The sequence below is a fragment of the Pseudomonas lactucae genome (assembly GCF_036688725.1).
Taxonomy (GTDB): Bacteria; Pseudomonadota; Gammaproteobacteria; order Pseudomonadales; family Pseudomonadaceae; genus Aquipseudomonas; species Aquipseudomonas lactucae.
Genome location: NZ_JAQQPT010000019.1, coordinates 1 through 53,516, shown reverse-complemented (window position 1 = coordinate 53,516; position 53,516 = coordinate 1). Strand labels below are relative to the sequence as shown.

Below are 53,516 nucleotides of genomic sequence, written 5' to 3'. Positions count from 1 at the left end.
GCCGCGTGTAAATCATCGATCACCTGTAAGGCTGCCGGGGTGTCCAGCTCATCGCGAAACACGCTGTCGGCGCTGGTGGCGTAGCAGTGTTTGCAGGTGAGGTTGCAGCGCCGCAGCAGGTTCCAGATCACTACTGGTGCGCGCGGGCTGCCGGGGGCCGGGGTGCGAGGAGGCGAGCATTGGCCGGCGAGGGTGCGCAGGTACTGGCTGATCCGCAGCATGGGGCATTCCTTCTAGTGCGAGGGGGTCAGGCGCAAGCCGGTTTTTTTCAGGATGCGGCTGCTCAGCAGCATTTCTTCGGCGCGGCAGGCATCGCCGAGTAAACACCGCAGGTGCTCGCGGTAGCTGTCGATTTCCTCGCGGCTGCGCCCATGTACCATGGCGAACAGGTTGTACGGCCAACCCACACGCCGTGGACGGCGGTAGCAATGGCTCACAAACGGCTGCGCGCCGATCAATTCACCCAGGCGCGGCATCTGCTCATCGGCCACGTCCCACACGGTCATGCCGTTATGGCGATAGCCCAGGCGGTAGTGGTTGGGCACGGCGGCGATGCGCCGGATCGCGCCTTCGGCCTGCAGGCGCTTGAGCAGTTCGAGGGTGGCTTCGACGCTCAGGCCCAGTTGCTCGGCCAGCCACGCCCAGGGATCTTCCACCAGCGGCAGGCCGCTTTGGGTCAGGGCGACGAGGCGCAGGGCCAGAGTGTTATCAGACCGGCAAATACAGACCGACATGGTAGGTATGCTCCTTCGGCAGGTTGAGCACCGCCAGCCCCGTCAGGGCCTCGATGCGAGACAGGGTGGCGCAAAGCTCCGCTTGGCTGGCGCAGGCCAGCACGAACCACATGTTCCAGCGGTGATCGCGACGGTAGTTGTGGGCGACCTGGGGCAGGGCGTTGAGCTGGGCGGCGACCGCCTCGAACTGCGCCTCGGGCACAGCCAGGGCGGCCAGCGTGAAGGCGCCGCCCAAGCGTTCGATATCGAACATGGGACCCATGCGTGTGAGTACGCCGTCTTCGAGCAAGTCATACAGGCGGTCCAGCACGTCACTCGGGCGGCAGTGCAGTTCCTCGGCAACCTGCCGCCAGGGCTGGCGCACCAGCGGTAGGCCGCGTTGCAGGCGGTTGATCAAGCGGCGGTCGAGATCATCCATGAGCCCAGGCCTGTGAAGACGGCGGCGCAAATCGCCCACCGCATTGTTTGAACGCTTGGGTGCTGAACAGCAGTTGGTGGGGCAGGTCGCTGAGTTGTTGCCGGTGCAGCAACGCCTGGATATGCGCGGCGACCGCTTCGCGCTCGCGGCCATGCACCATGCAGAACAGGTTGTAGCGCCACTGCGGCAAGCGCCGTGGCCGCTGGTAACACAGGTTGACCCCGGCGGCGCGACACAGGCGCGTGCCCACTTCGTTCACCAGCGCGTCCGGCACATCCAGCACCAGCATGGCGTTGGCCACGAAACCCAGGGCGCGATGGTTGAGCACCAGGCCGACGCGGCGGAACAGGCCTTGCTCTTGCCATTGGCGCATCTGCTGCAAGACCTGGTCGTGATGGGCACCGATCTGCTCGGCGAGGTTGTCGTACGGCCGCCCGATCAAGGGCAGGCCGCGCTCCAGGCACTGACGCAGGTCGAGCATTTGTTCGTGGCTCAGGGGGGGAATCACGGGTGCGCTCCCAGGGAAAAGCCAAGGTCGATGCGGTAGGCGGTGAGCATTGGCAGGTCCAGGGGCGTGAGGCCGGTGTCCCTTTCCAACTCATCGAGGATCTGCCGCAGGTGTTGGCGATGCGGGCCGGTCAATACAAACCACAGGTTGTAATGGTGTTCGCGGGCATAGTTGTGGTTGACCTCCGGGTACTGGCTGACGCGCCGCGCCACCTGTTCCAGGCGCTCGACCGGCACCGCCAGCGCGGCCAGGGTGCTGGCGCCGGCGCGGGTGTGTTCGAACACCGGGCCGATGCGCGAGAGGGCGCCGGCCAGTTCCAGGCGTTGCAGGCACGCCATCAACTCGGCTTCGCCGCAGCCCAACACCTGGGCCATTTCCCGGTACGGTTCGGCACACAGCGGCATGCCGTGCTGGTAACGCTCGATCAACTGTTGGCTGAGCAGGTCAAGGTCCATCTCAATACCCCATTTTTTGTGCACGGCTGCTGAAGAAGATTCCGCTGGGGCTCAAGGCCGGCAAGGTCTTGAGCAAGGTCAGGCGATACGGGTCCCAGACCTGCACCTGTTCGCCGTCGCGCACCGACAGCCACAGCTGGTCGCCACGCCCGGTGAACTCCATATGCAGCACGCCGGGACCGGGGCGCAGGTCGGCGACGATCTGGTGGGTTTCACTGTCGATCACCTGGACGCGGTCGTTGTCCGGGTAGGCAAAGTTGACCCACAACTGGCGCCCATCCGGCCGCGCGGTGACGAAAATCGGCTGGCCGGCCACGGCAATCGCGGCGGTCTGTTGCCAGCTGCGCGCATCCATCACCAGCACTTGGTGCCGCCCGACTGCCGGTACAAATGCCTGGTTGTCGGCCACGGCCCAGCCCTCGAGGTGGGGCATCTTGTAGACCGGCAGTTTGGCCTGGCCACGGCCGTAGTCGGCCAGCACGCGCTTGACGCCGTGTTCCGGGTGCCATAGGTCGAGTTGGGCCATGCCGTCTTCACCGAACAGCCCGGCCATGTAGTAACGCCCATCGGCGGTGATCAAGGCGTCGTAGGGTTGCTCGCCGATACCGGTGAAGCGAGTGATGCGCGGCGTGTTGCCCTGGCTGAAATCGGCGCTCCAGATCTCGCCGCTGTCGAACAGGCTGAACACGAAACGTTGACCGGGCGCGTCCACCAGGCCCACCACCCGCGAACGCTTGCCGTCGGGTAATGGGCTGGCCGGGATATCGGCGACCAGCGCCAGGGTGGCGGCATCGAACACCTTGACCCCACCGGGCTGGTAGTTGGACACGGCAATCAGGCGCCCATCCTGGCTGATGGCGCCGCCGATGCTGTTGCCGCCCTGGATGATGCGTTTTTCAATGCGCAGGCCCAGCAGGTTGACCTGGGTCAGCCCGCCGTCGCGGCCAAAGATATAGGCCATGCGCTGGTCGCGAGAAAACACCACCGAGGCGTGGGACAGGTCCCCCAGGCCCTCGATGCGTGCCAGCGTGGTCATGCCGCTGGTTTCAATGATTTGCGCACTGGCGCTGGCGCGTTCGATCACCAGGCCCAGGTCGCCGCTGCCGCGTAACGGTGGTTGGGCGCAGGCGCCGAGCAACAGGCAGGCGGTTAAAAGCGTGGGGCGGATCATGGTGCGGGGCTTCCTTGCAAGAGGCGGTCGACCAGCCAGGCGATGTCATCGGCGCTGAGCAAGGGTGCCCAGCCCGGCATCGCGCGGGTGGGGCGGCCGTAGGTCACGGTGGCGATCAGGCTGTCGCGGCTGTGCCCGGCCAAGGCCTGGGGCGTCAGCGCAGGGCCGAGGCCGCCGGTGAGGTAGAGGCCGTGGCAGGCGCCGCAGTCCTGGGTCAGCAGGTGTTCAAGGCGGGCAGCGTCCGGGATGGCCGCCGCTCGTGCGGGAATCAGCAGGAGCAGCGCCATGGCTGTACCGATCATTGATGCTTGCATGGCGCGCTCCTTGTGCTTATTTCAAGGTCAGGACCCAATCGGCCAACACCTTGGCTTCGTCATCCGTCACCGGGTTCGGCGGCATTGGGATCGGCCCCCAATTGCCCTGTGTGCCATTTTTGATATGGCTGGCCAGGGTGGTGGCGGCGTCTTTCACCCCGGCATTTTTAGCGGCAACGTCTTTCAACGCCGGGCCGACCAATTTGCCGTCGAGGGTGTGGCAGGCGGCGCAGGGTTTGCTGTTGAACAACGCCAGGCCGTCTTGCGCCAGCGCCGGCTGCAGGCCGAGCGCAGCGGCGCAAGCCAGCAATGCGAGGAGAATATTTTTCATTCGGTAACCTCGTGTTGATGGGGCTCAATAAATGTCGTGTTGGGTGTTGTAGACGTTGAATTTTCCGGTCGGCGTGATCAGGCGTTTGTCTCTGATCACCTGTTTGAGCTTCAAGGTCTTGTCGTCGATCACCACCAACGCCGACTCTTCGGTCTGGCCGTTCCACACCGAGAACCACACCTCGTCGCCGGCCTTGTTGTATTCCGGTTGAACCACGCGCAGTGCGCCTTGCTTGATCCCCGAATACTCGGCAATCGGCAGCACGGTGTAGCCCTTGTCCAGTTGGTTGATGTCGAACACCGCCACCGACTGGCTCAGCTTGGTATCAGGGTTGAGGGTGGTGTCGACGTACAGATGGTGGGAGTTGGGATGGGTCTTGATAAACAGCGAACCGCCGCCCTGGCCCTTGAGCGATTCCACCTGTTTCCAGGCGTACTGCGCGTGCTTGACCGGGTCGGTACCGATCAGCGAAATGCCGTTGTCGCCCAGATGACTGGTGGCCCATACCGGTCCATAGGTGGGGTGGATAAAGTTGGCGCCCCGGCCGGGGTGCGGGGTCTTGCCCACCTCTACCAGCGCGGTGAGCTTGCGCTCCCTGGAGTCGATTACCGCGACCTTGTTGGAGTTGTTCGCGGCGGTCATGAAGTAGCGGTGGGTGCTGTCCCAACCACCGTCATGCAGGAACGGCGCGGCGTCGATGGTGGTGATGGTGAGGTTCTTGATGTCCTGGTAATTGACCAGCATCACCTTGCCGGTTTCCTTGATGTTGACGATGAACTCCGGCCACTCATGGGAGGCAATGATCGCCGCCACACGCGGTTCGGGGTGGTACGCCTGCGTGTCCACGGTCATGCCGCGGGTGGACACGATCTGTTTGGGCTCCAGGGTTTCGCCGTCCATGAGGGTGAACTGCGGCGGCCAATAGGCACCGGCAATCGTGTACTTGTCCTCGTAGCCCTTGAACTTGGAGGTCTCCACCGAGCGCGCTTCGATGCCTACCTTGATTTCGGCGACCTTGGTCGGCTCGGCGGGCCACAGGTCGATCATGTCGATCTTGGCGTCGCGGCCGATCACCAGCAGGTAGCGCCCCGAGGCGGAGATTCGCGAGATGTGCACGGCGTAGCCGGTGTCGATGAGCTTGACGATCTGCTTGGTGTCGCCATCGACCAGGGCGATCTTGCCGTCGTCGCGCAGGGTTACGGAAAACAGGTTTTCCAGGTTCAGCGTGTTCAGCTGTGTCTTTGGTCGGTCGGCGGGTTTGACCAGTACTTTCCAAGTCTTGAGCGTCTCGGCCATGCCCCATTCCGGCGGGGTGGGCGCGGTGTGCTGGATGAAGGTGGCCATGCTGCTGATCTGCGCCTTGGTCAACGCATTGGAGGTGCCCCAGTTCGGCATGCCGGCGGGTGAGCCGTAGGTGATCAGTGCTTCCAGGTAAGCCTGACCACGCGCCTGGGTGATGTCCGGCGTCAGCGGTTTACCCGTGGCACCTTTGCGCAGCACGCCGTGGCAACCGGCACAGCGTTCGAAATAAATCTGCTTGGAGGTGTCGAAATCGGCCTGGCTCATGTCCGGCGCGCCGGCGGTCCGTACCAAGGCGGGTTGGGCTGTGCCATGGGCGGTCAAGGGCAGTACCAGGGCCAGTGCGCAGCTCAGTGCGGCGAGGCTCGGGGTGAAAGTCGTTCGGTGGCGAGTCAGCATTCCATTTACTCCTCAGGCGAGACCTTGGCGATGCCGCACAATAGGGTGCGGGGCGCAGGTTCTTAGTGCCCGGCCAGACTATGGCGCCGCGTTGCAATGCTCGCTTGACGGCGATCAAGTTTGCTTTGGGTAGCGCTTGCCAGGTTGTCGCAGGCGCCCTTAGCGTGGCCATCAAACCCGCTTTGGATAACCCCCGATGACTGAGCCTTTCTATCAACCGCTGGGCAATGAACAGCAGCTGTTCGAACAGGCCTGGCAGCACCGCATGCCAGTGCTGATCAAGGGCCCCACCGGCTGCGGCAAGACCCGTTTCGTGCAGCACATGGCGCACCGTCTCGACCTGCCGTTGTACACCGTGGCCTGCCACGACGACCTGAGCGCCGCCGACCTGGTCGGCCGCCACCTCATCGGTACCCAGGGCACCTGGTGGCAGGACGGCCCACTGACCCGCGCCGTACGCGAAGGCGGCATCTGCTACCTGGACGAAGTGGTGGAAGCACGCCAGGACACCGCCGTGGTGTTGCACCCGGTGGCCGATGACCGCCGCGAGTTGTACCTGGAACGTACCGGCGAAGTGGTCAAGGCGCCGCCGTCGTTCATGCTGGTGGTGTCGTATAACCCCGGTTACCAGAACCTGCTCAAGGGCATGAAACCCAGCACGCGCCAGCGTTTTGTCGCCCTGCGTTTCGATTACCCGGCGCCCGAGTGGGAGGCGCGCATCGTGGCCCGGGAGGCCCAGGTGGACAACCCGCTGGCGGTTGAGATCGTGCGTTTGGGCCAGGCCTTGCGCCGCCTCGACCAACACGACCTGGAGGAGGTGGCCTCCACGCGCCTATTGATTTTCACCGCCCGCCTGATCGCCGCCGGCATGCCCCCGCGCGAAGCCTGCCTGGCCTGCCTGGCCCAGGCCCTGAGCGACGACCCGCAGACCGTCGCGGCGCTGATGGACGTGGTGGATGTGCACTTTGCCTGAGCCCCGGCGGTTGCCGGGGGATCTGGCGATGTGGTTTTTCATCCTCGCTGAATTGACCGTGTTTGCGCTATTGATCCTGGCGTTTGCGATTGCCCGGCTGTTGGCCCCACAAGTGTTCGCTGAAGGGCGTGCGCAGCTGGATACCTCAACTGGCCTGGCGATGACCTTGAGCCTGCTGACGGCCGGGTTGTTCGCGGCGTTGGCTGTGCATCAAGTGCGTATAGGCAAGGCTCGGCAGGGTGGTGTCTTGCTGGCTGGGGCCCTGCTGGTGGCGCTCGTCTACGTGTGGATAAAGCTCGGCGAGTACGCTCACTTGTCTGGTATCGGGTTAGGACTCGAACATGGCGTGTTCTTCACTTTGTACTGGATTCTCACGGGTTTTCATTTTCTACATGTGTTGCTGGGGATGGCGATTCTTGGCTGGCTGGCGATGCGTTGTTTTGGGGGGGCATCCCTGGTACCGAGCTTGAGCGGCTTGGAGTCTGGGGTGTTGTATTGGCACATGGTGGACTTGGTGTGGGTGGTGTTATTTCCATTGGTGTATGTAATGAGGTGAGAGAAATCATGTCCGACGTTCAATCAATGATTGTGTGCTGGACCACATTGGTGATGTCTAGTTTCGCGACCATGGCGTTCGGCAACTCAGCGAAGTCATGGCTGCCCGTTTTGCTGCTAGCGGCCGTCAAAGGCTGGGTAATTGTGGATGGTTTTATGGGCGTGGGGAAGGTGTCCGGACTGTGGCGAGGACTGTTAATCGGGTGGCCGGTTGCGCTCGTTTTATTTGTCGGGATTACGAAACTGAAAGTGAACTGAGGCTTTCAGTTTCGTATGGTTTTCATCGAGGGTTGTAGTTGTAGTTGATGATATAACCCATTCGGTAAGGGTGCGTTTGGCTAGGCGTTGTACGCCGACTCAGGAGGAATGATAAGGTAGGGAAGTAATTAGGGGTTGTGGCTGCCAATGTATGGATGGAGCGCCCTGTTGCTTGGCCGGCAGTTGTTAGTTCTGGAAGACATATGACTTCATTGGTGTTGGTATTGAATCGATTTTTCTCTTTTTCCCATAATGTTTTTACATAAGTAGTATGTTTAGGGTGGTTGAAGTAAATACTATTAATGGCTTCGTGAATTTGCAATGTATTGATGCTGTCAATGGTTGGTGTGTCTTCGACAGTCAGATATGTCTCGCTGGCGGAATCTATATCGTAATTTTCGTTGTCATAGAGTAGTACGAGTTTTTTGGGGCTGAGTGGGAAAAATACTAGAAGTCCGGCACTCCCCTCATGAGTAATAGAGCGTTCTTGGCCATTTTTGAACGCATGGTTGGAGAAGACAACTGGGGAGTCACTGAATATGAACGGGGTGCTGGATGTGTTTTCCAAGATCACATATCTCAGGTCGCTGAGTGCTTTGGTGCTTTCTTTTATATTCTCCAGGTCGATTGTTTGCCAAGTGCGTGCGCCATGTTTCTGTGCGCTCGATTTGAACGTTTCATATACGGCATCATGCAGTTCCTGAGGCCAGTTGGAATCGTTGCGCTCAAGTTGCGGAAGTATGAAGTCGTTTGTGAATTCGACGAGAGGCATGAGCGTAATTCTGGCTTTCAAAGTGCGTTTTCGCTGGAAGGCAATATTCTCAATGAGTATGGAAAATTCACTTTTAGAGAGTTTTGTAGTAGGTTTTTTTGCATTGATTTCAATATGGTTTAAGCGAAATTTTGTATCGTGAATAGTAATTTCTTTCTCGACGCTCGAGTCGCCGTAAAATTCTATGTCGGAGGATTGTTTTTTTATGGCTGCGTCATCAGTGGAGTGCCCATTCTTTTTTATGAGCAGACTTATGCTGTTTTTGCGTGTTGTAAATTCGCGAAAGTAATATTGTGAAACGTAATGCTGATTTTGATTTTGAATATTTTCTTCGGTCATGATCGTTCGGCAATGTCGACAGGAATGGGTGATCAGGATGAGCTTTTTGAGTTGAATTTTTTATAGCGCCTGCAGGCAGCACAGAGCTCGCGAGCAATACGGCGACCCTCCATGGCAAGTTGTTTCGAGTCGTCATCTAATTCGGCTGCGGTTTTGGCTTCGCTGGCCATGGTGTGCATAAGCATGTTTCTTTTATCTTTCCATCTGTCCAAGTCTGGGAGAAGTTCCCCATAAAATGCCTTACGCATATTAAGCGTATTCAGCATTCTTTTATTTACTTCCCCGAGTTTGGGTCCGAGCATTTTTATTTTGTCATGGCCACCTCCTGATTCTTTAAGGATGGACAACAGCCGATCTTCTAGGATGGCGTAAGTAATCCAACTGGCCTCAAGATAAAATTCATGCTCGATCGCTTCGTCCATCCGTGATAGCAACTCCGAGTACTTATAGTTCTTCATTTTCCATACGTCCTAGGCAGTGGATTTTTAGTTTTTTTGGGGAGGGGTGATATCAATATGGCATTACTGTTTCTATTTTGCCAGCGCTTCAATTTGTTGATTTGTTGTCACCCCATTTTCTTTTGCGCAATTAGCGTTCTCGTTAACAGGCGATACCCCCACCAAAACCATCAACATTTCTTGATCGCCATCAAGCGGTTTTTGCCCCGCTCCTTCCTATCATGACCGCCGCCAAGCCATGAGGACGCGAGCATGTCAGAGACCTTCACCAAAGGCATGGCCAGGAATATCTACTTCGGGGGAAGCGTGTTCTTCTTCCTGATTTTCCTGGCCCTGACCTATCACACCGAACAAACCTTTCCCGCCCGCAGCAACGTCGACCAGCTCACCGAAGCGGTGGTGCGCGGCAAGGGCGTATGGGAGCGCAATAACTGCATCGGCTGCCACACCTTGCTGGGCGAGGGCGCGTACTTTGCGCCGGAGTTGGGCAATGTGTTCAAGCGCCGAGGCGGTGAAGAAGGCTTCAAGCCGTTCCTGCATGCCTGGATGAAGATGCAACCCCTCGGTGTGCCGGGACGACGGGCCATGCCGCAATTCAACCTCAGCGACCAGGAGGTGGACGATATGGCCGAGTTCCTCAAATGGAGCTCGAAGATCGACACCAATAACTGGCCACCGAATAAGGAGGGCTGAGCCATGCGCAGTGCCAATCCATACTTGAAATTCCAATCCCAGGCCGTGGCCAAACCCTATTTTGTGTTTGCCTTGATGCTGTTTGTCGGCCAGGTGCTGTTCGGCCTGATCATGGGCCTGCAATACGTGGTGGGTGACTTTTTGTTCCCGCTGATTCCATTCAACGTGGCGCGGATGGTCCATACCAACCTGCTGATTGTGTGGCTGCTGTTTGGCTTCATGGGCGCCGCCTATTACCTGGTACCCGAAGAAGCCGATCGCGAACTGCACAGCCCGAAACTGGCGATCCTGTTGTTCTGGGTGTTTGCGGTGGCGGGGGTGTTGACCATCCTTGGCTACCTGTTGGTGCCCTATGCGGCGCTGGCCAAGCTGACCCACAACGAACTGCTGCCGACCATGGGGCGTGAATTCCTCGAGCAACCGACCATCACCAAGATGGGCATCGTGGTGGTGTGCCTGGGCTTTTTGTACAACATCGGCATGACCCTGCTCAAGGGCCGCAAGACCACCGTGAGCATGGTGATGATGACCGGGCTGATCGGCCTGGCGGTATTCTTCCTGTTCTCCTTCTACAACCCCGGCAACCTGGCGCGGGACAAGTTCTATTGGTGGTGGGTGGTGCACCTGTGGGTGGAAGGCGTGTGGGAACTGATCATGGGGTCGATGCTGGCGTTCGTGCTGATCAAGGTCACCGGCGTCGACCGTGAAGTGGTGGAAAAATGGCTCTACGTGATCATCGCCATGGCCTTGATCACCGGCATCATCGGCACTGGCCATCACTTCTTCTGGATTGGTGCACCGCAGGTGTGGCTGTGGGTCGGCTCGATCTTCTCGGCCCTGGAACCGTTGCCGTTCCTGGCGATGGTGATGTTCGCCTTCACCATGGTCAAACGTCGTCGGCGCCAGCACCCCAACCGCGCGGCCACATTGTGGGCCAAGGGCACCACGGTCACGGCGTTCTTCGGCGCGGGCGTATGGGGTTTCCTGCACACCCTGGCACCGGTCAACTTCTACACCCACGGCACCCAACTCACCGCAGCCCACGGGCACCTGGCGTTCTTTGGCGCCTACGCAATGATCGTGATGACGCTGATCAGCTACGCCATGCCACGCCTGCGCGGTATCGGTGAAGCGCCGGACCCGCGCTCGCAGGCCCTGGAGATCCGGGGCTTCTGGATCATGGTGCTGTCGATGGTAATGATCACGCTGTTCCTCACCGCCGCCGGTGCCGTGCAGGTGTGGCTGCAACGCTGGCAAGTGGACGGGGTGGCCTTGCCCTTCATGGCGACCGTGGAACATTTGCAGGGGCTGTTCTGGGCGCGATTGGCCGCCGGCGTGTTGTTTATGTTCGGCTTGCTTTGCTACCTGTTCAGTTTCCGCCAGCGCGCCCGGGTGGCCGGAGCACCGGTGCCGATCGTTTACTGAAGGTGCCGCGAGCCAAATGTGGGAGGAGCGGTGTACCTGTCAAATAACCAGCAATTGGAGCCCATCCCATGGCCTTTACCCTCGAATTGGAAGAGTGGGTCGGCAGTGCCTGGCATCGCTTTATCACGCGCCGCGCCAGTGTGGATTTCCCCGAGGCGCAGGTTCACCTGGCCGACCAGCAGCGCAGCCTGGCGCTGCTGTTTCGCGCCCTTGGCGGTGCCGGCGGCATTGCCCTGGAAGCCGCCGCCGAGCGCGATCTGCTGCTGCGCCGCAACGTGCTGATGCGCATCGCCGGCACCTGCAGGCAGGCGCCGCTGGCTTGCTGTGACGGCAGCCGTTTGCGCCTGCCGGCCAGCCTGGCGGTGTTTCCCCAGGCCGCGCTCAACCGCGAACTCTACCGCTGGCTGGCGCTGCTGGCGCTGCTGGCGGCGCAGTCGGGGCCGATGACCCATTGGGCGCGCGACAATCAGCGCTGGACCTGGCTGCTGTTGCAGCGTTACCCGGCACTGCTGCCCAGCTACCGGCGCCTGGTGGACGCACACATTGCGCTGCGTCCCGACCCCGCCACCTTGCGCCCCGACGACGCGGCCATGGAAAAGGCCTTGCGCAAGGCCCTGCGCGAACCCGGCAGTGTGCGCCGGCTGCCACGCAGCGAGCGGGCCGCCTGGCCATTGCCCCTGTGGCTGTACCCCCCGTTGCAACTGGACACGCCCCAGGCCGGCGACCTCGATGACGAAGGCGAGGACCTGTCGACCCTGCCAGGCCAACACACCGGCGCGCCCAAACGCGCCACGCGCCTCGATGACCACAGCCGCGACGGCGGCCTGCTGGTGGTGCGCCTGGAAAACCTGTTCAGTTGGACCGAGCACGTCGACCTTGATCGCTGGACCGACGACAGCCAGGACCCGGACGCCGCCCGTGTCGCCGATGACCTCGACCAGTTGAGCCTGTCGCGCCAGCGCGTGCGCAAGAGCGGTGGTCTGAAACTGCATCTGGACCTGCCGCCCGCTGATGTCGATGACATTCCCCTGGGTGAAGGCATCAAGTTGCCCGAGTGGGATTATCGTCAACAATGCCTGCAACCCGGTTTCGTCAATCTGCAATTGATGCAGCCACGTGCCGATGCTCCGCAACCCTTACCGGCCCGATTACGCGGCCCGGCGCAGCGTCTGCGCCGTCAATTCCAGCAACTGCGCACCGACCGCCAATGGCTGCGCCAACAACCCCAAGGCACGGAACTGGACCTGCAGGCCTGGGTGGATTTTTGCGTGCAACGCCAACACGGCGCCTGCACCGAACGCGGCTTGTACCAGGAGCAACGCCACGCCCGGCGCGACCTGGCGTGCCTGCTGCTGGCGGACTTGTCGATGTCCACCGACGCCCATCTTAACGACACGCAAAAGGTCATCGACGTGATCCGCGACAGCCTGTTGCTGTTCGGCGAAAGCCTGGCCGGGCTGGGGGATGCGTTTGCGCTGTATGGTTTCTCGTCCCTGCGCCGTCATCATGTACGCCTGCAACAACTCAAAACCTTCGAGCAACCCTATGACGACCGCACGCGCGGCTGCATCCAGGCGCTCAAACCGGGGTACTACACGCGTATGGGCGCCGCGATCCGCCAGGCCACCCAACTGCTGGGCAAGCGCAAGCAGCGGCACAAACTGTTGCTGCTGTTGACCGATGGCAAACCCAATGACCTGGACCTGTATGAGGGCCGCTACGGGGTCGAAGACACCCGCCAGGCGGTGGCGGAGGCGTGGCGCCAGGGCCTGGTGCCGTTCTGCATCACCATCGACAAACAGGCTTCGGACTACTTGCCCTACCTGTTCGGCGCCCATGGCTACACCCTGATTCGCCAGCCGGAGCAGTTGCCGCTGCGCTTGCCGCAGTTGTACCGGCAGTTGACCGAGCGTCAGTAAAAACTGCGCGGCAGCCAGAAGAACATCACGATGCAAAACAGCGCCAGGCCCAGGCAGAACCACTGGAACCGCCGCAACCGCCGCGCTTGCAAAGGCGCGTTCGCAGTGGGCAGGGGCGTCGCGCAGCCCGCGCAATCGTCGCGTGCGTCGGCATTGCGGCGCTGGCAGTACAGGCAGGTTTTCACTCGAATTGCTCCAGGCGCGGCCGATCGAGGATGACGATCTGGCGCCCGTCCTGGGTGATGATCTTTTCGTCGATCAGGCGCCGGATAATCCGTGAGAAGGTTTCCGGCTGGATCGACAAATGCCCGGCAATCAACTGCTTGGCCATGGGCAGATCGAACGTCGCGTTGGCGCCGCTCAAGTGCATCAACTGCGTCAGCAGGTAGCGCACCACACGGTGGGTGGCGTTTTTCAGCGACAGCGTTTCGATCTCGTTGACCCGCTGGTGCAGGCGCACACACAGCTTGCCGAGCAGGGCGAAAGTCAGGCGGCTGTTGCTGTGAAGCAGGCGCGTGTAGGCGGCGTTGGACAACCGGTACAGCTGAGTGGGGCACACCGCTTCGGCACAGGCCACATAGTTGGGGGTGTCCATCAGCATCATGGCTTCGGCGAAGGTCTGGCGTTCGCCGATCACCTCGAACACCTTCTCCTGGCCGTCGGGGGTCAGCCGGTAGATCTTCACGGCGCCGGCGATCACGAAGTAAAACGCATCGGCCGGTTCACCCTGGCGGAACAGCGGTTCGCCCTTGTCGATGCTCAGCAATTGGCTGTTGCCCATCAACGTGTCGAGTTCCTCCTCGTTCAGCGGCTCGAACAGGTGGTGGCTGCGCAGGATCTGGTGATGCACACGATGCAAGACCATGCCGGGCTCCTTGAATACCAGCGGGGCGTTCACACCAGCACCAGCGACAGGCCGCTGGCGGCGGCCAGCATGGCACCGACAATCACAAACCAGGCGAGGGGGACACAGGCGTTTTTCATACGGGCTCCAGGTGACGGTAAACGTGCAGGCGCCAGCGTAAATGCTCGCGCCGCTGTGTGACTTGATCCAAGACAAGGGGAGTGCGCGCGCATCGGCGCAAAATCGTCGCAGTCCTGAAGGGAGACCGTGTTATGCAAGTGCTTGATCGACGCAAGGCCATGGCGATTACCCCGTTGTTTCGCCTGGCCTTCCGGCCATTTTTTTTCGGTGCATGCCTGTTGGCGGCGCTGGCCGTGCCCCTCTGGCTGCTGGCCCTGGGAGGCGCCACCGGCAGTTGGCAACCGGCCGGCGGCTGGCTGGCCTGGCATCGGCATGAGCTGTTGTTCGGCTTTGGCGTGGCGATGATCGCCGGGTTCCTGCTCACGGCCGTGCAGACCTGGACCGGTCGGCCCGGCCTCAGCGGGGCGCCGTTGGCGGGGCTGGCCGTGCTGTGGCTGGCGGCGCGGCTGGGCTGGCTGTTGAACCTGCCCTGGCCGGTGCTGGCGCTGCTGGAACTGAGCTTCCCACTGGCCGTGGCCGGGGTGATGGGGTGGACGCTGTGGCAGGTGCGACAACAGCGCAACTATCCGATTGTGCTGGTGTTGCTGCTGTTGGCCGTGGCGGATGGCATTGCCCTGTACGGGCTGTTGCGCCAGGACGACGGCTGGCAGCGCCAGGCGGTGCTCACCGGTTTGTGGCTGGTGGCGGCGATGATGGGCCTGATCGGCGGTCGTGTGATTCCGTTTTTCACCCAGCGTGGGTTGGGCCGGGTCGAGGCGGTCAAGCCCTGGCCGTGGCTGGACCGTATATTGCTCGGCGGTTCGATCCTGGTGGCGCTGGCCTATGCGGGCGGGTGGGCCGCGTCCCCCAGCCTGTGGCTCGGCGCGTTGTTTGCGGCCCTTGGTATCGGCCATTTGCTGCGCCTGGTGCGCTGGCATGACCGCGGCCTGTGGCGCGTGCCGCTGCTGTGGTCGTTGCACCTGGCGTATGCCTGGCTGGCGCTGGCCTGCCTGGGCATGGCGCTGTGGCACTTCGGTGCGCCGCTCAACCCGAGCCTGGCGGTGCATGCGCTCACCGTGGGTGCGATGGGCGGCTTGATCCTGGCGATGATCGCGCGGGTCAGCCTGGGCCATACCGGCCGCCCCTTGCAGCCGCCGGGCGGGATGACCCTGGCCTTTGCGCTGCTGAATCTGGCCTGTGTGTGCCGAGTGTTGCTGGTGCCGGTGTGGCCGGTGGCGGCGTTGTGGCTGGCCGGGCTGTGCTGGTCCGTCGGCCTCGGGCTGTACCTGTGGCGCTACGGGCCGATGTTGATGCAGTCGCGCGTCGATGGGCACCCTGGCTAGGAGAGACCGATGTTGTATTCGTGGTTATTGATCGTGCACCTGCTGGCGGCCATCGCCTTTATCGGCACGTTGTTTTTTGAAGTGGTGATCTGGCACAGCGCCCGGCACGAATTGGCGTGGTCGGCGCAGTTCACCGCCGAGCACGCGATTGCCCGGCGCTCACGCCAAGTGCTGCATGGCGTAGTGGTGCTGCTGTACGGCGCGGGCATCGGCCTTGCCTGGCATTATTGGGGCATGCCGTGGACCGGGCGTTTCGCGCTGCTGCTGAGCCTGAAAATCAGCCTGGCCCTGAGCATCATCGGCCACTACCTGCTGCTGGCGTACTGGCTGACCCACAAACGCCTGAGCCCCAGGCGGGCGGTGTGGATCCGGCGCAGCATCCTGGCGCACATGGTGCTGATCGTGATCCTGGCCAAGTCGCTGTGGTAGGCCCCGTGCGGCGTCATGCCGCGGACGAATATTGATCGCGATCAAGGGATAACGCGGCGGTAGTTCCCAGACTGTGGCGAACTTTCTGGAGGACCTCGCCATGCCCCTGTCTCTTGCGCAATTGCGCCGCAACTACACCCTCTATGGCTTGAGGGACGATCTGACGCAAGACGATCCCGTGGTGCTGTTCGGCCAGTGGCTGGACCAGGCGCGCAAGACCGAAGTGCCGCCGGCCGAGGCCAACAGCATGGCCCTGGCCACGGTCGACCGTGACGGGCACGCCCATTGCCGCATCCTGTTGCTCAAGGGCTTCAGCGCCGACGGTTTTTTCTTCTTTGGCCATTATCAAAGCGCCAAGGGCGAGGAGCTGGCGAGCAACCCCCATGCGGCCATGACGTTTTTCTGGCCGGGACTGGAGCGTCAGGTGCGCATCGAAGGCCCCGTGGTGCGCGCGCAGGCCCAACTGTCGGACGACTATTTCGATGCCCGTCCCGCTGCCAGCCAGTTGGGCGCCTGGGCCTCGCCGCAAAGCCAGCCCCTGGGCCATCGCAGCGAGCTGGAAAGCCGCTTGCGCGAGGTCACCGAGCGCTTCGCCGGCCGCCAACCGCCACGGCCCGAACACTGGGGCGGCTACTGCCTGCAACCGCGGCGCATCGAATTCTGGCAGGGCCGCCCCGACCGTCTGCATGACCGTCTCGACTATCGCCTGCACGACGGTCAATGGCAGCGCACGCGGCTGGCCCCCTAACGGCATACCTCCTCCGAGGAATAGGCCCTGCGCCCATTGCGGCGCAGGCTGACCATCACTTTCCTTACGTTTGGAGCCTGCACCATGGCCCATTTGAAACAACGGCATTTCGTGCCACTGAACATCGCCGTACTCACCATCAGCGACACCCGCAGCCTCGACACGGATACCTCCGGCCAGACCCTGGTGGACCGTTTGCAGGGCGCCGGGCATGTGCTGGTGGACCGGGGCCTGGTGATTGACGATATCTACCAGATCCGCGCGCAGGTTTCCCTGTGGATCGCCGACCCCGAGGTCCAGGTGGTGCTGATGACCGGTGGCACCGGCTTCACCGCCCGCGACAACACCCCCCAGGCCGTACTGCCGTTGCTGGACAAACAGGTGGACGGCTTTGGCGAGCTGTTCCGTCAGGTGTCCCTGGCCGAAATCGGAATATCGACCCTGCAATCGCGGGCGCTGGCCGGCGTCAGCAACGGCGTGCTGGTGTGTTGCATGCCCGGTTCGCCCGGCGCCTGTCGCACCGCGTGGGACCAGATACTGCTCAGCCAGTTGGACAGTCGCACCGGCCCGTGCAATTTCGTGCCGCACCTCAAGCCGCAGCCTGATCACGTGCTCGGCGCCTGCGAGGCACGGTCATGAGCGTGTGTGACAGCGGCGAGCTGCTGCCGGTGGACGTGGCCATCGAACAACTGCTGGCCCAGGCGCCACCGCCACCGTCCACCGAGGTGGTTGCCCTGGGCGAGGCCCTTGGCCGGGTGACCGCCGAAGAGGTGTTCTCGCCCCTCGATCTGCCGGGCTGGGACAACAGCGCCATGGACGGCTACGCCCTGCGCGCCTTCGATGTGCCGGAGCAGGGCGGCTACCTGGTATTGGCGGGGCGGATCGCCGCCGGGCACAGCAGCGACGTGCCGTTGCAGGCTGGGCAATGCGTGCGGATTTTTACCGGTGCGCCCCTGCCGTCCGGCGCCGACAGTGTGGTGCCCCAGGAGCGCTGCCGCGTGTACGGCCAGCGTATCTGGTGCCCGCCGTTGCGCCTGGGCGAACACGTGCGCAAGCGCGGTGAAGAGCTGCAGCGCGGTCAGCGCGTGTTGAGCGCCGGCAAACGCCTGCGCGCTCAGGAAATCGGCCTGTTGGCAGCGGCGGGCATCCCGCGGGTCAAGGTCTACCGGCCACTGCGGGTGTGCCTGCTCAGTAGCGGCGATGAGCTGCGCGAGCCTGGCGAACCGCTGGCGCCGGGACAGATCTACAACAGCAACCGCCATCTGGTCGCCGCGTTGCTGCGTGGCTGGGGCGTGCAAGTGCACGACTACGGCGTGATGGCCGACGCCCTGGCGGCCAGCCGCGACGCGCTGGCACTGGCGTCTTCCGAGTGCGACGTGCTGCTGACCACTGGCGGTGTGTCGGTGGGCGAGGAGGACCACCTCAAACAGGCGATCCAGGCACTGGGCAAAGTGGATGTGTGGCGCCTGGCGATCCAGCCCGGCAAGCCCCTGGCCTTTGGCAACGTGGCGGGCAAACCCTGGATTGGCCTGCCCGGCAACCCGACTGCCGCCCTGGTCACGGCGCTGGTGGTGGTGCGTGCGTTCTTGCTGCGTGCCCAAGGTGCCGAGCGGGTGCTGCCGGTGCCGATCAACGTGGTGGCCGGTTTCGAGTGGCTCAAGCCCAACAAGCGCCGCCAATACCTGCGCGCCCGCCTAAGGCCCGGCGTGGACGGGCAACTGCGCGCCATCCTGCATCCCCAGCAAAGCTCGGCAATGCTCATGGCCGCCTGTTGGGCCGATGGCCTGGTGATCATCGAGCGTGAGCAGCAGGTGCCCAAGGGCGCGCCGGTGGCGTTTTTGTCGTTTGCCGATTTTGAATAAGGAGCACTCATGCAACTGGTCTGCCCGGCAGGTAACCTGCCCGCCCTCAAAGCCGCCGTGCGCCAAGGTGCCGATGCGGTGTACGTGGGGTTTCGCGATGACACCAATGCCCGGCATTTTGCCGGGCTGAACATGGACGACAAACAGTTCGACGGTGCCGTCGCGTTTATTCGCCAGCACCAGCGCAAGCTGTACGTGGCGGTCAACACCTACCCGCAACCGAAGATCTGGGCACGCTGGCAACGCGCCGTCGACCGCGCGGCGGACCACGGCGTGGATGCCCTGATCGCCGCCGACCCCGGCGTACTCGACTACGCCAGTCGCCGGCATCCGCAGATGGCGTTGCACCTGTCGGTGCAGGGCTCGGCCACTCACGCGGCGGCGCTCAAATTCTACGCCGAGCGCTATGCCATTCGCCGTGCGGTGTTGCCGCGTGTGCTGTCCCTGGCCCAGGTCAAACAAGTGGCGGCGAGCAGCCCGGTGCCGATCGAAGTGTTCGGCTTTGGCAGCCTGTGCATCATGGCCGAGGGGCGTTGCCATTTGTCTTCCTACATCACCGGCGAGTCGCCCAACCTGTGCGGCGTGTGCTCGCCGGCCAAGGCGGTGCGCTGGAGCGACGACGCCGACGGCCTGAGCGCACGCCTCAGTGAGGTGCTGATCGACCGCTACACCCCCGATGAACCCGCCGGCTACCCGACCTTATGCAAAGGCCGCTTCCTGGTGGGCGGCAAGCGCTTCCATGCGCTGGAAGAACCCACCAGCCTCGACACCCTGGACCTGCTGCCGGAACTCAGCGCCATCGGCGTGGCGGCGGTGAAAATCGAAGGCCGGCAACGCAGCCCGGCCTATGTGGAACAAGTCACCCGAGTCTGGCGCGCCGCGCTGGACGCCCACCGCAGCGCGCCGGCCAGCTTTGTGGTCAAGGACCAATGGCGCCAGGTGCTGGCCGGGTTATCCGAAGGCAGCCAGACCACGCTTGGCGCCTACCATCGTGCATGGCAGTGAGGAGACACAGATGAAACTCAGCCTGGGACCGGTGCTGTTTTATTGGGACAAGCAACACCTGGGGCGCTTCTATGCCGACATGGCCGACTTGCCCCTGGATGTGATTTACCTGGGCGAAACCGTGTGCGCCAAACGCCGTGCGTTGTCGCTGGATCAATGGTTGGGCCTGGGACGTGAATTGCAGGCCGGCAGCCAGGCGCAGATCGTGTTGTCGAGCCTCACGCTGATCGAAGCCGCCTCCGAACTGTCGAGCCTGCGCCGCCTGTGCGACAACGGTGAACTGCTGGTGGAGGCCAACGACATGGGCGCGGTGCAGATGCTGATCGAGCGCAAGTTGCCCTTTGTCGGCGGCCCGGCGCTCAACCTGTATAACGGCCACGCCCTGGTGCAGTTGCTCGATGCGGGCATGCAGCGCTGGGTGCCGCCGGTGGAATGCTCCCAGGCGTTGATCGTCGATGTGCTGCAACAGGTGCGTGAACTCGGCCGCGCATTGCCCGAGGTGGAAATCTTCGCCTACGGTCACTTGCCTCTGGCGTACTCGGCGCGCTGCTTTACCGCCCGCGCCGAAAACCGGCCCAAGGACGACTGCCAGTTCTGCTGCCTCAACTACCCCGACGGCATGGCCCTGACCAGCCAGGAAGGGCAAGCGTTGTTCACCCTGAACGGGATCCAGACGATGTCGGCCGAGGTCACCAACCTGCTCGCGGACTATCCCGCGCTGGTCAACGGTGGCGCCGACCTGTTGCGCCTGAGCCCACGGGCCGAAGGTATGGTCGAGGTGGTGCGCGCGTTCGATCAGGTGCGCCAGGGCGCCATGCCGCCGCTGTTCGTCGACGGCTGCAACGGCTACTGGCACGGCCAGGCCGGCATGTTGCGGGTCGAGGAGGCAGGCCTGTGTTGAGTCGCAAACAGTGGTTGCTCAAGAGTGCCGATCGCCTGTTACCGCTGGTGCGCCGCGTTCCCTTTCGTGTGCAGCGCCTGGCCTTGCAACAGGCCCTCAACCGCTGCCTGGCCGAACCGCTGCGCGACGGCGGTTTCGACCTGCTGCGCGGGCGCTGGATGTGTCTGCGCATTCCCGACCTGGGATTGTGCTGGTACCTGACGTTGGCGCGCGACGGCTTGCGTATTGCTCAACAGGCCGACGCCCAGGTGAGCATCAGCGGCAACTGGCGCGAGTTTCTGTTGCTGGCCAGTCGGCAGGAAGACCCGGACACCTTGTTCTTTCGGCGGCGGTTGGTGATCGAGGGGGATACCGAGTTGGGGCTGGGGCTGAAAAACCTGATCGACAGCCTGGACCCCGACGTATTGCCGGGGTGGCTGTGGCGAAACCTGGAGCGGGCAGGGCGTGGGCTGGCCACTCAGGCCTGATACGCCCTCAGCGCGTCTTCGCGCACGATGCGAATCGTGCGCCGTTGCACCTCGATCAAGCCGCCTTCCACCAGCCGGTGCAGGATCCGCGAAAACGTCTCCGGCTGGATCCCCAGCTTCGACGCCACCAGGCGCTTGGGCACTTGCAGCAATACGTCGCCACTGCGGCTATCGCGCTCCTGGAACAGAAAATTGATCACCCGCCGGCTGGCGTTGGCCAGAGTCAGGGTGTCGATGTCCTGCAGCCGTTGGTGCAGGTGGATACTCATGCCGGCCAGGATTGCCAGGCAGATTTTCGGTTGATCTTCCAGAGCACGGCGATAGTGTTCGCCGGCGACGCTCACCAGCACACTGTCCTTGAGCGCGGTGGCGCTCACCGGGTAGGCCTTGGCCTGGGTGAACAGCAGCGCCTCGGCGAACGTCTGGCCGGGTTGGATGATTTCCACCAGGTGTTCCTGGCCCTCACCCGTCACGCGGTGCAGTTTGATCTGGCCGCTGACCAACAGGAAAAACCGCTCGGCGGCGTCGCCCTGATGCATCAGCGGGGTGTGACCGGGCAGGCGCTTGAGGTTGGCCAGGGTGCAGACATCCTGGAAGGTTTTTTCCGGGAGTTGGCTGAACAATGGGTGACGGCGTAGGGTCAGGACGATGTGCGGGTGGGTTAGCATGGGGCCTCCGTTGCCGGCATGGTAGGGCGTGGCCGATGCCTGGGGATATGCCTCCGTGGGAGTACCTCTTGGGGGGATTGGTCTACAAACGCAGTTCCAGTGTGGGAGGGGCGGTGCGACGATTCGACTTCTCCGATGAGGGAGTGTCAGTGAATGTATCTGTTGCTGACCCACTGCCATCGGGAGCAGGCCCGCTCCCACATTTTTGATACCCCCGTCACCCCACCTGCCGCAAATGCTCCATCGCCCAAACCGCCGCTTCCACCCGCGATCGCAACCCCAGCTTATGCAGCAGATTCTTCACATGCACCTTCACCGTGCCCTCCGTAATCCCCAGCTTATGCCCGATCACCTTGTTGCTGTACCCCCCGGCAATCGTCTTCAACACCTGACGCTCGCGTTCAGTCAATTCCACCGCCGCATGAGGCTGCGGTGAACGCAAGGCCTGCGCCAGCACACGGGTCAGCCCAGGGCTGATCACCAGCGCGCCCCGTAGCGCATCACGGATGAATTCCACCACCAACTCCGGCTCCATATCCTTGAGCAGGTAGCCATTGGCATCCAGGCGCAACGCGTCGCGGATGTCGTCCTCGGCGTCGGACACGGTAAACAGCAATACCTTGCCGCCGTAGTGCATGGCGCGCAGGCGGCGCAGGGTTTCCAGGCCGTTCATGTGCGGCATGTTGTTGTCCAGCAGGATCAGGTCCGGTTGCACGGCATCGATCTGGTCGAGGGCTTCCTGGCCGTTACCGGCTTCGCCGACCACCTGCAGGTCGTCTTCCAGTTCGAGGATCTGGCGCATGCCGCGGCGCATCATCGGGTGATCGTCGACCAGCAGGATACGGTGGCGCGTGGCGGTGTTCATGAGGCGGTGCCTTGTAGGGAGTGGCCGAGAAATTCCGGCTGGAAACGCAGGTGCACGCGGGTGCCCTGGGGCTCGCGGGGGCTGATGTCGAGGTTGCCGCGCAGGCTGCGGGCGCGTTCGTCCATGATGGTCAGGCCGTGGTGTTCGCGCCGGTCAATGTCGCCGCTGAAGCCGCGACCGTCGTCTTCGATGCTCAGGCTCACGGTTTCGCCGACCTGGCGCAGTTGCAGCCAGGCGTTCTGGGCATGGGCGTGGCGCAGGCAGTTGGACAAGGCCTCGCGGGTGATCTGCAACAGGTGGATCTGTTCGCTGGCCGACAGTTGGAAGGCCAGGGCATCCACATGCAGGTGCACCTGGAACTCGCCGCGTCGGGAGAATTCTTCGGCGGTGTCCGACAGTTCCCGCACGAGCCCGGCGTCGTTGATCTGCAGGCGGAAGGTGGTGAGCAATTCGCGCAGTTGGCGATAGGCGTTGTTCAGGCCATCGCGCAGTTCGCCGGTGACGGTGGCCAGGGTTTCCACCGGTTCGCCACGGCGGATCAGGGTTTGCATGCGGCTCACTTGCAGTTTCATGTAGGACAGCGCCTGGGCCAGGGAGTCGTGCAGTTCGCGGGCGATGATGGTGCGTTCGTCGAGCAGCAGCAGGCGGTGGTCCTGCTCGCGTTGGCGCTTGAGCGACAGCGAGGTGCCGATCAGGTTGGCCAGGGCCTGGATCAGTTGTTGCTCCCAGGCCTGAGGCGCATGACCGTCGATGAAGTGGGCCTTGAGTTCGCCCAGTTCCGAGCCCTGGTTACTGATGCTGAACACCTGGGGTGGCGCGACTTTGTGTTTCTGGCAACTGGCGCAATCGCCGATGGCGCACACGTTGCGGCTGTCGCCGCCGTGCAGGGCAAGCATCTGCTGGGCCGGCGCGAGGAAGTGACCTTGCAGGCACAGCGACAGGCGCAGCCCCGGCAGGCGTGTCTGGAAGCGCCGGATCAGTTCATCGAGGCCTTCGGCGTTGGCCAGGCGCGTGGCCAGGCTGCGGCTGCTCTGGTAGAGCAATTCGAGGGCGGCGTTGGCTTGTTGCAGGTTGAGGGTCTTGAGTTGCACCTGGCTTTCCAGGGTGCGGTGGGAAGCCTCGATGGTCTCGGCCATGGCATTGAAACTCAGGGCCAGTTGCCCCAGTTCGTCCTCGGAACGATGGTTGACGCGGGTCTGGAAGTCGCCGTCACGAAAGCGCCGGGTGGCGTGCACCAGTTCTTCCAGGGGGCTGACCACCCCGTACTGCAATTCATACAGGCCCAGCAGCAGGATGATCAGGGTGCTGAACAGCGCCAGGCCCTGAATGCCTTGCTGCCAGCTCTGTTTCTGTTCGCTGTGTTGCTGCAACAGGCTGACGAAACGGTTGAGTTGTTCGACGAAGGCCGGTGCGTTGGCTTGGAACAACAGGCTGTCACCGCGTGCCAGGGCCGGGCGCAACTCGTCGTGCCAGCGTTGCTGGATTTGTTGGTAACTCTGCAACAGTGCGCCGCGCGGTCCGTCTTCGAGCACCGCCTTGAGGGATTGGCTGTCCAGGCGGCCTTGCAGGCTTTGGGTGATGGCGTCAATTTCGTCAGCCGGTGCACCGGCGGCGAGCTTCCAGCTGAGGTGGTAGGTCTCCATGCGCACGGAACCGGCGGTGTTGATCGCGGCGGCATCACCCTGGCTGAACCAGGCGATCAAACCTGCGCTCAAGGAACTGGCCAGGGCGAGGACAGCGATCAGGATAACCGCCAGGCCGGCGCGGGCGGGCAGGGAACTGCGCAGCCAGTCAAACATGGCGGCGTAATCGAAGGAGGCAGCAAAGCAGCATGGTTGCACCAGGCACGGGAAAAGGGGCTGAACACAGCCTTCCCTGGCGTCCTACCTCTAAAGAATTGCCGGCGCACCCTCCCACGGATAAAAGCCGGCACAAGAGATCAATCCATTGATAAATAAAGGCTTTCTCTTGTTGTTGCGTCTACCTCCTTGGAGGTAGACGGGGCCAGCATAGCCCCATACCCCCAGGGTCGACGTTGATCTGGGTCAAGTTCCACGGGGGTGCCGCCCCTAACCTGCGCTCATGGAATCACTTTCTGGAGCGCATACCGTGACTCAACCCCGTGTGAGACAAGGCCTGGTGCTGGGCATGAGCACCTTGGCGTTCACCGTCTGCTTTATGGTCTGGATGATGTTCGCCGTGCTGGGCGTGCCGATCAAAGAGCTGCTGCAACTCAACGAAACCCAGTTCGGCCTGCTGGCCGCCACCCCGGTGCTGACTGGCTCACTGGTGCGTCTGCCCCTGGGGCTGCTCACCGACCGCTTCGGCGGGCGCATCGTGTTCTTCCTGTTGATGCTTGCCTGCGTGCTGCCGTTGTACCTGATCACCTACGCCACCGCCTATTGGCAGTTCCTGGTGCTGGGGTTGTTTGTCGGCCTGGCCGGCGGCTCGTTTTCGGTGGGCATCGCCTATGTCGCCAAGTGGTTCGACAAAGAGAACCAGGGCTTTGCCATGGGCGTGTTCGGCGCCGGCAATGCCGGGGCCGCGGTGACCAAGTTTCTCGCCCCGGCGCTGATCGCCCTGGGCACCTGGCACCTGGTGCCCAAGGTGTTTGGCGCGATCCTGTTTATCACCGCGTTGTTGTTCTGGTTTCTCACCAGCGAAGACAAAACCCACCGCAGCGCCGGCGGTGCCACCCTGCGCCAGCAGTTGCTGTGCCTCAAGGACCCGGCCGTGTGGCGCTACTGCCAGTACTACTCGATTGTGTTCGGCGGCTATGTGGCCCTGGCGCTGTGGATGACCAAGTACTACGTGCAGGAATACGGTTTCAGCCTGCAAAGCGCCGCGCTGCTGGCCGCGTGTTTTTCCCTGCCTGGCGGCGTACTGCGCGCGGTGGGCGGTTGGATGTCCGACCGCTGGGGCGCCCAGAGCGTGACCTGGTGGGTGCTGTGGGTGAGCTGGATCTGCCTGTTCCTGCTCAGCTACCCGCAGACGCAATTGCAGGTGCAGACCGTCAACGGTCCCCTCGACTTTCACATCGGCCTCAACGCCACGCTGTTCACCGTGCTGCTGTTTGTGATGGGCATCGCCTTCGCGTTCGGCAAGGCCTCGGTGTTCAAGTACATCGCCAATGACTACCCACAGAACATGGGCGCGGTGTCCGGCATCGTCGGCCTGGCCGGTGGTCTGGGCGGCTTTGTGCTGCCGATCCTGTTCGGCGCCCTGGTGGACCTCACCGGCGTGCGCTCCTCCTGCTTCATGTTGATGTACGGCGTGGTCTGGGTGTCCCTGACCTGGATGTACCTCAGCGAAGTTCGCAAACAGCCGTTGCTCGGCAAGCCCTCTCTTCAAGGAGAATAATCATGTCCATCGCACAAAAGCCCACCTCGGGCCCGGTGATCCACGACTGGCGCCCTGAAGACCCGGCGTTCTGGGGCGCCAGCGGCAAAAAGACCGCGACCCGCAACCTGTGGATCTCGATTCCCGCGCTGCTGCTGGCCTTCGCCGTATGGATGGTCTGGAGCACGGTGATCGTGCGCCTCAACGCCATCGGCTTTACCTTCACCACCGACCAACTGTTCTGGCTGGCCGCGCTGCCGGGATTGTCCGGCGCCACCTTGCGGGTGTTCTACTCGTTCATGGTGCCGATCTTCGGCGGGCGCCGCTGGACGGCGCTGAGCACCGCGTCCTTGCTGCTGCCGTCGCTGTGGATGGGCTTCGCGGTGCAAGACCCCAACACCCTGTACAGCGTTTTCGTGCTGATCGCCTTGCTCTGCGGTTTCGGCGGCGGCAACTTCGCCTCGAGCATGTCCAATATCAGCTTCTTCTACCCCAAGTCGCAGCAAGGCACCGCGCTGGGCCTGAATGCCGGCCTGGGTAACCTGGGCGTGTCGGTGATGCAGTTCTGCGTGCCGCTGGTGATCACGTTCGGCGTGTTCGGCCTGATGGGTGGGCAACCGCAGACCTTGCCGGATGGCAGTCAACTCTGGTTGCAGAACGCCGGGTTTATCTGGGTGCCGTTCATTCTCGCCGTCACCGTGGCGGCCTGGTTCGGCATGAATGACCTGTCCAGCGCGCGTGCATCGTTCAGCGAGCAGGCGGTGATCTTCAAGCGCAAGCACAACTGGCTGATGTGCTGGTTGTACCTGGCAACCTTCGGTTCGTTCATCGGCTTCTCGGCGGCCTTTCCGCTGCTGATCAAGACCTCGTTTCCCGACGTGGTTGCACTCAAATTCGCCTTCCTCGGCCCGCTGGTCGGTGCGCTGGTACGCCCGTTGGGCGGCTGGCTGGCGGACAAGCTCGGCGGTGCGCGGGTGACCTTGTGGAACTTCGTGCTGATTATCGCGATGGTCTTCGGCGTGCTGCACTTTCTGCCGCAGAACGGGCAGGGCGGCAGCTTCTACGGCTTCCTCGGCATGTTCATGCTGCTGTTCATCACCACCGGCGTGGGCAATGGCTCTACCTTCCGCATGATCCCGGTGATCTTCCGTACCCAGCATGAAAAAGCCAGCGCCGGCAAACCGGCGGCGGTGCGCGAACAAGCCCTCAAAGACGCCGGCAAGGAATCCGCCGCCGTGCTGGGCTTCAGCTCGGCCATGGGCGCGTTCGGCGCGTTCTTCATTCCCAAGTCCTTCGGCACGTCCATGGCCGCCACCGGCAGCCCTGCCATGGCCTTCTACATGTTTGTCGGTTTCTACCTGAGCTGCATCGTCGTGACCTGGTGGTGGTACGCCCGCAAAGGCTGCGCCACACCCTGCTGATCGACCACGAATTCGCGGGGCAACGCACCCCGCACGCCTGATGAGGAAAGCACCATGAGTCACTTGTTGGATCAACTGCGGTTCTTCAACCGCAAGCAAAACGAATTCTCCGACGGTCACGGCGAGACCCGCAAAGAGTCCCGCGATTGGGAAAACGTCTACCGTTCGCGCTGGCAGTACGACAAGATCGTGCGCTCCACCCACGGTGTGAACTGCACCGGCTCGTGCTCGTGGAAGATCTACGTGAAGAACGGCCTGATCACCTGGGAAACCCAGCAGACCGACTACCCGCGCACCCGCAATGACCTGCCCAACCACGAGCCGCGCGGCTGCCCGCGTGGCGCGAGCTACAGCTGGTACATCTACAGCGCCAACCGGCTCAAGTACCCGAAGATCCGCAAGCCGCTGCTCAAGTTGTGGCGTGAAGCGCGCCAGACCCTTTCGCCGGTCGAGGCGTGGGCGAGCATCGTCGAGGATAAGGTCAAGGCCGACGCCTACAAGAGCAAGCGTGGCATGGGCGGTTTCATTCGCTCCAACTGGGAGGAGGTCAACGAGATCATCGCCGCCTCCAACGTCTACACCATCAAGCAATACGGCCCGGACCGCATCGTCGGCTTCTCGCCGATCCCGGCCATGTCGATGGTCAGCTATGCGGCGGGTTCGCGTTACCTGTCGCTGATCGGCGGCGTGTGCCTGAGTTTCTACGACTGGTACTGCGACCTGCCACCGGCCTCGCCGATGGTGTGGGGCGAGCAGACCGACGTGCCGGAATCGGCCGACTGGTACAACTCCAATTACATCATCGCCTGGGGTTCCAACGTCCCGCAGACCCGCACCCCCGACGCACACTTCTTCACCGAGGTGCGCTACAAGGGCACCAAGACCGTGGCCATCACCCCTGACTACTCGGAAGTGGCCAAGCTCACCGACCTGTGGCTCAACCCCAAGCAGGGCACCGACGCCGCGTTGGCCCAGGCCTTCAACCATGTGATCTTCAAGGAATTTCACCTGGATAAACCGAGCGCGTATTTCACCGATTACGCCAAGCGCTTTACCGACCTGCCGGTGCTGGTGATGCTCAAGCCAATGACCGGTTTTGCACCGGGCGCCGGTTTCCAGCCCGACCGCTTCCTGCGCGCCTCGGACCTCACCGGCAACCTCGGCCAGGACAACAACCCGGAATGGAAAACCATCGCCCTCGATGAGAGCGGCGAGTTGGTCTCGCCACAAGGCTCCATCGGCTACCGCTGGGGCGAGAAGGGCAAGTGGAACATCCTCGCCAAGGAGGGCGGTGAAGGCCGCGCTATCGACCTCAAACTCAGCCTGATCGGTGACGACGTCGCCGAAGTGGCCTTCCCGTATTTTGCCGGCGAAGTCCAGGAACACTTCCAGCACGTGGCCGGCGAGGCGGTGCAGTACCGTCGCGTGCCGGTGCACAACGTGACCCTGGCCGACGGCTCGGTGGCCAAGGTCGCCACGGTGTTCGACTTGTCCGCCGCCAACCTGGCCATCGACCGTGGCCTGGGCGGCCACAACGTGGCCAAGGACTACGACGATGCCAGCGTGCCCGGCACCCCGGCGTGGCAGGAAGCGATCACCGGCGTGAGCCGCGAGAAAGCCATCCAGATCGCCCGCGAGTTCGCCGACAACGCTGACAAGACCCGTGGCCGTTCGATGATCATCGTCGGCGCGGCGATGAACCACTGGTACCACATGGACATGAACTACCGCGGGCTGATCAACATGCTCATGCTCTGCGGTTGTGTCGGCCAGACCGGCGGCGGCTGGGCCCACTACGTCGGCCAGGAAAAACTGCGCCCGCAATGCGGCTGGCTGCCGCTGGCCTTCGGCCTGGACTGGAACCGCCCGCCACGCCAGATGAACGGCACCAGCTTCTTCTACGGCCACAGCTCCCAGTGGCGCCACGAGAAGATGAACATGCACGACGTGCTCTCGCCCCTGGCGGACAAGTCGCAGTTCCCCACCCACGCGCTGGACTACAACATCCGCGCCGAACGCGCCGGCTGGTTGCCGAGTGCACCGCAGCTCAACACCAACCCGCTGCACATCTGCCGTGACGCGGCCGCCGCCGGCATGACGCCCAAAGACTACGTGGTCAAATCCTGGCAGGACGGCACCTTGCGCTTTGCCTGCGAGCAGCCGGACAGCCCGGTTAACTTCCCGCGCAACATGTTTATCTGGCGCTCCAACCTGCTCGGCTCCTCGGGCAAGGGCCATGAGTACATGCTCAAGTACCTGTTGGGCACCAGGAACGGGGTGATGAACGAAGACATCGGCTTTGGCGGCGAAAGCAAGCCCACCGAGGCCGAGTGGGTCGACGACGGCGCCATCGGCAAGCTCGACCTGGTGACCACCCTGGACTTCCGCATGTCCTCCACCTGTGTGTATTCCGATATCGTTTTGCCGACCGCCACCTGGTACGAAAAAGACGACATGAACACCTCGGACATGCACCCGTTCATCCACCCGTTGTCGGCGGCCATCGACCCGGCGTGGGAGTCGCGTTCGGACTGGGAAATCTACAAGGGCATCGCCAAGGCCTTCTCGGCCATGTCGGTTGGCCACCTGGGCGTGGAGCAAGACCTGGTCACCGTGCCGCTGATGCACGACAGCGTCGGCGAACTGGCCCAGCCGTTCGGCGGCACCGACTGGAAAAGCGCCGGTGTGGCGCCGGTGCCGGGCAAGAACGCGCCGAACATGGCAGTGGTGGAGCGCGACTACCCGAACATCTACAAGAAATTCACCTCGCTGGGCCCGATGCTGGAAAAACTCGGCAACGGCGGCAAGGGCATCAACTGGAACACCGATGAAGAAGTCGAGTTCCTCGGCGAGCTCAACCATCAGGAAAACGCTGCGGGCATCAGCCACGGCCGGCCGAAAATCGACAGCGCCATCGACGCCGCCGAAGTGATCCTGTCCCTGGCCCCGGAAACCAACGGCAAGGTCGCCTTGAAAGCCTGGGCCGCGCTGTCGGAATTCACCGGCATTGACCACAGCCACCTGGCGATCTCCAAGGCCCATGAAGCGATTCGCTTCCGCGACATCCAGGCGCAGCCGCGCAAAATCATCTCCAGCCCCACCTGGTCGGGTCTTGAGGATGAACACGTGAGCTACAACGCAGGCTACACCAACGTCCATGAAAACATCCCATGGCGCACCATTACCGGTCGCCAGCAGTTCTACCAGGACCACCCGTGGATGCAGGCGTTCGGCGAGCAGTTGATGAGCTATCGGCCACCGGTCAACACCCGCACCATCGAAGGCGTGAAGGGCAAGCGCAGCAATGGCGAGACCGAGATCGTGCTGAACTGGATCACCCCGCACCAGAAGTGGGGCATCCACAGCACCTACAGCGACAACCTGTTGATGCTCACCCTGAGCCGTGGCGGGCCGATTGTGTGGCTCTCGGAAATCGACGCCAAGCGCGCCGGCATCGAGGACAACGACTGGATCGAATGCTTCAACGTCAACGGCGCGCTCACCGCCCGTGCGGTGGTCAGCCAGCGCGTCAAGGAAGGCATGGTGATGATGTACCACGCCCAGGAACGCATCGTGAATGTGCCAGGTTCGGAAACCACCAAGACCCGTGGCGGCCACCATAACTCGGTGACCCGCGTGGTGCTCAAGCCCACCCACATGATCGGTGGCTACGCCCAGCAGGCCTACGGCTTCAACTATTACGGCACGGTCGGTTGCAACCGCGATGAATTCGTCGTGGTGCGCAAGATGGCCAAGGTCGACTGGCTCGATGGCTCCAGCGGCGATGACCTGCCGCGCCCATTGCCGACCGATATCGAGGAGAACTGAGATGAAGATTCGCTCACAGATCGGCATGGTGCTGAACCTGGACAAATGCATCGGCTGCCACACCTGCTCGATCACCTGCAAAAACGTGTGGACCAGCCGTGAAGGCATGGAATACGCCTGGTTCAACAACGTCGAATCCAAGCCCGGTATCGGTTACCCCAAAGAATGGGAAAACCAGGACAAGTGGAAGGGCGGTTGGGTGCGCAACGCCAACGGCTCGATCAACCCGCGCATCGGCGGCAAGTTCCGCGTGCTGGCGAACATCTTCGCCAACCCCGACCTGCCGAGCCTGGACGACTACTATGAGCCGTTCGATTTCGACTACCAGCACCTGCACACCGCGCCCCTGGGCGAGCACCAGCCCACCGCACGCCCGCGTTCGCTGGTGTCGGGCAAGCGCATGCAAAAGATCGAGTGGGGCCCCAACTGGGAAGAAATCCTCGGCACCGAGTTTGCCAAGCGGCGCAAGGACAAGAACTTCGACCAGATCCAGGCCGACATTTACGGTGAGTACGAAAACACCTTCATGATGTACCTGCCACGCCTGTGCGAGCACTGCCTGAACCCGGCGTGCGCGGCGTCGTGCCCGAGCGGTGCGATCTACAAGCGCGAAGAAGACGGCATCGTGCTGATCGACCAGGAGAAATGCCGCGGCTGGCGCATGTGCATCAGCGGCTGCCCGTACAAGAAAATCTACTTCAACTGGAAGAGCGGCAAGTCCGAGAAGTGCATCTTCTGTTACCCGCGTATCGAAGCCGGCATGCCCACTGTGTGCGCCGAAACCTGCGTCGGCCGCATTCGTTATCTCGGCGTGCTGCTGTATGACGCCGACCGCATCAGTGAAGTGGCCAGCACCGCCAGTGAGCAGGACCTGTACGAGAAGCAGCTGGAAATCTTCCTCGACCCGAACGACCCGGCGGTGATCCGCCAGGCCCTGGCCGATGGCGTGCCGCAGTCGGTGATCGACTCGGCCCAGCGCTCGCCCGTGTACAAGATGGCCGTGGACTGGAAACTCGCACTGCCGCTGCACCCGGAATACCGCACCTTGCCGATGGTCTGGTACGTGCCGCCACTCTCACCGATCCAGAACGCCGCCGCTGCCGGCACCGTGGGCATGAACGGGGTGATCCCGGATGTCGACAGCCTGCGTATTCCGCTGCGTTACCTGGCGAACATGCTCACCGCCGGCGATGAAAAACCGGTCAAGCGTGCGCTCAAACGCCTGTTGGCCATGCGTGCCTACAAGCGCTCCCAGCAAGTCGATGGGGTGCAGGACCTGCAAGTGCTCGAAGACGTCGGCCTGAGTGTGGAACAGGTGGAAGAGATGTACCGCTACCTGGCCATCGCCAACTATGAAGACCGTTTTGTGGTGCCCAGCGCGCACCGCGAAGACGCCATGAGCGACGCGTTCGCCGAGCGCTCCGGTTGTGGGTTCAGCTTCGGCAGCGGTTGCAGCGGCAGTTCCGACACCAACATGTTCGGCGCCAAGAAGGCCAATCGCCGCGACGTGCTCAAAACCGTACAGATCTGGGAGGACTGAGCCATGCGCATTCTTAAAGTGATTTCGCTGCTGCTGGATTACCCCACCGAGACCCTGGTGAACGGCCGCGACGAATTGGAACAGGCGATTCTCGAATCGCGGGAAATCAGCCCCAAGCAGCGCGGTGCGTTGTTCGAGCTGCTGGAGCTGATCTGCGCCAATGACCTGATGGATGGCCAGGAACACTACGGCGCGCTGTTTGGTCGGGGGCGTTCGCTGTCGCTGTTGTTGTTCGAACACGTGCACGGCGAATCCCGCGACCGGGGCCAGGCCATGGTCGACATGATGGCCCAGTACCAAGAGGCCGGCTTTGCCATCGGCGTCAAGGAGCTGCCGGACTACATCCCGCTGTACCTGGAGTTCCTCTCCACCCGTGAAGACATCGAGGCCCGCGAGGGCCTGGCGGATGTGGCGCATCTGTTGGCGTTGCTCGCCGCACGGCTGGACGAGCGTGAGAGCGGCTATGCCAGCTGCTTCCGTGCGCTGTTGCAGATCGCCGGCGCCGAGCCGCACCAGGCCGTGGCCGAACTGCGTGCCCAGGTCGCTGCCGAGCCGCGTGACGACTCCCTCGAAGCCCTGGACAAAATCTGGGAAGAGGAAGCGGTGGACTTTATGCAGGCCGAGCAGCAGGACCGCTGCAGTTCGTTACCGAGCGCGCCGGGCAAGGCCCGCGAAGAAAGCGCGGTGCCGTTGCACTGGGTGGATTTTCAGCAAGAAGGCCGGGCCGCAGCGCCAGCCGGGGAGGTGGGTAATGTCTAAGTGGAATTTGCTGGTATTCGGGGTGTATCCGTATGTGGCCCTGGCCATTTGTTTGTTGGGCAGTTGGGCGCGGTTCGACCTGTCGCAGTACACCTGGAAGGCCGGCTCCAGCCAGATGCTCAACAACCGTGGCATGCGCGTGGCGAGCAACTTCTTCCATATCGGCGTGCTGTTCGTACTGGCCGGGCATTTTGTCGGCCTGCTGACCCCGGCGTCGGTCTATCACCATGTGATCAGCACTGAGAACAAGCAGTTGCTGGCGATGGTCTCCGGCGGCTTCTTCGGCCTGCTGTGTCTGGTGGGCCTGTTGATGCTGGTCAAGCGCCGCCTGGGTGATCCACGGGTACGGGCCACATCGAGCCCGTCGGACATTCTGATCCTGCTGGTGTTGCTGGCGCAATTGCTGCTGGGCTTGCTGACCATCGTGGCCTCCACCGGCCATATGGACGGCTCGGTGATGGTGATGCTCGCCGACTGGGCGCAGAACGTGGTGCTGTTGCGGCCTGTGCAGGCGGCCGAGGCGATCACGCCGGTGTCGCTGATCTACAAGTCCCATGTGGCGCTGGGTTTGACCCTGTTCGTGCTGTTCCCGTTTACCCGCCTGGTGCACATGGTCAGCGCGCCGATCTGGTACCTGGGGCGTCGTTATCAAATCGTGCGGCAGAAGTGAGGAGAACAACATGACCAATGGATGCGGATGTGGTGGTGGCAATGGTGGCAGCGGCGGTTGCGGCTCGTCGGCCAAAGAGGCGGTGGTTGAAGTCGCGGTGCCGCTTGAGCCTGAGTTGATTGCCAGCAGTGAACAGGAGTGGCCGATCATCAGCGTCAACGGCGTGCCGGTGACGCCTGAGGCGATGGCCCTGGAGTTGCAATATCACCCGGCCGAAAGCCGCGAGGCGGCGGTGTACCTGGCCGCCCGCGCTCTGGTGATCCGCGAGCTGTTGCAGCAGCGGATTGCCGAGCTGGGCCTGGCGGTGGACATCGCCCCCGGTGAAAACGAAGAGGAAGCGGCCACGCGTTTGCTGCTGGAGCGCGAGGTCAAGGTGCCCGAGTGCGACGAGGCCACCTGCCTGCGTTACTTCGACAACAACCGGGGACGTTTCCACAGTGCGCCGTTGTTGGCGGTGCGGCACATCCTGCTCGAATGCGCGCCGGACGACATCGAGGCGCGCGATCTGGCGCACAGCCAGGCAGAAGTCTTGCTGCTGAGCCTGGAAGAGCAGCCGGGCCAGTTTGCCGAACTGGCCCTCAAGTATTCGGCGTGCCCGTCCAAGGCCCAGGGCGGTTCGCTGGGCCAGGTGAGCAAGGGCCAGACCGTGCCGGAGCTGGAGCGCCAGCTGTTCACTCTGGCGCCGGGCCTGGCCGGCAAACCCTTGGAGAGCCGTTATGGCTGGCATGTGATCAGCGTCGACCAGCGTATCGAAGGCCAGCCGTTGCCCTACGAAGCGGTGGCGGTGGCCATTCGCACCCAGCTGCAACAGGGCGTCTGGCAGAAGGCATTGGTGCAGTACCTGCAAACCCTGATCGGCGCGGCGGACATCCGCGGCATTGCGCTGCAGGGCGCCGACTCGCCGCTGGTGCAGTGACATGAGCCTGGTGGATGGTGTGGGCCGCTCCATCGATTACCTGCGCCTGTCGGTGACCGACCGCTGTGATTTTCGCTGTGTGTACTGCATGGCGAAAAACATGACCTTCCTGCCGCGCCAACAGGTGTTGACCCTGGAAGAGCTGCAGCGCCTGGCTGCGTTGTTCGTCGGCCAGGGCGTGCGCAAGATCCGTCTTACCGGCGGCGAACCGCTGATCCGCCCTGGCATTGTCGGCTTGTGCCGCAACATCGCCGCGTTGCCGGGGCTGCGTGAACTGGTGATGACCAGCAATGGCTCGCAGCTGGCGCGATTGGCCCGGCCGTTGGTGGAGGCGGGGGTCAAACGCATGAATATCAGCCTGGATAGTCTGGACCCTGAGCGCTTTCGCGCGATTACCCGTAACGGTGATTTGCGCCAGGTGCTGAACGGGATCGAAGCGGCGCGGGAGGCGGGGTTCGAGCGGGTCAAGCTCAACTGCGTGGTGATGAAGGGGCGCAATTTTGATGAAGTGCCGGCGTTGGTGCGGTATGCCATTGAGCAGGGGATCGACATCAGTTTCATCGAGGAAATGCCCCTGGGGGATGTGGGGCGCTCGCGCGGGGAGACGTTTTGCTCCAGTGACGAAGTGCGCGCGGTGATCGCCCGGGAGCACGGGTTGGTGGATAGCACCGAGAACAGCGGCGGCCCGGCGCGGTATGTGCGCTTGGCGCGGCATCCTGGGACCCGCATCGGGTTTATTTCGCCTAATTCGCATAATTTTTGTGGCAGTTGCAATCGGGTGCGGATGACGGTTGAGGGGCAGTTGTTGTTGTGTCTGGGGCAGGAGGAAGCGGTGGATTTTCGGGGGTTGTTGCGTCGGTATCCGTTGGAGGATGGGCCGTTGGTTGAAGCGTTGGTTCGGGGGTTGAGGGGCAAGCCTTTGCGGCATGATTTCAGGGGGGATGGGGAGGTGCAGGTGGTGCGTTTTATGAATATGAGTGGGGGGTGAGGAGTGTTGTGGGACCGAGTACATATCCATTACTTCGGTAACGGCGGCTGGCGGTTCCGCTCTTACAGCGGGTCACCTTTGGGGCTCTTTTCCAAAAGTGACCCGCCGTAAGGGCGGAACCCTAGGCGGCCGTTACCCAAATAACGGATATCCCCCCAATCAAAAAACCTTGACCCCAATCAAGGGAAGCCCACCCTATTTTCCGTAACCTCACTGCATCTTGTGTCTATAAATCTTAAAGCCACTACATATAGTGCTCGGAGCCCGGAAAATGCAAAGCACGCTCACCCCGCTGATCAGCACCCACCTACACAAACGCGACGGCAGCCTGGCCCCCTTCAACCCCGAAAAAATCCGCCAGGCCCTGATCGCCGCCGGCACCGCAACCGGCGAGTACCAAGAGGCCGACGTCGACCTGTTACTGGGCGCCGTCCTGGCCCGCCTGAGGAGCATCGACCACCTGGACGTCGAGCAAATCCAGGACAGCGTCGAACGCGTATTGATGGACGCCGGCTACTTCCTGTCCATGCGCGCCTACATCGTCTACCGCGAACAACACGGTCGCCTGCGCCGCGACCGCAAGACCCTGGTGGAAGTCGCCACTTCGATGAACGAATACCTCGACCGCGAAGACTGGCGCGTGCAGGCCAATGCCAACCAGGGCTATTCCCTCGGCGGGCTGGTACTGAACGTGGCGGGCAAGGTCACCGCCAATTATTGGCTCGACGAGGTCTACAGCGAGCAGATCGGCCGCGCTCACCGTGAGGCGGATCTGCACATCCATGACCTGGACATGCTCGCCGGCTACTGCGCCGGCTGGTCGCTGCGTTCGTTGTTGCACGAGGGCCTCAATGGCGTGCCGGGTCGCGTCGAAGCGGGGCCGCCCAAGCATTTGAGCAGCGCCCTGGGGCAGATGGTCAACTTCCTCGGCACCCTGCAAAACGAATGGGCCGGCGCGCAGGCGTTCAGTTCGTTCGACACTTACCTGGCGCCCTACGTGCGCAAGGATCAACTGAGCTACGCCGAGGTGCGCCAGGCGGTGCAGGAGTTCATCTACAACCTCAACGTACCGTCGCGCTGGGGCACCCAGACGCCGTTTACCAACCTGACCTTCGACTGGGTGTGCCCGCAGGATCTGCGCGAGCAAATCCCGGTGATCGGCGGCGAGGAAATGCCGTTTGCCTACGGCGACCTGCAGGCCGAGATGGAGCTGATCAACCGCGCCTATATCGAAGTGATGCAGGCCGGCGATGCCAAGGGGCGGGTGTTCACCTTTCCGATCCCCACCTACAACATCACCCATGATTTTCCCTGGGACAGTGACAACGCCGACCGCCTGTTCGAGATGACCGCACGTTATGGCCTGCCGTATTTCCAGAACTTCCTCAATTCCGATATGCAGCCCAACCAGGTGCGTTCGATGTGCTGTCGCCTGCAACTGGACGTGCGTGAGTTACTCAAGCGTGGCGGTGGCTTGTTCGGGTCGGCGGAGCAGACCGGCAGCCTGGGGGTGATGACGATCAACTGCGCGCGCCTGGGCTATCTGTTCAAGGGCGACACTTCGGGCCTGCTGCAGCGCCTGGACAGCCTGATGGACATGGCCATGGAAAGCCTGGAGGTCAAGCGCAAGGTGATCCAGCACCATATGGACGCCGGTCTTTACCCCTACACCAAGCGTTACCTGGGCACCTTGCGCAATCACTTCTCCACCATCGGCCTCAACGGCATGCACGAGATGCTGCGCAATTTCAGCAGTGACGAGCAGGGCATGCACACCGAGCAGGGCCGCGCCTTTGCGCTCAAATTGCTCGACCATGTGCGCGCCACGCTGCTGCGTTTCCAGGAAGAAACCGGCCACCTCTACAACCTCGAAGCCACCCCGGCCGAGGGCACCACTTACCGCTTCGCCAAGGAAGACCGCAAGCGCTACCCGGACATCCTGCAGGCCGGCAGCGATCTCGCGCCGTACTACACCAACTCGTCGCAACTGCCGGTGGGCTTTACCCAGGACCCGTTCGAAGCCCTGGAGCTGCAAGATGAACTGCAATGCAAATACACCGGCGGCACCGTGTTGCACCTGTACATGGCCGAGCAGATTTCCTCGGCCCAGGCCTGCAAGCAATTGGTGCGCAAAGCCCTGGGACGTTTCCGCTTGCCGTACCTGACGATCACTCCGACGTTCTCGATTTGCCCGGTGCACGGCTACCTGGCCGGCGAGCACGAGTTCTGCCCCAAGTGCGACGAAGTCCTGGCACTGGCTGCTGCGCGATAAAGCGTTTTCCCAACCCGCAAGGAGATTCACCATGCAAGCATCCCAACCACAACGTCAGCGCTGCGAAGTCTGGACCCGGGTGATGGGTTATCACCGGCCAGTCTCGGCGTTCAACCCCGGCAAACAGTCCGAGCACAAAGAGCGTGTGCATTTCACCGAAGCGGCCGCTGTGGCCGGGCGCCAATGAGTCGAGCGCTACGGGTCGGGGGCCTGGTGCCTCTGACCACCCTCGACTACCCCGGCATGCTCGCCTGCGTGCTGTTTTGCCAGGGCTGTGCCTGGCGCTGTCGTTACTGCCACAACCCGGACCTGATCCCACCGCGCGCAAGCACGGAGGTGGATTGGCGCCGGGTATTGCTGTTTCTGCAACGGCGCCAGGATCTGCTTGACGCCGTGGTGTTCAGCGGCGGCGAGCCGACCCTGCAGGAAGGCCTGCCGGCGGCCATGGATGAAGTGCGGACCATGGGCTTTCGCATCGGCCTGCACAGCGCGGGAATCAAACCGGCCGGTTTTGCCAACGCGCTGCGTCATGCCGACTGGGTGGGGTTTGATGTCAAGGCCCTGGCCGAGGACTGCCAATTGATCACCCAGGTCAGGGGCAGCGGCGCCGCCAACTGGCGCAGCCTCGACACCTTGTTGGCCAGTGGCGTGGAGTACGAATGCCGCACCACGGTGCACTGGCACCTGATCGACCCGCCACGCTTGCTGCGTCTGGCCCAGCGTTTGCAAGCCCGTGGTGTGACGCGCTTCGCCGTACAGATGGTGCGCACGGCCAGCATGCTCGATCCGCAATTGGCGAGCGCGCCGGTACAGGCATCGCTGCCTGAACTATGGGGCCGCCTGCGGGAGTTATTTCCCGCGTTTGTACTGCGAGGGTGATGCACGCCCTCCACAGGATTTTTATAGATGCTGCCCATGTTGGGCAGGCTTTCATCAGGGATTATCAGAATGAAGCAATTAACCACGGCTCAACGCATTGTCATCGGTTTCGCGATTGCGCCGTTGGCCCTGGTCGGCTTGGTGTTTTACGCCCTGCACGACCTGGCCACCCTCAAGCAGCAATCGGAACAGATCGTGCGGCAGGACTGGCCGAAAATCGCGCCGATCATGGTGATTGCCACCGGTGTGCGCGATAACGGGCGCAACACCCGCGACCTGCTGATCGACCAGGACAATCAACAGGCCCAGGCCGCCATAAGTACCACACGCCAGCGCATCACCGACGCCTTCGCCGCCCTCGAGCCACTGCTCGACACCGCCGAAGGCAAGGCCGCGTATGCCAGATTGAAAACCCATCGTGAAGCCTACGTCGCCGCATTTACTCAAGTGCAGGCGCTGATCAGGCAGGGCGCCCGCGAGCAGGGCCTGGCGCAACTCAAGCAACAGGTGATGCCGGCCGAACTGGACGTGTTCAAGAGCCTGGACGCCTTGATGGCCATGCAGGGCCGCGTGTTCGCCGAGCGCCAGCAAGCGGCGCAGACCCTGTACGACGAGGCCCGGCGCACCATGCTCGGGCTGTTCCTGCTGTGCCTGGCCCTGGTGGTGACGGCTGCGGTGATTGTCACCCGCAGTGTGCTCCGGCCCCTGGGCGGCGAGCCGTCTGAAGCGGCGCGGGTGTTGAACCATATCGCCGAGGGCGACCTGACCATCCAGGTGCCGGTGGGCAACAGCGCCGAGGGCAGCGTGATGCGCAACCTGCACCGGATGCAGCAGAGCCTGAACCAGATGGTGCGGCACATTGCGGCGTCGGTGGACGGCGTGGCCAGTTCTTCCGAGGAATTGAGCGCGGTCAGCGGCCAGACCAGCAGCAGCTTGCAGGCCCAGGGCCAGGAGATCGAACAGGCCGCCACGGCGGTGAATCAAATGACCGCCGCGGTCGATGAAGTGGCGCGCAACGCCGTGAGCACCAGCGAAGCCTCGCGCCTGTCCGAACAGACCGCCCAGCGCGGCCGCGCCCAGGTGCAGGAAACCGTGGCGTCGATCAACACCCTGGCTACCGGCGTGGTGGAAACCTCCGAGCGCATCCAGCAACTGGCCGGGCGCGTGCAGGACATCAGCGGCGTGCTGGAAGTGATCCGCAGCATCGCCGACCAGACCAACCTGCTGGCCCTCAATGCTGCCATCGAGGCTGCGCGTGCCGGCGATGCCGGGCGCGGCTTTGCGGTGGTCGCCGATGAAGTGCGTGCGCTGGCCCATCGCACACAGACGTCGACCCAGGAGATCGAGCAGATGATCGGCAATATTCGCCAGGACACCGAACACGCGGTGGCCGCGATGCACAGCAGCAGCGAGCGGGTGCAGGCGACCTTGGGCGTGGCCCAGCGTTCGGGGGAGGCGTTGGAGGAAATCACGCGGTCTATTTCGCAGATCAACGAGCGCAACATGATGATTGCCAGCGCCACCGAAGAGCAGGCGCTGGTGGCGCGGGAGGTGGATCGTAATCTGGTGGGGATTCGCAATTTGTCCCAGCAGGTGTTGCAGGGGGCGTTGCATACGGAGACGGCGGGGCAGGATCTGGCGGGGATGGCGGGGGTGTTGCATCAGATGGTGGGGCGGTTCCGGGTTTAGGTTTATCGAATGCAGGCAGCACAGGCCGTCGGTTTCAGAGCCGGCCGATATGGCCTGTCGAACTCCGTCCAAATGTGGGAGGGGGCTTGCGCCCGATGAGCATAGGTATCTACACAACTTCCGCTGAACGAAAAATCAAGAGCCAATGGCTGTTGTGGTGATCGGGCGGTGCGACGATTCGACAACCCCGCACACCACAGGGAAGATTTTGCATTTTTCGTAAAGGCCGAACCCATATCAATCGTCACTAAACAACAGATAGGTACTCAATCAACCCCACCCCCAACACCGCAACCATCACCCCAGCCCAAGCACCCCACCGCGATTCCACCCCATCCAGCTGCCGCCACCCCAACCACAAACACCACCCAATCGCCCCGACCAAAACCCCCACCCGAACCGGCTGCACCCAAGCCAATACCCACCCCTCATACCGCAACAACTTCACCGTCGTCGCCGACAACCCCAAAAACAACCCCGCACCACCCAAGGGCGTCAAGGTCAACGCCAGTGGCCGAAACAGTGCACGATCACCCGCCACGCGCGCAGCCAGGTGCAGCAGTAGCCAGCATGCGCCACCGAGCAGCAATGAACTGCCTGTCAGATACAGCACGATGCAAAAACCGTCGAGCCAACTGAAGCTGTCATTGAGCTGCGGATAATGGGTCAGCAGCCACCACGGCGCATTGTCCTGCAGTGGCCATAACCAGTCGTGGCCCACCAGCCATTCGGCCAGGCTTTGCTTGAGGACGATGAACCACGGGCTGGCGGTCCAGTGGAACGCGCCCATGGCCAGGCCGATCACACCAAACAGCAACAGGCGCGCGTCCCACACCGAGCCGGGTTGGCGCGGTGCCTGGAGGATTTCCTGGTTGCACGAACGCGCGATCAATTGCACGGCACCCCGTTGTCCGCTGCAGCGGCCGCAGGCGTGGCAGTCGCTGGCGCCTTGCAGGCGGCGGATGTCCAGCAGCGGTGCGCAGTTGGGCAGTGGCAGGCGTGGGGCGGTGTTGGCTTTCCAGCGTTGTTGATCCACCGCGAAGTGCACTGGCGCCAGGCGGGCGAGCAGGGCGAATACGCCGCTGACCGGGCACAGGTAGCGGCACCACACACGCTTGCCGCGTACGAACAGCAGGCCGACGATCACCGCCGCCACGGTCGAGCCGCCAAGGATCAGCAAGGCCGCCTGGGCGTAGTCATAGACGCTGATCAACTGGCCGTAGAGGGTGGTCAGGCAAAAGCCCAGGGTAGGCCAGCCGCCCCAGCGCAGCCAGCGGGGTATGCCCAGGCCACGGCCGTGCTGGCTGGCCCATTCGCTCAACGAACCTTCCGGGCAGAGCACGCCGCACCAGAGGCGCCCGAATAACACCATCGACAGCAACACGAACGGCCACCAGATACCCCAGAACAAAAATTGCGCGAGCAGCGTCAGGTTGTTCAGCAGGCGCGCCTGGCTGTCCGGCAGCGGCAGCAGGGCCGGCACCACCAGCAGCACGGCGTACGCCAGCACCACCGCCCATTGCACGGCACGGATCAGCCGGGCATGGCGGCGCATGCCATCGCCCAGCTGTTGCAACCAGCTCATGCCCGTGACCGGCGCAAGCCGTTGCCCACCACCAGCCAGTAGCCCAGCAGCACCAGCAAGGTGATCAGGCTGGGCGCGGCGCGGTAACCGGCAAAGTCGGCGAGCAGTGCGCCGACGCCATGGCTGTCGCTGAGCAGGGCGCTGCTGTCCCAGCGGCTTTCACCGAAGGCGTTGTAGACCCAATCGGGCATGTCCATGGCCAGCAGTTGCCCGCTGATGCGGTCCACGGCGGCCACCAGCAGGGCGCCCCCCAATAGCAGCAACAGCGCTTCGCTGAGGGCGAAAAAGCGCGACCACGAGATATAACGCCGGCTGCTGCGCAACAGCATTACCGTGAGACCGGCCAACACCAGGCCCAGCACACCGCCGATGGCGAACAATCCCAGCGCGGTGTCATGCAGCCGCGCGCCGGCACCGTAGAGGAACACCACGGTTTCGCTGCCTTCGCGACTCACCGCCAACAGCGCCAGCAGCATCAGCCCCCAACCGCCCTGATGGGCCAGGCGCTGGTCGGCTTCGCTCACCAGGGTATGCTTGAGGGTGGGTGCGTTGCGGTGCATCCAGAACACCATCTGCACCATCAACCCACTGGCCACCAGCGTCATGAGGGCTTGCAGCCATTCGCCCTCGGCGCCGGTCATGGTCTCGCCGGCCCACAGCATCAACCCGGCCAGGCCCGCCGAGCACAGCAGCCCCGACAGCACCCCGGCCCAGAGAAAACGGGCCAGGCGTGAATGGCCGTTCTGGCGGTTGATCCAGGCTTGCAAGATGCCGATCACCAACAGCGCTTCGACGCTTTCGCGCCACACAATGAACATCGCTTGATTCATCAACGGCTCCTAGTCGGCGCGGATGCTGCCTTCGGGCAGTTGTGGGTTGAACTCGTCGAAGAAGGGATACACACCGGGCTTGAGCGGGTGGATCACCACAAAGGTGGTCACTCCGGGCGACAAGACTTTCTCCACGCGCAGCGGTGTGCTTTCGAATTCGGCAGGCCCGGCGCCGACATTGTTGAGCAGGATCTTGAAGCGCTCGCCGGCCTTGACCACCAGTTGCGGCGGGGTGAAATGGCCGTCTTGCAGGCTCAGTTCATAGGTGGGCAACGCCGCCGCCAACGCCGCGCCATTGAGCAGCACACCGCCCAACAGCAAAACGCGGCGCATCAGTAGCCGCCTTTTTTGCCGATGCCGGCGTAGACGAATTCGTACTGCACCTCGCAGCGTTCGAACCAGGGCGCCACGCCGGTTTCCTTGTCGGTGTGACGGCCCAGGGAGTGGTGGCCGGTGGGCGGCAGCACCCTGAAGGTGAGGGTGTATTTGCCGGGGCCTTGCAGCTTGACGTTGTCGCCATAGTGCGGCCCGTCGTTGGCGACCATGGCGTGGAAGTCACCGCTGATCGGCGTGTCGCTGCCGTGTTTTTTCAGCGAGAACGACAGGTTCAGGTACGGCACGAAACTGCCTTCCTGAAAGCCCTGGGCATTGTCCGCCGTGGCCCGCACATCGGCCTCCAGGTGCACGTCGGAATCGGCGGTGGCGCGCATCATGCCGGCCGGGGCCATTTCAATCGGTTGCAGGTACACCGCGCCGATCTCCAGACCGGGGCACGGTTGCGGTTCGCCGATGGGGTACTCCTTGGCGAGCGCCGCGGAGGTGGACAACAGCAGGACGATCGGTAGCACAGAGAGGGTACGCATAAGGGTTTCCAGACGGGTGAGAAGAGGAGCCCGAGTCTAGAAAGGTCTGGCGTAAACAATAATGATTCTTGTCAAGTTCGGACGATATTTCATGCGTGCCAAGCTTGATATCGGTCAAGGCGGGGGGTGGCACTCAGGGGTAGGGTGGTGATGTCGCCCTTCGGTAAGGAGCACTGTAATGGCCAAGCCTTTCCCGCTGCACCCTAAACACCCCGAGCGCATCTGCTGGGGCTGTGATCGCTACTGCGGCGCCACCGACCTGGCCTGCGGTAACGGTGCCGACCGCACCATGCATCCGGCCGAGATGCTCGGCGACGACTGGTACGAATATGGCGACTGGGGCCTGGCGCCCGAGCCGCCGAGTGCGGATGAGCCGTCAGCTGCCTGAGCGCGGTTTTTGCTGGCGGTCTTTATCGGGAGCGGCAGGCTTGGAGGTCTTTTCCTGTTGTTTGTCGGTGTCCTGGTTTTTTTTGTCGCTGTCGGAAGGGCTGCTCGGGTAATTCCCCGGCGGCAGGGCAGAACCGGCAGCGCTGTCGCCGGCCAAGGTGTTGGCCGCTGGTGTGGGGTTGTCACCAAACGCGGCGAGGGCGGGTGAACCGGACAGGGCTGTGAGGCACAGAGCAAGCAGCATCCTTTGCACGTACTTCATGATTCAATCCTCTTGATCAAGAACCGGAGCCTTTCCAACAACGGGCCCCGGTGGCGGAACCAGGCGACAAACAGCGTCAGGCCGCTATCGGCTTGGCGCTCATGGTTTTTTTATACGCAGCTTTCATGGCTTCCATTTCGGCACCCAGCTCTTCAAGTTGCGCTTTGCCCAGCAGTTTTTTCGCTTGAGGGAACATCTCGGTTTCCTCTTCTTCGATGTGATGCTCCAGCAACTCCTTGACTACTTTGACCCGGCCGGAAAACTCGGTGGTGGACGGTTCGGTCTGTTTAAGGTCAGGCAGTACCAGGGTGTCAACGGTGCGGTGCTCTTCCTTGGCTTCGTGGTACATGATGTCCTGTTCCTTGCCACCGGCTTTACGGAAGGCGGGGTAGAGAATCTCTTCCTCGAGCTTGGTGTGCAGGGTGATTTCCATCTCCAGCTTGGCCAGCAGTTCGGTGCGCTTTTTCACGCCGCGCTCGGTGGACTCGCTCAGTTGGGCCAGCAGGGCTTTGACACGTTCGTGGTCGGCTTTGAGAAGGTCAATGGCATTCATGATGAAACCTCACGGTCTGGGTTCGGGCACGTCGAAGTGCGCGCCTCGTCGGGTAGACGGTTGCATCAGGTGTACCAACTTGAGTGACGGTTTAAATCCTATGTTTATCAATGGGTTGTATGAATATTATGACGCTGGGTATCGTGCAGCTTGCATGGTCGGGTGCGCAGCGGGATTGCATTACACCGTTCCCGTTCATGGCCACCCCTTGAGTGCTTGATGTTCTCTGTGAGCCGCGAGCACACCCCTGTGTAAATCCGATGGAACCCTTGGCGCAGATGTTTGACTTAACCCATAGACCTCAGGAGGTGAAGCATGCAAATAGAATATGTCTGGATCGGGTTGGCGGTGATTCTGCTGCTGTTGGAATTGTGGGCGATCAATGTGGTGTTGCGCAGCACCGGCGGCTGGGAGACCAAAGGCTTATGGTTAGTGGTGCTGATTTTTGTGCCGTTGTTGGGGCTGATCGCCTGGGCGATGTTCGGGCCCAAACGCGAGATGGCAGACTCGCGTAAAAGCTGACGTGTGAAGCGGATAGCAAACAGGCGCCCCACGGGCGCCTGTTTACGTTCAGGGTTCAGCGATCAGCCAGCCAGCGCCTGGGCAATCGCCTCGTTGAACGCCGGCAAGTCATCCGGTGTGCGCGAGGTGATCAAGGTCCAGCCATTGGCTTTGCATTGCTTGACCTGGGCATCGACCCAACCGGCGGCGCCGGCGTTTTCCAGGTCGATGCGCACGCTTTTATACGAGGTCAGGGTCTTGCCCTGAACCACGCCCGCATCGATCAGCGTCCAGGGGCCGTGACAGATGGCCGCGATGGTCTTGCCGGCGTCGGCGAAGTCCTTGATCAAGCGCAGTGCCGCCGCGTCCTGGCGCAGGGTGTCAGCGTTGACGGTACCGCCTGGAATCACCAGCGCGTCAAAATCGCGGCTGACGACGTCCGACAATTGCACGTCGGATTCCACGGTCTTGTCCTTTTCGGTATCACCGACAAACGTCTGGGTGGTGCCGCCCTTGCTGGAACCGTGGGTCACCGTCGCGCCAAAATCGCGCAGTGCTTGCAGAGGCTTGAGCAACTCGTCGCGCTCGATGCCGGTGTTGGAGGTGATGATCAGGATTTTTTTACCGTTGAGTTGCGAGCTCATGTGCGGATGTCTCCTGTGCTAATGAGTGGATTACTTGGCGTATTTGCTTTGCAGCTCCTTGGCCATTTTCAGGTGTTTTTCCAGGGTCGGCAGCTTCTCGCTGGCGAAAGCCTTCAGCTCGGCGTTGTCCGAGGAAGTCGACTCTTTCTTGAACAGCTCGACGGCTTCTTCATGGGCATTGACCTGGTTGTTGGCGTAAGCCTTGTCGAACGATTCGTCGCGCATCTCAAGGATGGCTTTCTTGGCCTTGTCCATCAGGGCGGCATCGTCCGGCACTTCAAGATCGTGTTTTTTGGCCAGGGCCATCAACTCCTGGTTGGCTTTGGTGTGATCGTCGACCATGTGCTGGGCGAAGGTCTTCACGTCAGCCGAACTGCTCTTTTGCAGGGCCAGCTTGCCAGCCTCGACTTCGGTGATACCGCTTTGCGCAGCCTTGTCGACGAAGTCATTGTTGGTTGCCGCCATGGCGACGGAAATCGAACCGGCAACCAGTGCGAAGGTCAGGCCCATCTGTTTCATCAGCTTGGTAGTCATGGTGTAGCTCCTTGTGGATGACGTGATGTCGTTACCTGAAAGTTGAGCGAAGGTGTGCGTAAAAGGTTTAATTTTTTTTGATTTTTTCGCAGGCGGCGAAGTGGAAAATTGACTTGAACTATCCAAATGTGGCGGGCTCTGCTGCATAAGTGCCTGCTGTTTTCGTGGGCCTTAGACTGCCAGGAGACTCACCATGACCGATCACAACCCTGCCGACAAAACCCCGGAAGCGATCAGTTCCGAACACGCGCAAGAGGGCCGCGAGCGGGCGTCGAAGGGGCAGACCCTGGAACATCCGAATCCGAACACGCAAACGGTCGACAAAGTGCTCACGCCCACCTCGATCAAAGACACCGAGCGCCAGACCGACGCTATCAATGAGCGGCTCGACAAGGCCGAGCGCAAGCTGGACCGCTGAGCATGGCCAAGGCTATTTCGGCGTCCGAACTGAGCATCCAGCTCAAGCCCGGAGATGACACCAGCCTGTTCAAGTGGTTTATCGCCAGCTTCCTGATGGGGAAGCGCATCCAGGCACCGATTGCCGCGCAGGCGTACAAGGTGATTGTGCAAGAGCAGGGCTGCGACACCGCGCGTAAGTTGCAGCACTGCACATCGCGAGAGCTGGTGGCAATGCTGGGGCGCGCCCATTACGTGCGCTACGACGAAACCACTGCGCAGCGCCTGCTGGACCTCAGCGCCAAGTTGAACTCCGAGTATGCGGGCAAGATCACCCAGGTGCGCAGCGCCAGCGCGGACCGCCAGGCGTTTGAGAAGCGTCTGGCCGAGTTCGATGGTGTGGGGCCGAAAACCATCGAGATTTTCATGCGCGATGCGGCGGCGGTGCTGTTTTGACGGCATCGCTGTATGTGGGATGCGCGGGCTGGAGCTTGCCGCGTGAGCACTGGCCGGCGTTCAGCGAGGAGGGCACGCATTTGCAGCGCTATGCGTCGCGCTTCAACGCGGTGGAAATCAACAGCTCGTTCTATCGTCCCCACCTGCCGAAAACCTATGCGCGTTGGGGCCAATGCGTGCCGCCAGGATTTCGTTTTTCGGTGAAGGTGCCCAAGCGCATCACCCACGAGTTGCGCCTGCAACAGTGTGAAACCGCGCTGGATGAGTTTCTCGAACAGTGCCTGGCATTGCGTGAACACTTGGGGTGCCTGCTCGTGCAACTGCCTCCCTCTTTGCGCTATGAGCCTGCCAGTGCCTGTGTATTTTTCAGCGCATTACGCGAGCGCTTTGCTGGCCATGTGGTGCTCGAACCGCGCCACGCCAGTTGGCTGGCGGCGCAGTCGATGTTGCAGGATCTGCACATAGGGCGGGTGGCCGCCGACCCACCCGTGATTGACGCCGCTCCCACCTGCGCCGGCTGGCAAGGCGTGCGCTATTGGCGCCTGCATGGATCGCCGCGCATCTATCACAGCGCCTATGGCCCGGAGCGTGTGCAAGCCTTCGCGCGACAATTGGAACAGTCGGCCGCAGCCGGCATTGCGACCTGGTGCCTATTCGACAACACCGCCAGCGGTCACGCCGTCGCTGACGCCCTGTACCTACTCGACCTCAACTCGCAGCACTTCCAGGCCTAGCTGCTCATACACCTCCACACCCGGCACATGCCACTCGGTGATCAACGTGTGAATGCGACTGCACGGCGCCACCACAAATGGCTCCACCGCGCCGAGCTTGTCCGCCATGGTCACTGCCACCACGTGTGAGGCACTGTCGAGCAGGGCTTGCTTGACCGCCACTTCATCAAAATGCAGCGTGCTCATTCCCACCTGCGGATGCAGTGCGCACACGCCGGTAAACAGCAGGTCGGCCTTGATGCTCTGGATCAGACGGATCGCTTCATGGCCGCCAGTGGAGAGCGTGGCCGGGTTGAGTGGGCCGCCGGCCAGAATCACCTTCACTTCTCGATGGTCGGCCAGGGCGATGGCGATCATCGGCGAGGTCGTGACCACCGTCAGGCGGATTGAATGCGGTAATGACTGGGCGATCTGCAGCGTGGTGGAGCCGGAATCGAACAGCACGATCTGGCCGTCTTCGACGCGCTCCGCCGCCCGTTGTGCAAGGCGCCGCTTGGCCTCATTGGTTTCACCAACGCGGGTAAAAAAATCCTTGCCGGTGTCTTTTGGCCGGGGCAGGGCGCCGCCATGGACTCGCTGCAGCAGGCCGGCGGCGGCAAGCTCGCCGAGGTCGCGGCGGATGGTGTCCTGGGACACGGCAAAGTGATCGACCAAGTGCGAGGCGGTGACTTTGCCATCGCGCTCCAGCAGCAACAGAATCTTCTGTTTGCGCAAGGAAGGCAGGTCAATGGCTTGATGGGTATCGTGCATGTTTGTGCGCTATTTTGCGGGTTTGTGCGAGATTAATCTGCGCTCTCTATAAACGCAATGGCCCCTGGACGACATCGCAGAATACGTCTGCGTGGCCGCCAATTGCAGCGCGATGGGTATAACGATATACGTGAGATGAATTGCGAGATTTTGGTGCCGGGGACATTCCCGGAAAGCATTGAATCAGCAAAAAAATCGTAAAAAAATAAAAAGAGTTGTCCACGAAAACCGTGGGTATCTCTGTGGATAACTTTGCGAACGCCCGGCTGGCTTGGCGATTTAACCTGCGGTTAATATTTGATCAGCTACCGATTTGGGCCAGCATGGGCAGGGTTTGCGCTTGACAGCCAAGCGCTAACCCAGTGCCGAAAAGCACCTTTTATGAGTCGCCGTTCCGGCTTGTGGCGTGTGTGACAACCTGCGCCGGCATCCTGGCCTGCATCAGGTTATCGAGCGCCTGTCGATAGCTGCGACCCGCCAGGCTCATGCTGTTGTTATGGCTGGCACCGGGCACCAATAACAGCCGTTTAGGTTGCTGGGCTGCTTCAAACAATTGCTGGCTGAAACGCGGTGGCACGTAGCGGTCGTCAAGGCCGTGCACCACCAGCAATGGCATATGGATATCGGCAATCTTGTCGATGGAGTCGAACTTCTGCGACAGCAACCAGCGCACCGGCAACGAGGTATTGGCCACCGCCGTGGCCACATCCGCCAGGGACGTGAAGGTGGACTCGATCACCAGCCCGCGCACCGGCAGCGGTGTTTGCCGGCCCAGTTCCGCCGCCAGATCGATGGCTACGGCACCCCCCAGCGAATGCCCGTAGATCAGGCGTTTGCCCGGGTCCGGCTGCAGCACCTGGAAACGTTCCCAGGCGATGCGTGCATCTTCGTACACTGTGGTTTCCGAGGGCAGGTCACCTTTGCTTTGGCCAAAACCGCGATAGTCGATGGCCAGCACCGAATAGCCCAGTGCATGCAACTGCTCGATCCGAAACAGCTGCCCGGTGAGGTTCCAGCGCACACCGTGCAGGTAAAGGATCGCCGGAGCGTCCTTCCTGTCCGCCGGGTACCACCAGCCGTGAATGTTCTGCCCCGACTTGAAACGGGCGGGTTTGAGCTCGAACTCCTGCACCGCCTTGGGCAAACCGCTGTACCAACTGGCGGTGCCCGGCTCGATGCGAAACACCAGCTCACGCTCCTTTTGTTGCAACACGCTGCAACCCACCGGCAGGCCAACGATCAACACCGCCATGCACAGCAGGGGGAGCCAGCGCAGGCGCAAGCGCGACAGAAAACGAGAAGACATGAAGGTTCCAGGGCGAAGGTGAAGCAGGGTTTTTACCAGATGGCCTGCACCGACAGGTATAAATTCGACGGCCGTTGAGGGTGATTGCTTGCAAAGTGTTACAGCGTTGAACAATCCGTGTACAGGTTGTTAGGGTAGACAGCCGAACAGGAGAGCAAGCACATGGATTTCACAGGTAAAACTGCCATCGTCACCGGCGGCGCACGTGGGTTGGGCCTCAGCTATGCACGGGCCCTGGGCCGTTGCGGTGCGCGGGTGGTGATCAGTGATATCGGCGCTGACAGCGCCGGTGCAGGCAGCGATGCGTCAGTGGTACAGACGGCGGCCGCAGCGTTGCAAGGCGAAGGGTTGACAGTGGTAGGGCATGGCGGCGATTTGTCCACCGAAGCGGGCTGCCGACAACTGGTGGCCTGCGCCATCGAGGTATTCGGGCAGCTCGATATCCTGATTCACAATGCTGGTTGGGTGGGGTACCAGAACATTGCAGAGCTTGACGTCACCTTCCTGCAGCGCGCCATGGACATCAACCTGTACGCGCCGCTGTGGTTGTGCAAACACGCCTGGCCGCACCTGCTGGGTTCAGCCGCGCCGCGCATCATCCTCACGACCTCTGACCGTGCGATGTACGCGCAGTATGAGCAGACCGGCCTGGTCGCCTACAGCGCCGGCAAGATGGCGCAACTGGGCATCATGAACGCGCTGGGCCATGAAGGTGCCGAAGCCGGGATTCGGGTCAACGCGATCTCGCCGGTGGCCAAGACGCGTATGTGGGGCGTGACTGAGGAACCCGACGAGCTCAAGCCGGAGTGGGTAACGCCGGGCGTATTGTTTCTGGCCTCCACGCAGTGTGAGGATACGGGCTACATCCTGCGGGCCAGCAATGGTCAATTCACCGCCACGCGCTTCACTGAAAACCCCGGTGTGGAGTACCCGCGTAATCTGGCCCGAATCAAGGCCGACAGTGCTGAAGAAGTGGCAGCCGCGTGGGCTCGCATCAAACAAGCGTAAACCCGATTATTTCCTTTAAGAGCCAGACATGGACAACAGCCCCGTTCGCATCACCGCCGAAGAAACCCTCTCGGATAACTGGTACCTCCTCAAGAAATACAGCTTCGACCTGCGCCGCCGCGACGGCAGCTGGCAAGCCCAGACCCGCGAGGTGTACGACCGCGGCAATGGCGCGACCATTCTGCTGTACAACCGCGAGCAGCGCACGGTGCTGTTGATTCGTCAATTTCGCATGCCAACGTTCGTCAATGATTACCCCGGTTACCTCATCGAGACAGCGGCGGGGTTGCTGGACAATGCCAGCCCCGAGGAGCGCATTCGCCTGGAGGCCGAGGAGGAGACCGGCTATCGCGTAGGACATGTGGAAAAGATCTATGCGGCGTTCATGAGCCCTGGGTCGGTGACGGAGCGGATTCACTTTTTTATCGGCGAGTACCAGCCGGGGGATCGCGTGAGCAGTGGCGGTGGGCTGGAGGAGGAGGGCGAGGATATCGAGGTGCTGGAGCTGGGGTTCGAGCGGGCGCTGGGGATGGTGCAGAGCGGGGAGATTGTGGATGGGAAGACGATTATGTTGTTGCAGCATTTGGAGTTGCGGATGTTGAAAGAGGGGTGGTGAGTCGGCAATTTCGGGTGAGTGAATTGTGAGCGAGCTTGTTACTTTTTGTACGCAGTTAAATATTGGTGGGGTAGAGCTGAATTTTTGTTGTACTCACTTCAACAAAGCCTGAATTTTCAGCTGGCGCCTCATCAAATTCAATGAGAATTACTGAGTCGCCGAATTTTAACGCCGCGCATTCTTTATCTTTACCTTGAATTAACTCTGCTGTTACTAGAGTTACGCCGTTTATGACGGTGATATGGGGCTTTTTTGCTATTGCAGGCCTGATGTTTTTTCCCCAGGAAAAAATATCATCCAGATTGATTTCTACATCCAGAATTTCATTAATTTTTGGAGCGGATCCGCTCCATGACGCAGTGGCATTTCCAACCGGCGATTGGAATTTCACATGCATCGTGTCTTTGTCAATAAACGCTTCGGTAACTCGTATTTTCATTTTATTTCTTCGGTAGTGGGACTCTTACAACGGTGTTATCGACGTTCATGGTGTTGGTTTTAAGCTCAAACGTCCATATTTCTTCATGGTAGTGATGCTTGCTCGGCTTACTGTTCATTTCATGAGCACCATAACGAATGCTTCGTTTCGCGTCGCTAGAAACTATTCTGTCACGATCAGCGTTGCCAGTCCTTGGGTTGATGTTTGAGTGAGGACCTGGCCCCAAAAACTCATCCCATTTTCGAATGGTTTCTTCTGGCTTAACTGGTTTGTTGGCATAGGTCTCGTTGTGATACCCAATTTGAGGGGCAGTGGATGAGCTGATGGAGCCGGGTGCCTCGCTCTCATTAACTGCACTTTTTACGAATGGGTTTTCAACATTGTTGCTCGGCTTACACTTATCTCCACCAGGGCAGGTACTCAGCCCTAGCGGGTCTACCCATCCGATAGGATTGGGCACGTACTGGTAGGCGTTAATCCCACCCGCCAGCTTCACCGGGTCCGGCGTCAGGTAGCGACCAATATCCGGACTGTAGTAGCGATGGCGGTTGTAGTGCAGCCCGCTTTCCGGATCGAGGTACTGGCCTTGGAAACGCAGCGGGTTGTCGATTTTTCCGATGTCGAGGCGGCTAATTTGACCGTAGGCGCGGTAATGGGCGGACCAGACCATTTCTCCGTCTGGGGCGGTCAGCTCCTGGGGTGTGCCGAGGTGGTCGAGTTGGTAGTGGTAGGGTTTTGTTTCCTGTGGACCAAAGCCTTCCAACAGGGCCAAGGGCCGGAAACTGTCCGGCTCGTAGAGGTAGCTGCGATGGCGGTCCGCATGGTGCTCGGCGATGAGTTTGTCGCCTTGCCAGAAAAATTCAGTGGTGATGTCGTTGACGGTTTTGCTGATGCGCCGCCCAAACGGGTCATAGCGGTAACTCGCGGTCTGGCCGTTGGGCTGGGTGAGGCCAATCAACCGGTGTTGGCAGTCGTAGCGGTATTCGGTAACGAGTTGATGACCCTTGCCGCGCCGTTCGCGGATCAGGTTGCCGAAGGCGTCGTAGTCGTAGTGCCGATCACCCTGAATCATCAACCG

61 protein-coding genes (1 of these 61 running past the window's edge) are annotated in these 53,516 nt (G+C 61.9%); 33 read left to right on the top strand and 28 right to left on the bottom strand.

All coding sequences use genetic code 11. The features are described 5' to 3' along the window. The 9 genes in view from nirJ to V6M90_RS21325 are tightly spaced (at most 24 nt apart) and all read right to left on the bottom strand, a layout consistent with a single transcriptional unit that may run on beyond the window. A protein-coding gene (gene nirJ / locus V6M90_RS21365) for a heme d1 biosynthesis radical SAM protein NirJ (protein WP_003174586.1) crosses the window boundary here: on the bottom strand, positions 1 to 221 show its start. Its footprint begins 961 nt before the window's first position; 221 of the gene's 1,182 nt are visible here — the first part of the coding sequence; it begins with the start codon at positions 219 to 221; its stop codon lies off the left edge, out of view. Between the two features lie 12 nt (positions 222 to 233). Continuing rightward, complete coding sequence (gene ahbB, locus V6M90_RS21360) at positions 234 to 734, bottom strand: siroheme decarboxylase subunit beta (protein WP_003174585.1); 501 nt, start codon at positions 732 to 734, stop codon at positions 234 to 236. Continuing rightward, positions 709 to 1,152 (bottom strand): Lrp/AsnC family transcriptional regulator, encoded by a 444-nt coding sequence (locus V6M90_RS21355; protein WP_003174583.1) that lies wholly within the window; start codon positions 1,150 to 1,152, stop codon positions 709 to 711. Before V6M90_RS21355 ends, ahbB (V6M90_RS21360) begins: the two co-directional genes overlap by 26 nt. Then, positions 1,145 to 1,660 (bottom strand): siroheme decarboxylase subunit beta, encoded by a 516-nt coding sequence (gene ahbB / locus V6M90_RS21350; protein WP_332847102.1) that lies wholly within the window; start codon positions 1,658 to 1,660, stop codon positions 1,145 to 1,147. The genes V6M90_RS21355 and ahbB (V6M90_RS21350) overlap by 8 nt, the downstream gene beginning before the upstream one ends. Beyond that, complete coding sequence (locus V6M90_RS21345) at positions 1,657 to 2,115, bottom strand: Lrp/AsnC family transcriptional regulator (RefSeq protein ID WP_141064734.1); 459 nt, start codon at positions 2,113 to 2,115, stop codon at positions 1,657 to 1,659. Before V6M90_RS21345 ends, ahbB (V6M90_RS21350) begins: the two co-directional genes overlap by 4 nt. A 1-nt stretch (position 2,116) precedes the next feature. Continuing rightward, positions 2,117 to 3,286, bottom strand: coding sequence for a cytochrome D1 domain-containing protein (locus V6M90_RS21340; RefSeq protein WP_141064733.1), 1,170 nt, complete (start codon positions 3,284 to 3,286; stop codon positions 2,117 to 2,119). Next, entirely contained in the window at positions 3,283 to 3,600 is a 318-nt protein-coding gene (locus V6M90_RS21335; RefSeq protein WP_003174578.1) for a c-type cytochrome, read from the bottom strand. The genes V6M90_RS21340 and V6M90_RS21335 overlap by 4 nt, the downstream gene beginning before the upstream one ends. 16 nt (positions 3,601 to 3,616) lie before the next feature. Continuing rightward, on the bottom strand, positions 3,617 to 3,931 hold the full coding sequence (locus tag V6M90_RS21330) for a c-type cytochrome (RefSeq protein WP_003174577.1): 315 nt from the start codon (positions 3,929 to 3,931) through the stop codon (positions 3,617 to 3,619). 24 nt (positions 3,932 to 3,955) lie between these two features. After that, positions 3,956 to 5,629 carry a cytochrome D1 domain-containing protein gene (locus tag V6M90_RS21325; RefSeq protein WP_141064732.1) on the bottom strand — a complete coding sequence of 558 codons (1,674 nt, stop codon included), beginning with the start codon at positions 5,627 to 5,629 and terminating at the stop codon, positions 3,956 to 3,958. A gap of 196 nt (positions 5,630 to 5,825) precedes the next feature. On the opposite strand from V6M90_RS21325, the gene V6M90_RS21320 reads away from it, so the two are divergent. From V6M90_RS21320 to V6M90_RS21310, 3 genes are read left to right on the top strand one after another with little or no spacing between them, the layout of a single operon-like run. Continuing rightward, positions 5,826 to 6,602, top strand: coding sequence for a CbbQ/NirQ/NorQ/GpvN family protein (locus V6M90_RS21320; protein WP_141064731.1), 777 nt, complete (start codon positions 5,826 to 5,828; stop codon positions 6,600 to 6,602). Further along, positions 6,586 to 7,158: a cytochrome c oxidase subunit 3 gene (locus V6M90_RS21315; RefSeq protein ID WP_003174574.1), complete on the top strand. Its 573-nt coding sequence runs from the start codon at positions 6,586 to 6,588 to the stop codon at positions 7,156 to 7,158. Before V6M90_RS21320 ends, V6M90_RS21315 begins: the two co-directional genes overlap by 17 nt. An 8-nt stretch (positions 7,159 to 7,166) precedes the next feature. After that, positions 7,167 to 7,415: a cytochrome C oxidase subunit IV family protein gene (locus tag V6M90_RS21310; RefSeq protein ID WP_042944890.1), complete on the top strand. Its 249-nt coding sequence runs from the start codon at positions 7,167 to 7,169 to the stop codon at positions 7,413 to 7,415. Positions 7,416 to 7,437: 22 nt separating this feature from the next. Here V6M90_RS21310 and V6M90_RS21305 read toward each other — a convergent pair whose 3' ends face one another. After that, positions 7,438 to 8,526 carry a DUF4238 domain-containing protein gene (locus V6M90_RS21305; RefSeq protein ID WP_141064729.1) on the bottom strand — a complete coding sequence of 363 codons (1,089 nt, stop codon included), beginning with the start codon at positions 8,524 to 8,526 and terminating at the stop codon, positions 7,438 to 7,440. A gap of 32 nt (positions 8,527 to 8,558) precedes the next feature. Beyond that, a complete protein-coding gene (locus V6M90_RS21300; RefSeq protein ID WP_042944887.1) occupies positions 8,559 to 8,984 on the bottom strand; it encodes a hypothetical protein in 426 nt (141 codons plus the stop codon). 252 nt (positions 8,985 to 9,236) lie between these two features. Here V6M90_RS21300 and V6M90_RS21295 point away from each other — a divergent pair, with 252 nt between their 5' ends. The 3 genes from V6M90_RS21295 (at position 9,237) to V6M90_RS21285 (ending at position 13,021) form a co-directional block, all read left to right on the top strand. Continuing rightward, on the top strand, positions 9,237 to 9,677 hold the full coding sequence (locus V6M90_RS21295; RefSeq protein ID WP_003174572.1) for a c-type cytochrome: 441 nt from the start codon (positions 9,237 to 9,239) through the stop codon (positions 9,675 to 9,677). 3 nt (positions 9,678 to 9,680) lie between these two features. Then, complete coding sequence (locus V6M90_RS21290; RefSeq protein WP_003174571.1) at positions 9,681 to 11,102, top strand: cbb3-type cytochrome c oxidase subunit I; 1,422 nt, start codon at positions 9,681 to 9,683, stop codon at positions 11,100 to 11,102. 68 nt (positions 11,103 to 11,170) lie between these two features. After that, positions 11,171 to 13,021: a nitric oxide reductase activation protein NorD gene (locus V6M90_RS21285; protein ID WP_332847101.1), complete on the top strand. Its 1,851-nt coding sequence runs from the start codon at positions 11,171 to 11,173 to the stop codon at positions 13,019 to 13,021. Here the strand turns inward: V6M90_RS21285 and V6M90_RS21280 are convergent. Then, a complete protein-coding gene (locus V6M90_RS21280; protein WP_141064727.1) occupies positions 13,015 to 13,206 on the bottom strand; it encodes a protein DnrP in 192 nt (63 codons plus the stop codon). The genes V6M90_RS21285 and V6M90_RS21280 overlap by 7 nt on opposite strands. Continuing rightward, a complete protein-coding gene (locus tag V6M90_RS21275) occupies positions 13,203 to 13,886 on the bottom strand; it encodes a Crp/Fnr family transcriptional regulator (protein ID WP_042944884.1) in 684 nt (227 codons plus the stop codon). The genes V6M90_RS21280 and V6M90_RS21275 overlap by 4 nt, the downstream gene beginning before the upstream one ends. Before the next feature lie 251 nt (positions 13,887 to 14,137). On the opposite strand from V6M90_RS21275, the gene V6M90_RS21270 reads away from it, so the two are divergent. The 8 genes from V6M90_RS21270 (at position 14,138) to ubiT (ending at position 20,740) form a co-directional block, all read left to right on the top strand. Next, the gene (locus V6M90_RS21270) at positions 14,138 to 15,328 is read left to right on the top strand and encodes an NnrS family protein (protein WP_332847100.1); all 1,191 of its coding nucleotides are present in this window, start codon (positions 14,138 to 14,140) and stop codon (positions 15,326 to 15,328) included. Between the two features lie 9 nt (positions 15,329 to 15,337). Beyond that, positions 15,338 to 15,757 carry a hypothetical protein gene (locus tag V6M90_RS21265; RefSeq protein WP_078733547.1) on the top strand — a complete coding sequence of 140 codons (420 nt, stop codon included), beginning with the start codon at positions 15,338 to 15,340 and terminating at the stop codon, positions 15,755 to 15,757. Positions 15,758 to 15,857: 100 nt separating this feature from the next. After that, complete coding sequence (gene pdxH / locus V6M90_RS21260; RefSeq protein ID WP_141064725.1) at positions 15,858 to 16,505, top strand: pyridoxamine 5'-phosphate oxidase; 648 nt, start codon at positions 15,858 to 15,860, stop codon at positions 16,503 to 16,505. 84 nt (positions 16,506 to 16,589) lie between these two features. Continuing rightward, positions 16,590 to 17,144 (top strand): molybdenum cofactor biosynthesis protein B, encoded by a 555-nt coding sequence (moaB, locus tag V6M90_RS21255; protein WP_141064724.1) that lies wholly within the window; start codon positions 16,590 to 16,592, stop codon positions 17,142 to 17,144. Then, positions 17,141 to 18,367, top strand: coding sequence for a molybdopterin molybdotransferase MoeA (locus V6M90_RS21250; RefSeq protein WP_003174562.1), 1,227 nt, complete (start codon positions 17,141 to 17,143; stop codon positions 18,365 to 18,367). Before moaB ends, V6M90_RS21250 begins: the two co-directional genes overlap by 4 nt. A gap of 9 nt (positions 18,368 to 18,376) precedes the next feature. Then, on the top strand, positions 18,377 to 19,372 hold the full coding sequence (gene ubiU, locus V6M90_RS21245) for a ubiquinone anaerobic biosynthesis protein UbiU (protein ID WP_078825022.1): 996 nt from the start codon (positions 18,377 to 18,379) through the stop codon (positions 19,370 to 19,372). Between the two features lie 10 nt (positions 19,373 to 19,382). After that, entirely contained in the window at positions 19,383 to 20,273 is an 891-nt protein-coding gene (locus V6M90_RS21240; protein ID WP_332847099.1) for a U32 family peptidase, read from the top strand. Continuing rightward, positions 20,267 to 20,740, top strand: a complete 474-nt coding sequence (gene ubiT, locus V6M90_RS21235; protein WP_003174559.1) for a ubiquinone anaerobic biosynthesis accessory factor UbiT — start codon at positions 20,267 to 20,269, stop codon at positions 20,738 to 20,740. The genes V6M90_RS21240 and ubiT overlap by 7 nt, the downstream gene beginning before the upstream one ends. Here the strand turns inward: ubiT and V6M90_RS21230 are convergent. The 3 genes from V6M90_RS21230 to V6M90_RS21220 form a co-directional block, all read right to left on the bottom strand. Beyond that, complete coding sequence (locus tag V6M90_RS21230) at positions 20,731 to 21,408, bottom strand: Crp/Fnr family transcriptional regulator (RefSeq protein WP_003174558.1); 678 nt, start codon at positions 21,406 to 21,408, stop codon at positions 20,731 to 20,733. The two genes, ubiT and V6M90_RS21230, sit on opposite strands and share 10 nt — an antisense overlap. Before the next feature lie 217 nt (positions 21,409 to 21,625). Then, on the bottom strand, positions 21,626 to 22,273 hold the full coding sequence (gene narL, locus V6M90_RS21225; protein ID WP_003174557.1) for a two-component system response regulator NarL: 648 nt from the start codon (positions 22,271 to 22,273) through the stop codon (positions 21,626 to 21,628). Further along, the gene (locus V6M90_RS21220; RefSeq protein ID WP_141065064.1) at positions 22,270 to 24,072 is read right to left on the bottom strand and encodes a HAMP domain-containing protein; all 1,803 of its coding nucleotides are present in this window, start codon (positions 24,070 to 24,072) and stop codon (positions 22,270 to 22,272) included. The genes narL and V6M90_RS21220 overlap by 4 nt, the downstream gene beginning before the upstream one ends. A 310-nt stretch (positions 24,073 to 24,382) precedes the next feature. Here V6M90_RS21220 and V6M90_RS21215 point away from each other — a divergent pair, with 310 nt between their 5' ends. The 12 genes from V6M90_RS21215 to V6M90_RS21160 all read left to right on the top strand — a co-directional run bounded on the left by V6M90_RS21215 (position 24,383) and on the right by V6M90_RS21160 (position 40,574). Further along, a complete protein-coding gene (locus V6M90_RS21215; protein ID WP_042944882.1) occupies positions 24,383 to 25,633 on the top strand; it encodes an MFS transporter in 1,251 nt (416 codons plus the stop codon). Positions 25,634 to 25,635: 2 nt separating this feature from the next. Next, on the top strand, positions 25,636 to 27,033 hold the full coding sequence (locus V6M90_RS21210) for a NarK family nitrate/nitrite MFS transporter (RefSeq protein ID WP_332847098.1): 1,398 nt from the start codon (positions 25,636 to 25,638) through the stop codon (positions 27,031 to 27,033). 54 nt (positions 27,034 to 27,087) lie between these two features. Continuing rightward, a complete protein-coding gene (locus tag V6M90_RS21205) occupies positions 27,088 to 30,861 on the top strand; it encodes a nitrate reductase subunit alpha (RefSeq protein WP_003174553.1) in 3,774 nt (1,257 codons plus the stop codon). A gap of 1 nt (position 30,862) precedes the next feature. Next, positions 30,863 to 32,401, top strand: coding sequence for a nitrate reductase subunit beta (gene narH, locus V6M90_RS21200; RefSeq protein WP_003174552.1), 1,539 nt, complete (start codon positions 30,863 to 30,865; stop codon positions 32,399 to 32,401). A gap of 3 nt (positions 32,402 to 32,404) precedes the next feature. Then, positions 32,405 to 33,160, top strand: a complete 756-nt coding sequence (gene narJ, locus V6M90_RS21195) for a nitrate reductase molybdenum cofactor assembly chaperone (RefSeq protein ID WP_332847097.1) — start codon at positions 32,405 to 32,407, stop codon at positions 33,158 to 33,160. Further along, on the top strand, positions 33,153 to 33,830 hold the full coding sequence (gene narI / locus V6M90_RS21190; protein ID WP_332847096.1) for a respiratory nitrate reductase subunit gamma: 678 nt from the start codon (positions 33,153 to 33,155) through the stop codon (positions 33,828 to 33,830). The genes narJ and narI overlap by 8 nt, the downstream gene beginning before the upstream one ends. A gap of 10 nt (positions 33,831 to 33,840) precedes the next feature. Continuing rightward, entirely contained in the window at positions 33,841 to 34,746 is a 906-nt protein-coding gene (locus V6M90_RS21185) for a peptidylprolyl isomerase (RefSeq protein ID WP_332847095.1), read from the top strand. 1 nt (position 34,747) lies between these two features. After that, a complete protein-coding gene (gene moaA, locus V6M90_RS21180) occupies positions 34,748 to 35,734 on the top strand; it encodes a GTP 3',8-cyclase MoaA (protein ID WP_332847094.1) in 987 nt (328 codons plus the stop codon). A gap of 271 nt (positions 35,735 to 36,005) precedes the next feature. Next, entirely contained in the window at positions 36,006 to 38,006 is a 2,001-nt protein-coding gene (locus V6M90_RS21175) for a ribonucleoside triphosphate reductase (RefSeq protein WP_332847093.1), read from the top strand. 31 nt (positions 38,007 to 38,037) lie between these two features. Next, a complete protein-coding gene (gene nrdD / locus V6M90_RS21170; protein ID WP_003174546.1) occupies positions 38,038 to 38,193 on the top strand; it encodes an anaerobic ribonucleoside-triphosphate reductase in 156 nt (51 codons plus the stop codon). Then, positions 38,190 to 38,885 (top strand): anaerobic ribonucleoside-triphosphate reductase activating protein, encoded by a 696-nt coding sequence (locus V6M90_RS21165; RefSeq protein ID WP_332847092.1) that lies wholly within the window; start codon positions 38,190 to 38,192, stop codon positions 38,883 to 38,885. Before nrdD ends, V6M90_RS21165 begins: the two co-directional genes overlap by 4 nt. Positions 38,886 to 38,954: 69 nt before the next feature. Further along, positions 38,955 to 40,574 (top strand): methyl-accepting chemotaxis protein, encoded by a 1,620-nt coding sequence (locus tag V6M90_RS21160; protein WP_332847091.1) that lies wholly within the window; start codon positions 38,955 to 38,957, stop codon positions 40,572 to 40,574. Positions 40,575 to 40,821: 247 nt separating this feature from the next. Here the strand turns inward: V6M90_RS21160 and V6M90_RS21155 are convergent, their stop codons facing one another. From V6M90_RS21155 to V6M90_RS21140, 4 genes are read right to left on the bottom strand one after another with little or no spacing between them, the layout of a single operon-like run. Next, positions 40,822 to 42,159 carry a 4Fe-4S binding protein gene (locus V6M90_RS21155; protein WP_003174543.1) on the bottom strand — a complete coding sequence of 446 codons (1,338 nt, stop codon included), beginning with the start codon at positions 42,157 to 42,159 and terminating at the stop codon, positions 40,822 to 40,824. Next, on the bottom strand, positions 42,156 to 42,989 hold the full coding sequence (locus V6M90_RS21150; protein ID WP_332847090.1) for an FTR1 family iron permease: 834 nt from the start codon (positions 42,987 to 42,989) through the stop codon (positions 42,156 to 42,158). The genes V6M90_RS21155 and V6M90_RS21150 overlap by 4 nt, the downstream gene beginning before the upstream one ends. 9 nt (positions 42,990 to 42,998) lie before the next feature. Beyond that, positions 42,999 to 43,322, bottom strand: coding sequence for a cupredoxin domain-containing protein (locus V6M90_RS21145; RefSeq protein ID WP_003174541.1), 324 nt, complete (start codon positions 43,320 to 43,322; stop codon positions 42,999 to 43,001). Beyond that, complete coding sequence (locus tag V6M90_RS21140; RefSeq protein ID WP_003174540.1) at positions 43,322 to 43,852, bottom strand: iron transporter; 531 nt, start codon at positions 43,850 to 43,852, stop codon at positions 43,322 to 43,324. Before V6M90_RS21140 ends, V6M90_RS21145 begins: the two co-directional genes overlap by 1 nt. A 178-nt stretch (positions 43,853 to 44,030) precedes the next feature. On the opposite strand from V6M90_RS21140, the gene V6M90_RS21135 reads away from it, so the two are divergent. Beyond that, complete coding sequence (locus tag V6M90_RS21135; protein ID WP_003174539.1) at positions 44,031 to 44,240, top strand: DUF3079 domain-containing protein; 210 nt, start codon at positions 44,031 to 44,033, stop codon at positions 44,238 to 44,240. Here the strand turns inward: V6M90_RS21135 and V6M90_RS21130 are convergent. Then, on the bottom strand, positions 44,229 to 44,501 hold the full coding sequence (locus V6M90_RS21130; RefSeq protein WP_332847089.1) for a hypothetical protein: 273 nt from the start codon (positions 44,499 to 44,501) through the stop codon (positions 44,229 to 44,231). The two genes, V6M90_RS21135 and V6M90_RS21130, sit on opposite strands and share 12 nt — an antisense overlap. A 76-nt stretch (positions 44,502 to 44,577) precedes the next feature. After that, positions 44,578 to 45,054 carry a hemerythrin domain-containing protein gene (locus V6M90_RS21125; RefSeq protein WP_078825005.1) on the bottom strand — a complete coding sequence of 159 codons (477 nt, stop codon included), beginning with the start codon at positions 45,052 to 45,054 and terminating at the stop codon, positions 44,578 to 44,580. A 315-nt stretch (positions 45,055 to 45,369) separates the two neighbouring features. On the opposite strand from V6M90_RS21125, the gene V6M90_RS21120 reads away from it, so the two are divergent. Beyond that, positions 45,370 to 45,576, top strand: a complete 207-nt coding sequence (locus tag V6M90_RS21120; RefSeq protein ID WP_078733511.1) for a PLDc N-terminal domain-containing protein — start codon at positions 45,370 to 45,372, stop codon at positions 45,574 to 45,576. Positions 45,577 to 45,638: 62 nt separating this feature from the next. Here the strand turns inward: V6M90_RS21120 and V6M90_RS21115 are convergent, their stop codons facing one another. Next, positions 45,639 to 46,199: a type 1 glutamine amidotransferase domain-containing protein gene (locus tag V6M90_RS21115; RefSeq protein ID WP_003174533.1), complete on the bottom strand. Its 561-nt coding sequence runs from the start codon at positions 46,197 to 46,199 to the stop codon at positions 45,639 to 45,641. A gap of 30 nt (positions 46,200 to 46,229) precedes the next feature. Further along, positions 46,230 to 46,733, bottom strand: coding sequence for a DUF4142 domain-containing protein (locus tag V6M90_RS21110; RefSeq protein WP_003174532.1), 504 nt, complete (start codon positions 46,731 to 46,733; stop codon positions 46,230 to 46,232). 193 nt (positions 46,734 to 46,926) lie between these two features. Here V6M90_RS21110 and V6M90_RS21105 point away from each other — a divergent pair, with 193 nt between their 5' ends. Genes V6M90_RS21105 through V6M90_RS21095 form a run of 3 tightly spaced genes read left to right on the top strand, consistent with a single transcriptional unit; the run spans position 46,927 to position 48,319 of the window. After that, positions 46,927 to 47,151 (top strand): hypothetical protein, encoded by a 225-nt coding sequence (locus V6M90_RS21105; RefSeq protein WP_003174531.1) that lies wholly within the window; start codon positions 46,927 to 46,929, stop codon positions 47,149 to 47,151. A gap of 2 nt (positions 47,152 to 47,153) precedes the next feature. Beyond that, positions 47,154 to 47,585 carry a DNA methylase gene (locus tag V6M90_RS21100; protein ID WP_332847088.1) on the top strand — a complete coding sequence of 144 codons (432 nt, stop codon included), beginning with the start codon at positions 47,154 to 47,156 and terminating at the stop codon, positions 47,583 to 47,585. Further along, entirely contained in the window at positions 47,582 to 48,319 is a 738-nt protein-coding gene (locus tag V6M90_RS21095; RefSeq protein WP_332847087.1) for a DUF72 domain-containing protein, read from the top strand. Before V6M90_RS21100 ends, V6M90_RS21095 begins: the two co-directional genes overlap by 4 nt. On the opposite strand, the gene V6M90_RS21090 is transcribed toward V6M90_RS21095, so the two are convergent. Both V6M90_RS21090 and V6M90_RS21085 read right to left on the bottom strand, forming a co-directional pair. Further along, complete coding sequence (locus V6M90_RS21090; RefSeq protein WP_141065080.1) at positions 48,284 to 49,069, bottom strand: DeoR/GlpR family DNA-binding transcription regulator; 786 nt, start codon at positions 49,067 to 49,069, stop codon at positions 48,284 to 48,286. The two genes, V6M90_RS21095 and V6M90_RS21090, sit on opposite strands and share 36 nt — an antisense overlap. A gap of 379 nt (positions 49,070 to 49,448) precedes the next feature. After that, complete coding sequence (locus V6M90_RS21085) at positions 49,449 to 50,375, bottom strand: alpha/beta hydrolase (protein ID WP_003174528.1); 927 nt, start codon at positions 50,373 to 50,375, stop codon at positions 49,449 to 49,451. Between the two features lie 162 nt (positions 50,376 to 50,537). Here V6M90_RS21085 and V6M90_RS21080 point away from each other — a divergent pair, with 162 nt between their 5' ends. Both V6M90_RS21080 and V6M90_RS21075 read left to right on the top strand, forming a co-directional pair. After that, positions 50,538 to 51,383 (top strand): SDR family NAD(P)-dependent oxidoreductase, encoded by an 846-nt coding sequence (locus tag V6M90_RS21080; RefSeq protein WP_003174527.1) that lies wholly within the window; start codon positions 50,538 to 50,540, stop codon positions 51,381 to 51,383. Positions 51,384 to 51,411: 28 nt separating this feature from the next. Further along, on the top strand, positions 51,412 to 51,999 hold the full coding sequence (locus tag V6M90_RS21075) for an NUDIX domain-containing protein (protein WP_003174526.1): 588 nt from the start codon (positions 51,412 to 51,414) through the stop codon (positions 51,997 to 51,999). Between the two features lie 55 nt (positions 52,000 to 52,054). On the opposite strand, the gene V6M90_RS21070 is transcribed toward V6M90_RS21075, so the two are convergent. Together V6M90_RS21070 and V6M90_RS21065 are read right to left on the bottom strand one after the other, a co-directional pair. Next, positions 52,055 to 52,438: a hypothetical protein gene (locus V6M90_RS21070; RefSeq protein ID WP_332847086.1), complete on the bottom strand. Its 384-nt coding sequence runs from the start codon at positions 52,436 to 52,438 to the stop codon at positions 52,055 to 52,057. Between the two features lies 1 nt (position 52,439). Beyond that, the coding region (locus V6M90_RS21065; protein ID WP_332847085.1) for an RHS repeat domain-containing protein at positions 52,440 to 53,516 on the bottom strand (1,077 nt) is incomplete at its 5' end.

What these genes read in the sequence shown, in the direction of transcription:
- ahbB (WP_003174585.1), bottom strand. Translation starts at nt 734, where the DNA reads ATGTCGGTCTGTATTTGCCGGTCTGATAACACTCTGGCCCTGCGCCTC.
- V6M90_RS21355 (WP_003174583.1), bottom strand. Translation starts at nt 1,152, where the DNA reads ATGGATGATCTCGACCGCCGCTTGATCAACCGCCTGCAACGCGGCCTA.
- V6M90_RS21345 (WP_141064734.1), bottom strand. Translation starts at nt 2,115, where the DNA reads ATGGACCTTGACCTGCTCAGCCAACAGTTGATCGAGCGTTACCAGCAC.
- V6M90_RS21340 (WP_141064733.1), bottom strand. Translation starts at nt 3,286, where the DNA reads ATGATCCGCCCCACGCTTTTAACCGCCTGCCTGTTGCTCGGCGCCTGC.
- V6M90_RS21335 (WP_003174578.1), bottom strand. Translation starts at nt 3,600, where the DNA reads ATGCAAGCATCAATGATCGGTACAGCCATGGCGCTGCTCCTGCTGATT.
- V6M90_RS21330 (WP_003174577.1), bottom strand. Translation starts at nt 3,931, where the DNA reads ATGAAAAATATTCTCCTCGCATTGCTGGCTTGCGCCGCTGCGCTCGGC.
- V6M90_RS21325 (WP_141064732.1), bottom strand. Translation starts at nt 5,629, where the DNA reads ATGCTGACTCGCCACCGAACGACTTTCACCCCGAGCCTCGCCGCACTG.
- V6M90_RS21320 (WP_141064731.1), top strand. Translation starts at nt 5,826, where the DNA reads ATGACTGAGCCTTTCTATCAACCGCTGGGCAATGAACAGCAGCTGTTC.
- V6M90_RS21315 (WP_003174574.1), top strand. Translation starts at nt 6,586, where the DNA reads ATGTGCACTTTGCCTGAGCCCCGGCGGTTGCCGGGGGATCTGGCGATG.
- V6M90_RS21310 (WP_042944890.1), top strand. Translation starts at nt 7,167, where the DNA reads ATGTCCGACGTTCAATCAATGATTGTGTGCTGGACCACATTGGTGATG.
- V6M90_RS21305 (WP_141064729.1), bottom strand. Translation starts at nt 8,526, where the DNA reads ATGACCGAAGAAAATATTCAAAATCAAAATCAGCATTACGTTTCACAA.
- V6M90_RS21300 (WP_042944887.1), bottom strand. Translation starts at nt 8,984, where the DNA reads ATGAAGAACTATAAGTACTCGGAGTTGCTATCACGGATGGACGAAGCG.
- V6M90_RS21295 (WP_003174572.1), top strand. Translation starts at nt 9,237, where the DNA reads ATGTCAGAGACCTTCACCAAAGGCATGGCCAGGAATATCTACTTCGGG.
- V6M90_RS21290 (WP_003174571.1), top strand. Translation starts at nt 9,681, where the DNA reads ATGCGCAGTGCCAATCCATACTTGAAATTCCAATCCCAGGCCGTGGCC.
- V6M90_RS21285 (WP_332847101.1), top strand. Translation starts at nt 11,171, where the DNA reads ATGGCCTTTACCCTCGAATTGGAAGAGTGGGTCGGCAGTGCCTGGCAT.
- V6M90_RS21275 (WP_042944884.1), bottom strand. Translation starts at nt 13,886, where the DNA reads ATGGTCTTGCATCGTGTGCATCACCAGATCCTGCGCAGCCACCACCTG.
- V6M90_RS21270 (WP_332847100.1), top strand. Translation starts at nt 14,138, where the DNA reads ATGCAAGTGCTTGATCGACGCAAGGCCATGGCGATTACCCCGTTGTTT.
- V6M90_RS21265 (WP_078733547.1), top strand. Translation starts at nt 15,338, where the DNA reads ATGTTGTATTCGTGGTTATTGATCGTGCACCTGCTGGCGGCCATCGCC.
- pdxH (WP_141064725.1), top strand. Translation starts at nt 15,858, where the DNA reads ATGCCCCTGTCTCTTGCGCAATTGCGCCGCAACTACACCCTCTATGGC.
- moaB (WP_141064724.1), top strand. Translation starts at nt 16,590, where the DNA reads ATGGCCCATTTGAAACAACGGCATTTCGTGCCACTGAACATCGCCGTA.
- V6M90_RS21250 (WP_003174562.1), top strand. Translation starts at nt 17,141, where the DNA reads ATGAGCGTGTGTGACAGCGGCGAGCTGCTGCCGGTGGACGTGGCCATC.
- ubiU (WP_078825022.1), top strand. Translation starts at nt 18,377, where the DNA reads ATGCAACTGGTCTGCCCGGCAGGTAACCTGCCCGCCCTCAAAGCCGCC.
- V6M90_RS21240 (WP_332847099.1), top strand. Translation starts at nt 19,383, where the DNA reads ATGAAACTCAGCCTGGGACCGGTGCTGTTTTATTGGGACAAGCAACAC.
- V6M90_RS21230 (WP_003174558.1), bottom strand. Translation starts at nt 21,408, where the DNA reads ATGCTAACCCACCCGCACATCGTCCTGACCCTACGCCGTCACCCATTG.
- narL (WP_003174557.1), bottom strand. Translation starts at nt 22,273, where the DNA reads ATGAACACCGCCACGCGCCACCGTATCCTGCTGGTCGACGATCACCCG.
- V6M90_RS21220 (WP_141065064.1), bottom strand. Translation starts at nt 24,072, where the DNA reads ATGTTTGACTGGCTGCGCAGTTCCCTGCCCGCCCGCGCCGGCCTGGCG.
- V6M90_RS21210 (WP_332847098.1), top strand. Translation starts at nt 25,636, where the DNA reads ATGTCCATCGCACAAAAGCCCACCTCGGGCCCGGTGATCCACGACTGG.
- V6M90_RS21205 (WP_003174553.1), top strand. Translation starts at nt 27,088, where the DNA reads ATGAGTCACTTGTTGGATCAACTGCGGTTCTTCAACCGCAAGCAAAAC.
- narH (WP_003174552.1), top strand. Translation starts at nt 30,863, where the DNA reads ATGAAGATTCGCTCACAGATCGGCATGGTGCTGAACCTGGACAAATGC.
- narJ (WP_332847097.1), top strand. Translation starts at nt 32,405, where the DNA reads ATGCGCATTCTTAAAGTGATTTCGCTGCTGCTGGATTACCCCACCGAG.
- narI (WP_332847096.1), top strand. Translation starts at nt 33,153, where the DNA reads ATGTCTAAGTGGAATTTGCTGGTATTCGGGGTGTATCCGTATGTGGCC.
- V6M90_RS21185 (WP_332847095.1), top strand. Translation starts at nt 33,841, where the DNA reads ATGACCAATGGATGCGGATGTGGTGGTGGCAATGGTGGCAGCGGCGGT.
- moaA (WP_332847094.1), top strand. Translation starts at nt 34,748, where the DNA reads ATGAGCCTGGTGGATGGTGTGGGCCGCTCCATCGATTACCTGCGCCTG.
- V6M90_RS21175 (WP_332847093.1), top strand. Translation starts at nt 36,006, where the DNA reads ATGCAAAGCACGCTCACCCCGCTGATCAGCACCCACCTACACAAACGC.
- nrdD (WP_003174546.1), top strand. Translation starts at nt 38,038, where the DNA reads ATGCAAGCATCCCAACCACAACGTCAGCGCTGCGAAGTCTGGACCCGG.
- V6M90_RS21165 (WP_332847092.1), top strand. Translation starts at nt 38,190, where the DNA reads ATGAGTCGAGCGCTACGGGTCGGGGGCCTGGTGCCTCTGACCACCCTC.
- V6M90_RS21160 (WP_332847091.1), top strand. Translation starts at nt 38,955, where the DNA reads ATGAAGCAATTAACCACGGCTCAACGCATTGTCATCGGTTTCGCGATT.
- V6M90_RS21155 (WP_003174543.1), bottom strand. Translation starts at nt 42,159, where the DNA reads ATGAGCTGGTTGCAACAGCTGGGCGATGGCATGCGCCGCCATGCCCGG.
- V6M90_RS21150 (WP_332847090.1), bottom strand. Translation starts at nt 42,989, where the DNA reads ATGAATCAAGCGATGTTCATTGTGTGGCGCGAAAGCGTCGAAGCGCTG.
- V6M90_RS21145 (WP_003174541.1), bottom strand. Translation starts at nt 43,322, where the DNA reads ATGCGCCGCGTTTTGCTGTTGGGCGGTGTGCTGCTCAATGGCGCGGCG.
- V6M90_RS21140 (WP_003174540.1), bottom strand. Translation starts at nt 43,852, where the DNA reads ATGCGTACCCTCTCTGTGCTACCGATCGTCCTGCTGTTGTCCACCTCC.
- V6M90_RS21135 (WP_003174539.1), top strand. Translation starts at nt 44,031, where the DNA reads ATGGCCAAGCCTTTCCCGCTGCACCCTAAACACCCCGAGCGCATCTGC.
- V6M90_RS21130 (WP_332847089.1), bottom strand. Translation starts at nt 44,501, where the DNA reads ATGAAGTACGTGCAAAGGATGCTGCTTGCTCTGTGCCTCACAGCCCTG.
- V6M90_RS21125 (WP_078825005.1), bottom strand. Translation starts at nt 45,054, where the DNA reads ATGAATGCCATTGACCTTCTCAAAGCCGACCACGAACGTGTCAAAGCC.
- V6M90_RS21120 (WP_078733511.1), top strand. Translation starts at nt 45,370, where the DNA reads ATGCAAATAGAATATGTCTGGATCGGGTTGGCGGTGATTCTGCTGCTG.
- V6M90_RS21115 (WP_003174533.1), bottom strand. Translation starts at nt 46,199, where the DNA reads ATGAGCTCGCAACTCAACGGTAAAAAAATCCTGATCATCACCTCCAAC.
- V6M90_RS21110 (WP_003174532.1), bottom strand. Translation starts at nt 46,733, where the DNA reads ATGACTACCAAGCTGATGAAACAGATGGGCCTGACCTTCGCACTGGTT.
- V6M90_RS21105 (WP_003174531.1), top strand. Translation starts at nt 46,927, where the DNA reads ATGACCGATCACAACCCTGCCGACAAAACCCCGGAAGCGATCAGTTCC.
- V6M90_RS21100 (WP_332847088.1), top strand. Translation starts at nt 47,154, where the DNA reads ATGGCCAAGGCTATTTCGGCGTCCGAACTGAGCATCCAGCTCAAGCCC.
- V6M90_RS21090 (WP_141065080.1), bottom strand. Translation starts at nt 49,069, where the DNA reads ATGCACGATACCCATCAAGCCATTGACCTGCCTTCCTTGCGCAAACAG.
- V6M90_RS21085 (WP_003174528.1), bottom strand. Translation starts at nt 50,375, where the DNA reads ATGTCTTCTCGTTTTCTGTCGCGCTTGCGCCTGCGCTGGCTCCCCCTG.
- V6M90_RS21080 (WP_003174527.1), top strand. Translation starts at nt 50,538, where the DNA reads ATGGATTTCACAGGTAAAACTGCCATCGTCACCGGCGGCGCACGTGGG.
- V6M90_RS21075 (WP_003174526.1), top strand. Translation starts at nt 51,412, where the DNA reads ATGGACAACAGCCCCGTTCGCATCACCGCCGAAGAAACCCTCTCGGAT.
- V6M90_RS21070 (WP_332847086.1), bottom strand. Translation starts at nt 52,438, where the DNA reads ATGAAAATACGAGTTACCGAAGCGTTTATTGACAAAGACACGATGCAT.